The 47755-nt window shown below is 62.2% G+C and carries 43 protein-coding genes, 1 tRNA gene and 1 riboswitch (1 of these 45 running past the window's edge); of the genes, 23 read left to right on the top strand and 21 right to left on the bottom strand.

The genetic code is table 11. The features are described 5' to 3' along the window. From GRI38_RS13325 to mmsB, 9 genes are all read left to right on the top strand, one after another. Positions 1 to 534, top strand: a 534-nt coding sequence (locus GRI38_RS13325) for a YadA-like family protein (RefSeq protein ID WP_160685138.1), incomplete at its 5' end; no start/stop codon positions are given. A 226-nt stretch (positions 535 to 760) separates the two neighbouring features. Then, entirely contained in the window at positions 761 to 2263 is a 1503-nt protein-coding gene (locus tag GRI38_RS13320; RefSeq protein WP_160685135.1) for a CoA-acylating methylmalonate-semialdehyde dehydrogenase, read from the top strand. A gap of 97 nt (positions 2264 to 2360) precedes the next feature. Beyond that, a complete protein-coding gene (locus GRI38_RS13315; protein WP_160685132.1) occupies positions 2361 to 3605 on the top strand; it encodes a hypothetical protein in 1245 nt (414 codons plus the stop codon). A 28-nt stretch (positions 3606 to 3633) separates the two neighbouring features. Further along, complete coding sequence (locus tag GRI38_RS13310; protein ID WP_160685129.1) at positions 3634 to 4182, top strand: hypothetical protein; 549 nt, start codon at positions 3634 to 3636, stop codon at positions 4180 to 4182. 1 nt (position 4183) lies between these two features. After that, positions 4184 to 4726, top strand: a complete 543-nt coding sequence (locus GRI38_RS13305) for a hypothetical protein (protein WP_160685126.1) — start codon at positions 4184 to 4186, stop codon at positions 4724 to 4726. 116 nt (positions 4727 to 4842) lie between these two features. Beyond that, positions 4843 to 5991 carry an acyl-CoA dehydrogenase family protein gene (locus tag GRI38_RS13300; protein WP_160685123.1) on the top strand — a complete coding sequence of 383 codons (1149 nt, stop codon included), beginning with the start codon at positions 4843 to 4845 and terminating at the stop codon, positions 5989 to 5991. Further along, positions 5991 to 7034, top strand: a complete 1044-nt coding sequence (locus tag GRI38_RS13295; protein WP_160685120.1) for an enoyl-CoA hydratase/isomerase family protein — start codon at positions 5991 to 5993, stop codon at positions 7032 to 7034. Before GRI38_RS13300 ends, GRI38_RS13295 begins: the two co-directional genes overlap by 1 nt. Next, positions 7031 to 7825 carry an enoyl-CoA hydratase-related protein gene (locus tag GRI38_RS13290; RefSeq protein WP_160685117.1) on the top strand — a complete coding sequence of 265 codons (795 nt, stop codon included), beginning with the start codon at positions 7031 to 7033 and terminating at the stop codon, positions 7823 to 7825. The genes GRI38_RS13295 and GRI38_RS13290 overlap by 4 nt, the downstream gene beginning before the upstream one ends. A 190-nt stretch (positions 7826 to 8015) precedes the next feature. After that, positions 8016 to 8957 (top strand): 3-hydroxyisobutyrate dehydrogenase, encoded by a 942-nt coding sequence (gene mmsB, locus GRI38_RS13285; RefSeq protein WP_337191297.1) that lies wholly within the window; start codon positions 8016 to 8018, stop codon positions 8955 to 8957. On the opposite strand, the gene GRI38_RS13280 is transcribed toward mmsB, so the two are convergent. Beyond that, positions 8932 to 9672: an Nmad3 family putative nucleotide modification protein gene (locus GRI38_RS13280; protein ID WP_160685111.1), complete on the bottom strand. Its 741-nt coding sequence runs from the start codon at positions 9670 to 9672 to the stop codon at positions 8932 to 8934. The genes mmsB and GRI38_RS13280 overlap by 26 nt on opposite strands. A 67-nt stretch (positions 9673 to 9739) precedes the next feature. Between GRI38_RS13280 and GRI38_RS13275 the strand changes: the two genes are divergently transcribed. Continuing rightward, on the top strand, positions 9740 to 10549 hold the full coding sequence (locus GRI38_RS13275; RefSeq protein WP_160685108.1) for an NTP transferase domain-containing protein: 810 nt from the start codon (positions 9740 to 9742) through the stop codon (positions 10547 to 10549). Positions 10550 to 10561: 12 nt separating this feature from the next. Beyond that, positions 10562 to 11875 carry a lipopolysaccharide biosynthesis protein gene (locus GRI38_RS13270; RefSeq protein WP_160685106.1) on the top strand — a complete coding sequence of 438 codons (1314 nt, stop codon included), beginning with the start codon at positions 10562 to 10564 and terminating at the stop codon, positions 11873 to 11875. Here the strand turns inward: GRI38_RS13270 and gcvPB are convergent. The 10 genes from gcvPB to GRI38_RS13220 all read right to left on the bottom strand — a co-directional run bounded on the left by gcvPB (position 11872) and on the right by GRI38_RS13220 (position 23783). Further along, positions 11872 to 13464, bottom strand: a complete 1593-nt coding sequence (gcvPB, locus tag GRI38_RS13265) for an aminomethyl-transferring glycine dehydrogenase subunit GcvPB (protein WP_160685104.1) — start codon at positions 13462 to 13464, stop codon at positions 11872 to 11874. The genes GRI38_RS13270 and gcvPB overlap by 4 nt on opposite strands. Next, positions 13461 to 14822, bottom strand: a complete 1362-nt coding sequence (gene gcvPA / locus GRI38_RS13260) for an aminomethyl-transferring glycine dehydrogenase subunit GcvPA (protein ID WP_160685101.1) — start codon at positions 14820 to 14822, stop codon at positions 13461 to 13463. Before gcvPA ends, gcvPB begins: the two co-directional genes overlap by 4 nt. Positions 14823 to 14868: 46 nt before the next feature. Further along, the gene (gene gcvH, locus GRI38_RS13255; protein ID WP_160685098.1) at positions 14869 to 15240 is read right to left on the bottom strand and encodes a glycine cleavage system protein GcvH; all 372 of its coding nucleotides are present in this window, start codon (positions 15238 to 15240) and stop codon (positions 14869 to 14871) included. A 1-nt stretch (position 15241) separates the two neighbouring features. Then, positions 15242 to 16423 (bottom strand): glycine cleavage system aminomethyltransferase GcvT, encoded by a 1182-nt coding sequence (gcvT, locus tag GRI38_RS13250; protein WP_160685095.1) that lies wholly within the window; start codon positions 16421 to 16423, stop codon positions 15242 to 15244. A gap of 166 nt (positions 16424 to 16589) precedes the next feature. Beyond that, positions 16590 to 16683: riboswitch (glycine riboswitch) on the bottom strand. Between the two features lie 75 nt (positions 16684 to 16758). Beyond that, the gene (locus GRI38_RS13245; RefSeq protein WP_160685092.1) at positions 16759 to 17655 is read right to left on the bottom strand and encodes a sulfite exporter TauE/SafE family protein; all 897 of its coding nucleotides are present in this window, start codon (positions 17653 to 17655) and stop codon (positions 16759 to 16761) included. Positions 17656 to 17678: 23 nt separating this feature from the next. Then, positions 17679 to 20279, bottom strand: a complete 2601-nt coding sequence (metH, locus tag GRI38_RS13240; protein WP_160685089.1) for a methionine synthase — start codon at positions 20277 to 20279, stop codon at positions 17679 to 17681. Further along, the gene (locus GRI38_RS13235) at positions 20280 to 20813 is read right to left on the bottom strand and encodes a GNAT family N-acetyltransferase (RefSeq protein WP_160685086.1); all 534 of its coding nucleotides are present in this window, start codon (positions 20811 to 20813) and stop codon (positions 20280 to 20282) included. Further along, a complete protein-coding gene (locus tag GRI38_RS13230) occupies positions 20810 to 21856 on the bottom strand; it encodes a homocysteine S-methyltransferase family protein (RefSeq protein ID WP_160685083.1) in 1047 nt (348 codons plus the stop codon). Before GRI38_RS13230 ends, GRI38_RS13235 begins: the two co-directional genes overlap by 4 nt. Further along, positions 21853 to 22797, bottom strand: a complete 945-nt coding sequence (metF, locus tag GRI38_RS13225; RefSeq protein ID WP_160685080.1) for a methylenetetrahydrofolate reductase [NAD(P)H] — start codon at positions 22795 to 22797, stop codon at positions 21853 to 21855. Before metF ends, GRI38_RS13230 begins: the two co-directional genes overlap by 4 nt. Then, complete coding sequence (locus tag GRI38_RS13220; RefSeq protein ID WP_160685077.1) at positions 22794 to 23783, bottom strand: ArsR/SmtB family transcription factor; 990 nt, start codon at positions 23781 to 23783, stop codon at positions 22794 to 22796. Before GRI38_RS13220 ends, metF begins: the two co-directional genes overlap by 4 nt. 243 nt (positions 23784 to 24026) lie before the next feature. Here GRI38_RS13220 and GRI38_RS13215 point away from each other — a divergent pair, with 243 nt between their 5' ends. The 3 genes from GRI38_RS13215 to GRI38_RS13205 all read left to right on the top strand — a co-directional run bounded on the left by GRI38_RS13215 (position 24027) and on the right by GRI38_RS13205 (position 29029). Then, positions 24027 to 26114 carry a glycoside hydrolase family 3 C-terminal domain-containing protein gene (locus GRI38_RS13215; RefSeq protein ID WP_160685074.1) on the top strand — a complete coding sequence of 696 codons (2088 nt, stop codon included), beginning with the start codon at positions 24027 to 24029 and terminating at the stop codon, positions 26112 to 26114. Positions 26115 to 26175: 61 nt separating this feature from the next. After that, positions 26176 to 27576, top strand: coding sequence for a hypothetical protein (locus tag GRI38_RS13210; protein ID WP_160685071.1), 1401 nt, complete (start codon positions 26176 to 26178; stop codon positions 27574 to 27576). Between the two features lie 49 nt (positions 27577 to 27625). Continuing rightward, entirely contained in the window at positions 27626 to 29029 is a 1404-nt protein-coding gene (locus GRI38_RS13205; RefSeq protein WP_160685068.1) for an O-antigen polymerase, read from the top strand. Here GRI38_RS13205 and GRI38_RS13200 read toward each other — a convergent pair. Then, positions 29026 to 31107 carry a TonB-dependent receptor gene (locus GRI38_RS13200; protein ID WP_160685065.1) on the bottom strand — a complete coding sequence of 694 codons (2082 nt, stop codon included), beginning with the start codon at positions 31105 to 31107 and terminating at the stop codon, positions 29026 to 29028. The genes GRI38_RS13205 and GRI38_RS13200 overlap by 4 nt on opposite strands. A 129-nt stretch (positions 31108 to 31236) precedes the next feature. On the opposite strand from GRI38_RS13200, the gene GRI38_RS13195 reads away from it, so the two are divergent. Both GRI38_RS13195 and GRI38_RS13190 read left to right on the top strand, forming a co-directional pair. Next, positions 31237 to 32769 carry a flavin-containing monooxygenase gene (locus GRI38_RS13195; RefSeq protein ID WP_160685062.1) on the top strand — a complete coding sequence of 511 codons (1533 nt, stop codon included), beginning with the start codon at positions 31237 to 31239 and terminating at the stop codon, positions 32767 to 32769. A gap of 46 nt (positions 32770 to 32815) precedes the next feature. Next, positions 32816 to 33595, top strand: a complete 780-nt coding sequence (locus tag GRI38_RS13190; protein WP_160685059.1) for a competence/damage-inducible protein A — start codon at positions 32816 to 32818, stop codon at positions 33593 to 33595. A gap of 73 nt (positions 33596 to 33668) precedes the next feature. Here the strand turns inward: GRI38_RS13190 and GRI38_RS13185 are convergent, their stop codons facing one another. Further along, the gene (locus GRI38_RS13185; protein WP_160685056.1) at positions 33669 to 33836 is read right to left on the bottom strand and encodes a hypothetical protein; all 168 of its coding nucleotides are present in this window, start codon (positions 33834 to 33836) and stop codon (positions 33669 to 33671) included. A gap of 156 nt (positions 33837 to 33992) precedes the next feature. Between GRI38_RS13185 and GRI38_RS13180 the strand changes: the two genes are divergently transcribed. Further along, entirely contained in the window at positions 33993 to 37079 is a 3087-nt protein-coding gene (locus GRI38_RS13180) for a DUF2339 domain-containing protein (protein WP_160685053.1), read from the top strand. Between the two features lie 101 nt (positions 37080 to 37180). On the opposite strand, the gene rplA is transcribed toward GRI38_RS13180, so the two are convergent. The 3 genes from rplA to GRI38_RS13165 all read right to left on the bottom strand — a co-directional run bounded on the left by rplA (position 37181) and on the right by GRI38_RS13165 (position 40016). Further along, complete coding sequence (gene rplA / locus GRI38_RS13175; protein WP_160685050.1) at positions 37181 to 37876, bottom strand: 50S ribosomal protein L1; 696 nt, start codon at positions 37874 to 37876, stop codon at positions 37181 to 37183. A gap of 4 nt (positions 37877 to 37880) precedes the next feature. Further along, positions 37881 to 38312 carry a 50S ribosomal protein L11 gene (gene rplK / locus GRI38_RS13170; protein WP_160685047.1) on the bottom strand — a complete coding sequence of 144 codons (432 nt, stop codon included), beginning with the start codon at positions 38310 to 38312 and terminating at the stop codon, positions 37881 to 37883. 192 nt (positions 38313 to 38504) lie between these two features. After that, complete coding sequence (locus tag GRI38_RS13165) at positions 38505 to 40016, bottom strand: hypothetical protein (protein WP_160685044.1); 1512 nt, start codon at positions 40014 to 40016, stop codon at positions 38505 to 38507. A gap of 106 nt (positions 40017 to 40122) precedes the next feature. Here GRI38_RS13165 and GRI38_RS13160 point away from each other — a divergent pair, with 106 nt between their 5' ends. From GRI38_RS13160 to GRI38_RS13145, 4 genes are all read left to right on the top strand, one after another. Further along, positions 40123 to 41112: a glycosyltransferase family 2 protein gene (locus tag GRI38_RS13160; RefSeq protein ID WP_160685041.1), complete on the top strand. Its 990-nt coding sequence runs from the start codon at positions 40123 to 40125 to the stop codon at positions 41110 to 41112. Beyond that, positions 41112 to 41861, top strand: coding sequence for a class I SAM-dependent methyltransferase (locus GRI38_RS13155; RefSeq protein WP_160685038.1), 750 nt, complete (start codon positions 41112 to 41114; stop codon positions 41859 to 41861). The genes GRI38_RS13160 and GRI38_RS13155 overlap by 1 nt, the downstream gene beginning before the upstream one ends. Further along, positions 41846 to 42295: a GtrA family protein gene (locus tag GRI38_RS13150; RefSeq protein ID WP_160685035.1), complete on the top strand. Its 450-nt coding sequence runs from the start codon at positions 41846 to 41848 to the stop codon at positions 42293 to 42295. Before GRI38_RS13155 ends, GRI38_RS13150 begins: the two co-directional genes overlap by 16 nt. Before the next feature lie 145 nt (positions 42296 to 42440). Continuing rightward, a complete protein-coding gene (locus GRI38_RS13145) occupies positions 42441 to 43205 on the top strand; it encodes a Crp/Fnr family transcriptional regulator (protein ID WP_160685032.1) in 765 nt (254 codons plus the stop codon). A 48-nt stretch (positions 43206 to 43253) separates the two neighbouring features. On the opposite strand, the gene nusG is transcribed toward GRI38_RS13145, so the two are convergent. After that, a complete protein-coding gene (nusG, locus tag GRI38_RS13140) occupies positions 43254 to 43790 on the bottom strand; it encodes a transcription termination/antitermination protein NusG (protein ID WP_160685029.1) in 537 nt (178 codons plus the stop codon). A gap of 30 nt (positions 43791 to 43820) precedes the next feature. After that, a complete protein-coding gene (gene secE / locus GRI38_RS13135) occupies positions 43821 to 44015 on the bottom strand; it encodes a preprotein translocase subunit SecE (RefSeq protein WP_160685026.1) in 195 nt (64 codons plus the stop codon). Between the two features lie 257 nt (positions 44016 to 44272). On the opposite strand from secE, the gene GRI38_RS13130 reads away from it, so the two are divergent. Continuing rightward, on the top strand, positions 44273 to 45811 hold the full coding sequence (locus GRI38_RS13130) for an alanine/glycine:cation symporter family protein (RefSeq protein ID WP_160685023.1): 1539 nt from the start codon (positions 44273 to 44275) through the stop codon (positions 45809 to 45811). Positions 45812 to 45949: 138 nt separating this feature from the next. Here GRI38_RS13130 and GRI38_RS13985 read toward each other — a convergent pair whose 3' ends face one another. The 3 genes from GRI38_RS13985 to GRI38_RS13120 form a co-directional block, all read right to left on the bottom strand. After that, positions 45950 to 46099, bottom strand: coding sequence for a hypothetical protein (locus tag GRI38_RS13985; RefSeq protein WP_202390000.1), 150 nt, complete (start codon positions 46097 to 46099; stop codon positions 45950 to 45952). Between the two features lie 243 nt (positions 46100 to 46342). Beyond that, positions 46343 to 47101, bottom strand: coding sequence for a 3'-5' exonuclease (locus GRI38_RS13125; RefSeq protein WP_160685020.1), 759 nt, complete (start codon positions 47099 to 47101; stop codon positions 46343 to 46345). Positions 47102 to 47335: 234 nt separating this feature from the next. Next, positions 47336 to 47411 (bottom strand) — tRNA-Trp (locus GRI38_RS13120). A gap of 208 nt (positions 47412 to 47619) precedes the next feature. Here GRI38_RS13120 and aat point away from each other — a divergent pair. Then, a protein-coding gene (aat, locus tag GRI38_RS13115) for a leucyl/phenylalanyl-tRNA--protein transferase (protein WP_160685175.1) crosses the window boundary here: on the top strand, positions 47620 to 47755 show its 5' end (the start). 632 nt of this gene lie beyond the right edge of the window; only the first 136 of its 768 coding nucleotides appear in the window; it begins with the start codon at positions 47620 to 47622; the stop codon falls past the right edge of the window.

The raw sequence follows: 47755 nt of genomic DNA, 5'->3' as shown, positions 1-47755 counted from the left end.
ACGAACGCCACCGCCACGGCTGCGAACCAGGTGACGCTCGGCGGGACCGGTTCCTCGGTCCGCATCGGCGACATTGCTGCTTCTACCGCCGCACAGGAAGGGCCGGTCGAAGCCGTTACCGTCGATGGCAACGGCACGCTCGGCACCACCGCCATCGCCACCGCCGCCTCCGTCCAGAACGTCCGCGTCGCGATGGATCATATCGCCGCCGTCACGGACGCCCAGTTCGGCGCGCTCGAGAACCGCGTGGGAGCTTTGGAAACCGGGCTTTCGGACCTCGGCTTCAAACTCGACCGGATGGGCGAAAGCACCAGCGGCGGCATCGCCTCGGCCATGGCGCTCGGCGGCATCGGCATCGTGCCCGGCAAGTCGATTTCGCTGACCGTGTCCGGAGCCACCTATGGCGGGGAGCAGGCTGTGGCAGGACAATTCTCCGGACGCCTGCGGGAAAATCTCTATCTCTCGGCAGGAGTGACGACGAACACAGCGGATGACGAAGTCGGCGCGCGAGTCGCTGCGACGATCGGGTTCTGAGCCACTCGGCATCACCGCCTGTCTATCGATTCGACGCAACAAAAGAGGCGGCTGCATTGCGGACCGCCTCTTTTTCTTGCGCGTTCGCGCGACCCTCGAACGGGCTTGGCTTACTCGGGCAAATCCGGTTGATTTCCCGGGACCGTCGAACCAAGTAGGCCGTAAGAACGAGGTGGGCATGCTCGGCACGAAGCATCGCCACCCGCCCCGCAAAAAGGAGAGAGCAATGCGTCAGATCGATCATTTCATGCCGGGGGGATCGGGCGGTTCGGGTTCTCGCACGCACAAGGTCTGGAACCCTTCGACGGGCGCGGTTCAGGCGGAAGTTGCGTTGGGCGATGCGGCACTGCTCGACCGGGCGATCGCGAATGCGAAAAAAGTGCAGCCCGAATGGGCCGCCACCAACCCTCAGCGCCGTGCGCGGGTGATGTTCGAATACAAGCGCCTCGTCGAGGCGAACAAGCAGGAACTGGCCGAACTTCTCTCGAGCGAGCACGGCAAGGTCGTCGACGACGCGCATGGTGACGTCCAGCGCGGGCTCGAAGTCATCGAATATGCCTGCGGCATCCCGCAGGCGCTGAAGGGCGAATATACGCAAGGGGCCGGACCCGGCATCGATGTCTATTCGATGCGGCAGCCGCTCGGTATCGGCGCGGGCATCACGCCGTTCAACTTCCCCGCAATGATCCCGATGTGGATGTTCGGCATGGCGATCGCGGCGGGCAACGCCTTCATTCTCAAGCCTTCCGAACGTGATCCCAGCGTGCCGGTCCGCCTCGCCGAACTGATGGTCGAAGCGGGCGCTCCGGAAGGGCTGTTGCAGGTCGTGCATGGCGATAAGGAGATGGTCGATGCGATCCTCGATCACGACGACATCGCGGCGGTAAGTTTCGTCGGCTCCTCCGACATCGCGCAATACATCTATTCCCGCGGCACGGCGAACGGCAAGCGCGTCCAGGCCTTTGGCGGCGCGAAGAACCACGGCATCGTTATGCCAGACGCCGATCTCGACCAGGTTGTGAACGACCTGGCGGGTGCCGCCTTCGGTTCGGCTGGCGAGCGCTGCATGGCGCTGCCCGTGGTCGTACCCGTGGGAGAGGACACCGGGGACCGTTTGCGCGAGAAGCTCATCCCCGCAATCAATGCCCTGCGGGTCGGCGTAGCGACCGACAAGGACGCGCATTACGGCCCGGTAGTCACGCCCGAGCACAAGCAGCGCATCGAGCAGTGGATCGACACTGCCGAGAAGGAGGGCGCCGAGGTCGTCATCGACGGGCGCGGCTTCTCCCTTCAGGGGCACGAGGACGGCTTCTTCGTCGGCCCCACCCTGCTCGACCGGGTGACCCCCAAGATGGAAAGCTATCAGGAGGAAATCTTCGGCCCGGTTCTCCAGATCGTGCGCGCGAAGGATTTCGAGGAGGCGGTGCGCCTTCCCAGCGAGCATCAATACGGTAACGGCGTCGCCATCTTCACGCGCAATGGCCATGCCGCTCGCGAATTCGCGCACCGCGTCAATGTCGGCATGGTCGGCATCAACGTGCCGATCCCGGTCCCGGTCAGCTATCACAGCTTCGGCGGGTGGAAGCGTTCGGGCTTTGGAGACATTGACCAGTACGGGCAGGAAGGTCTGAGGTTCTGGACGAAGACCAAGAAGGTCACGCAGCGCTGGCCCGATGGAACCGCCGATGCCGACAACAAGGACGCGTTCATCATTCCGACGATGGGCTGATGGTGTGCCGCCCCCCTGCATCTTTCCCTGTTGTTCGCTCGACCGGCGAGGCGTAAATCGAATTCCGGCGGATTATCGCCACAGGGGGGTTCACACAATGAAGTTTTATGTTCTGGGAGCGCTGCTCGCAGCGTCGTCCTATACGGTCGCGGCGCAACCGGTCGAGGCGACCGACGATACGCCGGAAGAAATTGCCGAGGACGCGGCGCGCGACCTCAAGGACAACCGCTTCTACAACAAGCCGGGCGCAACGCGCGCTCAGTATGACAGCGACTGGCAGGAATGCCGGTTGATCGCCCGCGGCTCCCGCACGCCGGCGGGCACGACGACCTTGTACAATCCGGCACTTTACAACCCGGCAATCTCGCCGCTGGCAGGCGCCGTCGGCGGTGGCCTCGGCGCGGCTATCGGCGCAGCGATCGTCGAAGGGCAGCAGCGCCGCGCCAACCGCCGCAACTGCCTGATGATCAGGGGCTGGCGCCTCGTCGAACCGACAACGGCGATGTCGGCGAAGATAGCAGCGATGACCGACGGCCAGCGCAATGCCTATTTCGATAGCATCGTCGGAGCGGATACGGTCGAGGGCGAAATCACCACGCTCGATACCTTCCTGCCTGTTTCCGGGCTTCCGGCGAGCATGGCGGGACCGCCCGCCGGCAAACCCACGCTGTTCCTCGGCAAGAAGGTTCCGCTCGACGATCCGCTGGAACTAGAGCCGGGCGAAGGTGCCGTGATGGTGGTCTTCCGCCGGAACGACGAGGGCAGCGCGGGGCGTTCGGGATCCATCGAATTGCGCCGGTACGATGCCGAGAATGGCGACCTCCACTTTCAGCCGAAGAAGTGGAAGAAGATGGGCGATTTCACGACCTACTGGACGAACGTCGCGAGCAAGGACCGCAAGGCACCTTACGAAATCCAGATCGTGCGCCTGACGGCAGGGGATTACGTCATCGGTTCGCACGCAGTCGGCAAGGCAGTGTCAGTCGACACCTTCTGCTTCGGCGCCCCGAAATTCAGCATCGAGGAAGGCAAGATCACTTACCTCACCGACCTCGTGCCTTTCATCGGCGCCAAGCAACACGATAGCGAGAAGGTCACCGGCATGGCGTTTGCCCGCGACTACGAACAGGCGAGCACGGCGCTGTCCACGCTCCGCCCGGATCTCGCCGGGAAACTCGTGGACGCCAGCATCGCCAACGGGGCGACCTATAGCTGCGCCGGACCCAATATGACGCGGATGGACTATCCGCTCGCGCAGAACGAAGCGGAAGAGATCATCGGGGAAAGCGTCGCGAGCAGCGTCGATGGCGCCGAGCATTCCGAAAGCGATCTGGCGGGATAAAGCTGCACGGCCGGGCGTTGGAAGGGACATGACTAGACGTCCCTTCCTTCGCCTTGCCGCCCCGCTGACGCTGCTCGCGCTCGCCGCCTGTTCGCCTGCCACGGAAGAAGCTTTGGGCGACGCGGAAGCCGGCGAAGAAATGATACCCGTCGAACCCGATGGCGGGACCGGCGCAGGCGCGCCGCCGCTACCAACCGATACGCAAGCGGAAGCGGAAGAATTCGCGCAGACGATGCCCAACGCAATTCGCGGCACCTGGCGTGAGGACAATCTCGGACGTGCACCGACCGCCGAGGACTGCAACCAGACCTCGACGACGAACCGCAATTTCGGCAAGGTCCTCACCATCCGCGAAGACGGATATTCGCTGTTCGAGACAGGCGGCGACATCATCGAGGTACATAACCGGACGGACGAAATGATCGATGCGACCTTCAATACGAGCTATGGCGACAGGCCGTCCCGTGCGCGCAAGGACTTTGCGCTCCAGCCGGGCGGAACGCTCGCAGTGAACAATGACGATGGCGACGGTCGGTTGTCGGTTACGCAGTATCGCCGCTGCCGGGGAGAGGGCTAGAATGCGCCGGCCGCTTCTTGTTGCTGGTGTCGCGCTGCCGCTCGTCCTGATAGCCGCCTGCTCGGAACCGGAGCAGGAACGCGCTGGCGAGACCGCGGAGAATTACGCGGAGCGGATCGAGAACCGCGCCGAGGGGCGCAGCGGCCCACCGCCCGCGGCCATTCCGCAGAGCGAACCCGGCCCCGCCCTCGCCGGAAGCGGCCTCGATTTTTATCCGGGCAAGGTCGTCCAGCTCGATACCGTCCCGTCGGGCTTCACCGGAACCTGGGATTTCGAAGATGGCGACTGTTCGCGCAGTTCCGAGCTGCGCTTCACGATCGATCGAGACGGCGCGACGTTCTACGAATCCACGGGTGAGGCTTCGACCATCCGGCAGGTCGCGCCCAATTCCGTGATAGTCACGCTGCAGATGACCGGCGAAGGCGAAAGCTGGACCGAAGAAACGCGGCTGACGCTCGATCCGGGCGGTCGCACCCTGACCCGGACCGATCCGAGCGGGGGCAGTTACGAGGAATTGAAATACCGGCGCTGTCCGCAAGGCTAGTCTTGGAACGGCCAGTTCGCTAGCGCGGCTTGGCCAAGCAGATGGCCCCGCCACGTCGCGACAAACAAGCGAAAGCGACGGGTGACGAACATCATTCGCGATGCCATAGGAAATTCATGAACGATCAATTTCAGCTTACCGAAGAACAGCTTGCGATCCAGGACATGGCGCAGCGCTTCACCGCCGACAACATCACGCCCCATGCGGGCGAATGGGACCAGAAAAGCCATTTCCCGCGCGAGGTCATCCAGTCGACCGCCGAACTCGGCTTCGGCGCGATCTATGTCAGCGAAGAGTCTGGCGGCATCGGCCTCGGTCGGCTCGAAGCGGCGCTCATCATGGAGGCGATGGCCTATGGTTGTCCGACGACGAGCGCCTTCATCTCGATCCACAACATGGCCAGCTGGATGATTGACCGGTTCGGCGGAGACGAACTCAAGGAACGCTACCTTCCGGACCTCGTCAGCATGGAGAAGCTCGCCAGCTATTGCCTGACCGAGCCGGGCAGCGGTTCGGACGCTGCGGCGCTGAAGACGAGCGCCCGGCTGGACGGCGACCACTACGTTCTCAACGGGACGAAGCAGTTCATTTCGGGCGGCGGCGTGAACGACGTCTATGTCACCATGGTGCGAACCGGCGACGACAAGACCAAGGGCATAAGCTGCCTCGTGGTGGACAAGGATACGCCCGGCGTCAGCTTCGGCGCGCCTGAAAAGAAACTGGGCTGGAACGCTTCACCGACGGCTCAGGTGGTGTTCGAAGATGCCCGCGTTCCGGTCGCCAACCGGGTCGGCGCGGAAGGTGAAGGCTTCCGCTTCGCCATGATGGGCCTGGACGGCGGTCGCCTCAATATCGGCGCATGTTCGCTGGGCGGCGCGCAGCGGTGCCTCGACGAGGCCATCGCTTATACCAAGGACCGCCAGCAATTCGGCGCGCCGGTCGCCGACTTTCAGAACACCCAGTTCATGCTGGCCGATATGGCGACCGATTTGGAGGCCGCCCGCGCCCTCCTCTACCTCGCCGCCGCGAAAGTTACCGCGAACGCCCCCGACAAATCCCGCTTTTCCGCGATGGCGAAGCGGCTCGCGACCGACAATGGCAGCAAGGTGGTGAACGATGCGCTGCAACTGTTCGGCGGCTATGGTTACCTGAAGGATTATCCGATCGAGCGGTTCTGGCGCGACTTGCGGGTTCATTCGATCCTCGAAGGGACCAACCAGGTCATGCGGATGATCGTCGGACGCGATCTGTTGAGGCAGGGCTGATGTCGGACCTGCTTACTCACACCCACGGCCGCGCTGGCCATATCTCGCTCAACCGGCCTAAGGCGCTCCACGCGCTGACGCTCGAAATGTGCCGGGAAATGACCGCGTGTCTCGGCCAATGGGCGGAGGACGACGCAGTGGAAGCAATCCTCATAGACCACGCCGAGGGGCGCGGCTTTTGCGCGGGCGGCGACATCGCCTTCCTTCGCAATTCGGCGCTCAATGACGGCGGCGTATCTGGCCGAGCATTCTTCCATGCCGAATATCAGCTCAATCACCAGATCTTCACCTACGACAAGCCGGTCGTCGCTTTCATGGACGGCATCACCATGGGCGGAGGGGTCGGAATCTCGCAGCCCGCCCGCTATCGCGTCGCGACGGAGAACACCAAATTCGCCATGCCGGAAACGGGCATCGGCCTGTTCCCCGATGTCGGGGGCGGCTGGTATCTCTCCCGCCTCGACGGGCGGCTCGGCGAGTTTCTCGCATTGACGGGCGCGCGGCTCGATGGGGCCGAATGCCTGTGGGCGGGGCTGGCGACGCATTATCTGCCGAGCGAAGGCCTTTCAGCGGCAAAGGCGGCCATCGTTGCCGAGCCGCAGCGGATCGAGGCGATACTGGACGAACATTCGGTCGAGCCGCCCGAAGCGCGCCTCGCCGGCAATCGCGAACGGATCGACCGGCTGTTTGCCTCGGACAATTACGAGGACATTCTGGCCGCGCTCGAAGCAGACGATTCCGAATGGGCGGCGAAGGAACTGAAGACGCTTCGCACCAAGAGCCCGCAGACCTGCAAGGTGGCGCTGAGGCAATTGTCCGAAAGCCGCAAGCTCGACGATTTCGCCGACAACATGGCGATGGAATATCGGATCGCGAGCCGCGTGCTGACCCGGCCCGACTTCGCGGAGGGCGTGCGCGCTCTCATTGTCGACAAGACGAACGATCCGCAATGGGATCCCCCAACGGCAGAGGCCGTGAGCAAGGACCTGATCGACAGCATCTTTGCCCCCCTGCCCGATGACCAGGAATGGAAACCGCTATGAATTACGAGACGATCACGGTCGAACCCAACGCTCAGGGCAATGACGGCGTCACCCTGATCACGCTCAATCGCCCGAAGGCGCTCAACGCGCTGAACTCGAAGGTTCTGGAAGAATTAATCGCTGCCTTCGCAACCTACCAAGCCGATAGCAGCCAGCTTTGCGCGGTCCTCACCGGGTCGGGCGACAAGGCCTTTGCCGCCGGGGCCGACATCAAGGAGATGAGCGAGAAGGACGCGGCCGACTTCTATCTCGAGGATTTCTTTGCTCCCTGGACCAGCGAAATCGTCAAGAAGACCCGCAAGCCGTGGATCGCTGCGGTGAACGGCTTCGCGCTCGGCGGGGGATGCGAACTTGCCATGATGGCGGACTTCATCATCGCGAGCGAGAATGCGAAGTTCGGCCAGCCGGAGATCAAGCTCGGTGTCGCGCCGGGCATGGGCGGATCGCAGCGGCTGACCAAGGCGGTCGGCAAGTCGAAGGCAATGGAAATGTGCCTGACAGGCCGGATGATGGACGCCGAGGAAGCCGAACGCAGCAACCTTGTCGCGCGCGTCGTGCCGCACGACCAGTTGCTCGACGAGGCGATGAAGACCGCCGCGACGATCGCATCGATGCCGCCGATGGCCGCGATCGCGAACAAGGAAATGGTCAACGCCGCCTTCGAAACCTCGCTCGATCAGGGACTGGTTATCGAACGCCGCATCTTCCAGATCCTCACCGCGAGCGAGGACAAGAAGGAAGGCATGGCCGCCTTCGTCGAAAAACGCGAGGGCAAGTGGAAGGGACGGTGATCTTTGGAATCGCACTTTTACTGGTGGGATTGTTCTTCTGCTGGATGGCATTCCGGCTTTGGAAATACCGCGATGGCAGCTCGATCAGTGTGCTTGAAGCTGCAATCTTGAAGGCTAGCGGCGAGGAACCCTTGCCGCGAACCGCGGTCGATAGGTGGCTACACTACTTCCAATTAGTGATGGCATCCATATTCGGCGTTACACTAATAGTTTTCAGCATTTACGGACTACTCGAAGAAGCAGGTATTGTATGAAAATCGCCTTTATCGGCCTCGGCAACATGGGCGGCGGGATGGCCGCGAACCTCGTCAAGGCGGGGCATGAAGTGAACGCGTTCGACCTTTCGCAAGAAGCGCTGGACCGTGCGAAAGCCACAGGATGCGCGACTTTCGGTTCAGCACGCGCAGCGGTCGAAGGCGTCGATGCGGTCGTTTCCATGCTGCCGAACGGCGCCATCGTGCGCGACGTCTACACGAGTGACATCATCGGCCACGCTCCGACCGGAGCCATCCTCATCGACTGCTCCACCATCGACGTTGCGACCGCGCGTCATGTCGCGCAAGCCGCAGCGGAAGCGGGTTACAGCATGGTCGATGCCCCCGTTTCCGGCGGGATCGCGGCAGCGGAAGGCGGCACGCTGACCTTCATGGTCGGTGGCACCGAAACAGCCTTCAATGATGCCGAGACGGTCCTCAAAAGCATGGGCAAGGCCGTCATTTATGCCGGCGACGCAGGCAACGGTCAGGCGGCCAAGATCTGCAACAACATGCTCCTCGCCATCCACATGATCGGGACTGCCGAAGCCTTTACCATGGCGCAGAAGCTCGGGCTCGACCCGCAGATCTTCTACGACATCTCTTCCGTGTCCTCGGGACAGAACTGGTCGATGACGAGCTACTGCCCGGTGCCGGGCGTTGGGCCAAAGTCTCCCTCCGACAATGATTATAAGGGCGGGTTCGCGACCGCGCTGATGCTCAAGGACCTGCGCCTTGCAATGGCGGCGGCGGAAGAGGCCGACGCCGCCGTTCCGATCGGAAGTCGTGCGGCCTCGCTTTACGAGGATTTCGCCGGAGCCGGGAATGGCGGGCTCGACTTCTCGGCCATCATCAGGACTTACGGATTGCGCGGATAATTCCGTCGAGCCATTCGCGCGGTTCGGCTTCCGTGCCGATATCCGCGACGAATTCCTGACCCTGCGCGACGGAAACGAGGTGATCGGGCGCCGGCCAGCGGTTCGCCCCACGGTGATAGGACAGTCCGACCTTGCCGAGCCATTCGGGAACGCGCCAATGGGTGCGCGTCATGCCTTCGCGAGATAATCTCAGCCTGCCGCTCGCTTCGGAGGCTGCGACGCCCGTTCCTGCATAAAGCGTATCACTGCGATTAGGGTGGTGAAAGCCGAAGGCGTGCGGGTGGCCGAGCTCTGCGAATTCCTGCCGTTTCGCTTCCCCGCAATCGGCAAGCCGGACGATCTCCTCGATCCGGAGATAGCCGAAGATGCGGTGATGATCGCCCTCCTCTTCGCTTCTGAACCAGCCGAAGAAGAGGAACACGTCGCCGATGGTCACGCCGTTCCGGTCGAGATGGGTCTGTGCGCCGCCGCATTGTCCGAAGACGCAGCGATCGCCCGGCAGGAACATCGGGTCGTGATGGCAGAGGTCGCTCGCCGAAAGCCGGCCCCTGCTCGCCGTCGCGACCAGTTCGCCCAGACCGCAATCGCCGTAGGTAGCGCGCGAAAGCCCCTTGCTGTCGGGAATGGGAAGGCTGACCGGCCGGCCATCGATGATCGGCGACGGCCCGCCCCCGGCGGCGCTGTCGAACCCCTTTCTCGAAAAGACGATACGCATGAGCCGCGCGTCTTGCGCGTTCACCGACCCCGTGACAAGGGTTAGCGCGCGAGGAGGGAGAGGGTCGATGACCGAATGCACGGCAAAACCAGTCACCGCCATGATCCTTGCAGGAAAACGGTCCGGGGCGCTCGATGCGTTGGCCGCGAATGCTGGAGTGGCGCAGAAATGCGTCGTTCCCGTCGCAGGCAAGCCGATGATAGAGCACACCTTGTCGGCCGTCGCCCGATGCCCTGACATCGGGCCGATCCGTATCATCGCTCATGAAACCGAAGAGATCGCGGCCCTTCCGCTCGTCGCGCAGCTGATCGAAGAACGGCGGCTCACCTTCCACGAAGCGGCCTTCAACCTCGTCGATAGCGTCGTCGCTGGAGCGCAAGGCGCGGACTTTCCCATTCTGGTAACGACCGCGGATAATTGCCTCGTAACGCCCGAAGGATATTCGGAGATGATCCGCAAGTCTTTGAAGCAAGGGCTCGATGCCGCCTCCGCGATGGCCCGCAAGGAAGACGTGCAGGCCGCCGACCCCGAAGGTCAGTCGAAATTCTACCGATTTGCCGACGGCGAATTTTCGAACTGCAACATGTATTGGGCCGCATCGGAGCGGGCGCTATCCGCCACCGAAGTCTTTCGGAGCGGCGGTCAGTTCGTCAAGTTTCCGAGCCGGATCGCCAAGGCGTTCGGCTTGCGCAATCTCGCTCTGTTCTATCTCGGCATCGGCAGCCGGCAGAAGCTGTTCGCGCAGATATCCAGGCGTTTCGCATTGAAGATGGCGCCCATCATCGTCTCGAGTGGCGAATATGCGATCGACGTCGACAACGAACGCACTCTTCGCGTGACAGAACGTCTTTTGCGCTGCCGGACAGAGGCAGCCTGAGCCCGGTCGACCATGAAACGTCTTGCAACGAATATCGGCTGGCTGCTGGGCGGACGCGGCATCAATGCCGTGCTCAGCCTCGTCTATCTTGCCCTTGCAACGCGCACGCTGGGGATCGACGGATTCGGCACGTTCTCCATCATCGTCGCAATGGGCCAGGTCATCACGGGTATTGCGAACTTCCAGACCTGGCAGTTCATCATTCGCTGGGGAGCGGGGAAGGAAGGTCCGGGACAGGCGACCGGTTTCGCCATCGCGCTCGATCTGCTGTCGGTGGCGGGCGGGACCGTCCTCGCCGCTGTCCTGTGCTTTACCGCGGACCTCTGGCTTCCGCTGTCGGGCGAAACGCTGTGGATCGCATTCGGCTATAGCGTGATCTCGCTGCTATCGATCCGCGCCACCCCGATCGGTCTGTTGCGGCTCAACTTCCGGTACGATCTGGCGACGCTCGCAGATTCGGTGCAGCCGGTAATCCGGGCCATCGGGGCCGTGCTCGCAGCTTTCTACATGCCGACCGTGCTGGGCTTCGTCATCACCTGGGCGCTTTCCGAAGTGGCGGTCGCCATCGCGACCTGGCTGGTGGCGATGCGCGACCAGCGGATCGATGCAAGCGCGATCAGCCTCACGCGCCTTCCGAGACAGCATCCGGGCGCATGGACCTTCGTCGCCTCGACCAACCTTTCCGGCAGCCTGCTCGTCGCCAACAAGCAATTCATCCTTCTGTGGGTCGGGGCCGTCGGCGGTGAAGCGCTGGCGGGGGGCTTCCGGGTCGCGGCGCAGCTGGGACAGGCGCTCGTCGAATTGGCCAAGACCATCTCGAAGGCGATCTTCCCCGAACTGGTCCACGCAAAGGATCAGGCGATGGCGATCGCACGGCGCATGGCGAATATCGCGTTGATCGGCGGAGTGCTCGCCGTGTTGCTCTCGCTTTTGTTCGGGCGCTGGGTCATCGTGATCATCGCGGGCGAGGAACTGCGCGGCGTCTATTGGGCGATGGTCATTTTAGCGATCGCAGGCGCGATCGAACTGGTGGGAGCGAGCCTGGAATCGCTGCTGGTATCGGCGGAGAGGGCCGGCACGGCATTTCTCGTCCGGGCCATCCCGCTTGCCCTCGCCATCATATTCATGGAAGCGGCGATGGACTGGAACGGGATCAAGGGCGCGGCGCTTGCCGTCATGTTCGCCAGTGCGCTTGCCGTCATCGGCTTCTGGGTCGCGATCCTCTCCCAAAGCCGCATCCGTATCGTCATCGAACCCTCCGGCGAACCGGCCGAGGGCGAAGCAGCCGGTCTCGAAGAACGCGAGCGGGACGCGCGTCGCCTCTAGGCGGTGTCGCCGTCGATCCAGCTCAACAGAGGTTTGCGGGCAGCCTGCGTTTCATCGAGCCGCCTGCGTGGCGCGTAATAGGGCGATTGCTTAAGGCTCTCGTCGCCATCCTTCGCGCGGCTCGCAACGCTGCGCAGCGCCATGATGAACTGGTCGAGCGCGGCCTTGCTTTCCGTTTCCGTCGGCTCGATCAGCATTGCGCCATGCACGACGAGCGGGAAATACATGGTCATCGGGTGATAGCCCTCGTCGATCATGCCCTTGGCGAGATCGAGCGTCGTCAGGTCACCGCCGAAATTTTTGTCGCCGAACAGGGCCTCGTGCATGCACGGACCGCTATCCGCGAAGGGCGCGAACAACACGTCCTCGCAGGCACGCAGCACGTAATTGGCGTTGAGCACGGCATCTTCGGCCACCTGTTTCAGCCCGTCCGCGCCGTGGCTGAGGATGTAGGTCAGCGCGCGGGTGAACATCCCCATCTGGCCGTGGAACGCGGTCATCCGGCCAAAGCTCTGCATGCTTCCGCCGAAATGCTCGTTCGAGAAGGCATTGGCCCCCTCTTCCTCGATCAGATGCACCTGCCCGTCCTTGGTCCGCGCGGTGTAAGGCAGCGGGGCGAAGGGCGACAGCGCCTCCGACAGGACGACCGGGCCGGAACCCGGACCGCCGCCGCCATGGGGCGTCGAAAAGGTCTTGTGCAGATTGATGTGCATCGCATCGACGCCGAGATCGCCGGGACGCACCTTGCCGACGATGGCGTTGAAGTTCGCTCCATCGCAATAGACGAAGCCGCCTGCCTCGTGGACCGCGTCGGAGATCGCCTTCATGTCCCGCTCGAACAGGCCGCAGGTGTTGGGGTTGGTGATCATCACGCCCGCCACGTCCGGTCCGAGGCGCGCTTTCAGCGCTTCCAGATCGACCCGGCCATCCTTCGTCGCGGGAATGTCCTCGACTTCGTAGCCGGCAAAGGCAGCGGTCGCCGGATTGGTGCCATGCGCACTTTCGGGGACGAGAACCACCTTGCGCGCATCGCCCCGCGCTTCGAGCGCGGCGCGGATGCAGAGGATACCGCAAAGCTCTCCGTGCGCGCCCGCCTTCGGGCTCATCGCGACGCCGTGCATTCCGGTCAGCGTAATGAGCCAGTGCGCGAGTTCGTTCATCACCTCGAGCGCACCGCGCACCGTATCGACCGGCTGGAGCGGGTGGACATCGGCGAAACCGGGCATCCGCGCAACTTTCTCGTTGAGGCGCGGATTGTGCTTCATCGTGCAACTGCCGAGCGGGAAGAGGCCCAGGTCGATGGCGTAGTTCTGCCGACTGAGGCGCGTATAATGGCGCACGGTTTCCGGCTCGCTGAGACCCGGCAGCCCGATCGCTTGGTCACGCTTCAGTCCTCCGAGACGCGAGGAGATGTCATCCGCCGGTTGCGGCAGGTCCACCCCGGTCGTGTCGGGTGTGGCGATTTCGAAGATTAGCGGCTCCTCGAGCATAAGCGCGCGATTGCCCGTCACCGTTTCAGGACCCTCATGCGCCCCATCGTGCGAAACCGGTGCGGACGGCTTCCAGCCGGACTGGTTGGGCGCGTTCATGCCAGCTTCTCCTTCAGGGCGGAGCACAGGGCGTCGATATCGTCCTCGCTCGTCGTTTCGGTCACCGCGACGAGGATGCCGCGAGCAATGTCTTCCTTGTCGGGGAAGAGGCGCGACAGGGCGACCCCGGCCAGCACGCCGTCCTCCGCCAGTTCGCGCACGATACCGCGCGCATCACCGTCGACGAGGATGGTGAACTCGTTGAAAAACGTGTCGTTGAGGACCGTAACGCCCGGAACCTTCGCCAAGCGGTCGGCGGCGAGACAGGTAAGGCGGTGGTTCTCCGCCGCCAGGGCGCGCAGGCCCTTCTCTCCGAGCAGCGTCATGTGCACGCTGAAGGCAAGCGCGCACAGGCCCGAATTGGTGCAGATGTTGCTGGTCGCCTTTTCGCGGCGGATATGCTGCTCGCGGGTTGAGAGCGTCAGGACGAAGCCCCGTTTTCCTTCCGCGTCGGTCGTCTCGCCGCATAACCGGCCGGGCATCTGGCGCACATGCTTCTGGTCGCGCACTGCGAACAGGCCGAGATAGGGTCCGCCGAAATTGAGGCCCACACCGATCGACTGGCCCTCGCCCACGACGATGTCCGCGCCAAGCTCACCCGGCGACTTGATGGCACCGAGAGCGACCGGCTCGGTATTCACGACGATGAGGAGCGCCCCTTTTTCATGCGCCGCGTCGGCAATCTTCGCGACGTCGGGCAACCGGCCAAGAATGTCGGGATATTGCACGACGACGCAGCTCGTCTGCTCGTCGATCCGCGTAATAAGGCCGTCATTGTCCGGTTGCGCCTGCAGGGCGGGCGCCGCGCCCGCGATCTCGTCCTCGGTGAACTTCGCCATTGTCCGCACGACTTCGGCGTAATGCGGATGCAGCGCGCCCGACAGGACCACGCGCTTCTTCTTCGTGACCCGGCCCGCCATCGCCACCGCTTCCCAGCACGCGGTCGAGCCATCATACATGGAAGCGTTCGCGACCGCACAGCCATAAAGCCTTGCGACCTGCGTCTGGAACTCGAATAGCATTTGCAGCGTGCCCTGCGCGATTTCGGGCTGATAGGGCGTGTAAGCGGTCAGGAACTCGCCGCGCTGGATGATGTGGTCGACGCTGGCGGGAACGTGATGGCGGTACGCGCCCGCGCCAAGGAAGAACGGGGCGTCGGCTGCTGCGAGGTTCTTCTTCGACAGGCGCCGCATGTGCCGTTCCACCGCCATTTCGCTTGCGTGGAGCGGCAGGCCCTCGATGGGCCCGTCGAGCCGTGCAGCTTCGGGCACGTCGACGAACAGATCGTCGATGGTGGATGCTCCGATCACGTCGAGCATTTCCGCACGGTCGGTATCGGTCAGAGGTAGATAGCGCATCGCAGTTCCTTTGTGTTCCGCCGGTTTCGGGGAACCCTTGGTGGTGTCAGAGACCGTCGCAGAAGCTCTTATAGGCTTTCTCGTCCATCAGCCCGTCGAGCTCGCTCTTGTCCGACAGGGTGAGCTTGAAGAACCAGCCATCTTCCTCGGGCGAGGTATTGACGAGCGCAGGATCGTCTTCCAGCGCATCGTTCGCTTCGGTGACTTCGCCGGACACCGGAGCATAGACGTCGCTGGCAGCCTTGACCGATTCGACGACGGCCGCGTCCTTGCCCTTGTCGACCGTGCTGCCGACCTCGGGCAATTCGACGAACACGATGTCGCCCAGTTGCTCCTGCGCGTAGTCGGTTATGCCGACGGTCGCAGTATCGCCTTCGATGTCGATCCATTCGTGTTCTTCGGTGAAATATCGGGCCATCTCATTTTTCTCCGCGGTAATATTTGTGAGGAACGAAAGGCATCGGGGCGACAACGGCCGACAGGCGCTTGCCGCGCACCTCGATTTCGAGTTTCGTATCGAGTTCGGCGTAGTCGCGGGCAACATAGGCCATCGCGACAGGGTGACCGAGCGTGGGGGAAAAGCCACCGCTCGTGATGCGGCCGACATCCTTGTCGCCGTGGAACACACGGGCTCCTTCACGCGCCGGCTGACGCCCTTCGACGACCAGGCCGACCCGGCGCGTTTCCGCACCGCCCGCCATGCGTTCGACGAGCGCCTCGTGACCTTTCCAGCCTCCTGCCTCGCGCCGCTTTTTCGTGAGCGCAAACATCAGATCGGCGCTGACCGGGTCGGTTTCAGTGTCGAGATCGTGTCCGTAAAGCGGCAGGCCGGCTTCGAGGCGCAGGCTGTCGCGTGCACCCAAGCCAGCAGGTCGCACCTCGATTTCCGCGCACAAGCGGTTGGCGAGAGGCTCCGCAAATTCGGAGGCGACCGAAATTTCGAACCCGTCCTCGCCCGTGTAACCCGCGCGCGTTATCCTCAAGTCCCATTCGCCGAACTGGTAGTCGAGCGACTGCATGAAGGTGAGGCGGTCAGGCACGCCGCGCATCACCCGGCCCAGTGCGGTTGCCGCATTCGGCCCTTGAAGCGCGATGAGCGCCCGGTCCTCGAGATGCGTGAGCGTCACTTCGTCGGGAAGATGCTCGCGCAGATGGGCGATGTCGTCCCATTTGGTCGCGCCGTTGACCACGAGGTAATAGGTCGGCTCTCCCCAACCGCCTTCCTCGCCCGCTTCCTCGTCACCCTCGACCCACGATGTGACGTTGGTGATCATGAGATCGTCGAGGATGCCGCCTTCGTCATTCAACAGCAGCGTGTAACGTACCCGCCCCGGCTTCAGGCTCGTGATGGCGCCCGGCACGAGCTGTTCCAAGGCCTCCGCCGCGCCTTCGCCCGATACGATCAGCTGGCCCATATGCGAGACATCGAACAGCGAGGCTGAATTGCGCGTCCAGTCATGTTCCGCGACGATGCCGCCGCCGCTCGCTCCGGCATACTGGATCGGCATTTCGTATCCGGCGAACGGCACCATGCGCGCACCCTTTGCGCGATGCCAGCTATCCAGCGGCAGTTTTTCGGTTTCGGAAGTCGTTTCGCTCAAGTCGCCATATTCCCGTGTTCGATGCGGCGACGCCCGCGGAGCAAGCGCCGTGTCACACCCCCTCTGTCGGGAATACCTGAGAGCTTGGCCCGCCACCTCGCCTATGGCGGAGACGGGCTTACCCCTTCGGTGGCCCCGGCATGAGCAGGGCGCTTTCCAGAGTGTCTGCCGATACGCGGTCCCTTGTACCTGAGAGATTCCGGGGCGGTTGCTCCTTCGGTGCCGCCGGCTGGCCGGACGGGCTCTCCCACGCATCGGCCGGGAATCGTTCGATCACCGGCGACATCGAAGGCAATTCACGATAGCGCGAGCGGCGTCAATCCATCAAACGCGCGCTACGTGCGATTAAGCCACAGGAGATAGAGCGCCGAGAGGACGATCCAGCTGCCGTCGAGCGTCTTCAATCGTCGTGCCCCGAGCCACAAAGCGACGGGGCGGGCCAAAAAGCCGCCCAGGGCAGCGCCGGGCGCGGCGAGAAGCACGACCTCCCACACGATCGTTCCCGCCTCGATATGCCAGATAGAACCGGCGATGACGCTCACGCTCGAAATCAGGCAGGCCGCCCCGGTGCACAGCAGGACGGGATAATGGCGGATGAAAAGGTAAAGCGCGACCAGTTCGCCGATGCCGACCGAGAACAGTGCAGTGAGAATGCCGCCGGGAATGGCCAGCAACAGGAGGACGCAGAGATCGACGCCTTGTAGCTGCTCCTGTTCCGGCCGCTGGCGGTTGATCGTCCAGGTCGTCGCGATCAGCGCCAGACCGAACACTATCGAAAACCCCTTATAGGCGAGCAATACCAAGTGCTGGTCGAAATCCGTCCCCCTCTGCGTCCACAACATCGCCGGCAGCGACAAGGCCAGTACCGCGCCTACTACCGTGAAGAAGTCGCGGGGTCGGACGCTCGCGTGCAGAGCCTGCGGGGCGGGCTGTCGGTAGAGCCGGTCCGTCCAGCGCGCGGCTCCCATCGTCATGCCGAAACTCTGGATGCACATGGATATGCCCACGACCTGCAAGGGCGTGACGCTCAGCACCTGCCATTCGCGCAGCGCGTTGAAGACCGGCACGAAGACCACTCCGCCGCCCGTTCCCGACGTGTTGGCGATGATAGCTCCGACGACACCGATGGCGGGCAGGAACCAAAGGTCCGCCATAAGCGCCGCATCGTAGGTGACGCTCACGAGCAGCAGGGCATAGGCGGACAGGAGCAGGCAGCCCGTCGCCGCGACCAACTTCCCCCCAGGGAATGTCGCCCTCAGTCGAGGTTCGGTCGTATCCACCGTTCCGCCGTTGCGAGATCCACTTCCCGACGCTCTGCATAATCCTCGAGCTGGTCGCGCCCGACGCGGGCAACTCCGAAATATTCGGACGCCGGGTGCGCGAAGTAGAAACCGCTCACCGCCGCCGTGGGCAGCATCGCGAAGCTTTCCGTCAGCTGGACTCCGGTCTTTGCCTCGGCCTGCAGCAGATGGAACAGGATCGGCTTAAGGCTGTGATCGGGACAGGCAGGATAGCCCGGCGCGGGCCGGATGCCGCGATACTGCTCCTTGATCAGCGCCTCGTTCGTCAGCTGCTCGCCGGGGGCATAACCCCACAGATCGGTCCGGACGTGCTGATGCAGGCGCTCCGCGAAACTCTCGGCGAACCGGTCGGCGAGCGCTTTCAGGAGGATATCGGAATAGTCGTCGTTCTCCGCCTTGAAGTGGGCGATATGATCGTCGATCCCGTGGATCGATACGGCAAACCCGCCGATCCAGTCGTCGCTCTCGTCGATGAAGTCCGCGAGGCAGAAATTCGCCCGGTCGCGGCTTTTCTTTACCTGCTGGCGCAGAAAGGGAAGGCGCACGCCATTGCCGAGAACGACGTCGTCGCCTTCGCGTCGGGCGGGCCAGAAGCCGCAAACGCCCTTCGCCGTGAGCCACTTCTCCTCGACGATCCGATCGAGCATTGCCTGCGCGTCGGACCAAAGCGCTCTGGCGCTTTCCCCGACGACCTCGTCTTTCAGGATGGCGGGATAGTTGCCGTGCAATTCCCAAGCGCGAAAGAACGGCGTCCAGTCGATCGTCTCACGCAGATCGGCCAGCGACCAGTGGTCGAAGACGTGCAGGCCGGGCTTCGCCGGTGCCGCCGGTTTTTCGTCCATGTCGGCGACGAAGGCGTTCGCTCTCGCCTCGGCCAGCGGCATGAGATCGGACTGCCCCTTGTTCGCTCGCTTTGCCCGGACGTCTTCATATTCGGCGGCAGTCTGCTCGACGAAGGCATCGCGCTGCGTGTCCGACAGCAGGCGACTTGCGACGCCCACCGCCCGGCTCGCATCGAGCACGTGCACGACCGGCCCTTCATAAGCCCCGTCGATCTTGAGTGCGGTATGCACCTTGCTGGTCGTGGCCCCGCCGATGAGCAGCGGCATGGTCATGCCCGCCGTCTGCATTTCCTCGGCGACGGTGACCATCTCGTCGAGCGAAGGAGTGATGAGGCCCGAAAGCCCGATCATGTCGGCATCGTTGTCGTTCGCCTCGGCGAGGATGCGTGACCATGGGACCATCACGCCGAGATCGACGACTTCGTATCCGTTGCACTGCAGAACCACGCCCACGATGTTCTTGCCGATATCGTGCACGTCGCCCTTGACCGTCGCCATGACGATCGTGCCCTTCTTCTTGGCCCCAGCTTCCTTTTCCGCCTCGATGAAGGGGATGAGGTGCGCCACCGCCTTTTTCATGACGCGTGCGGACTTCACCACCTGCGGCAGGAACATCTTGCCCGATCCGAACAGGTCGCCGACGACATTCATGCCGTCCATCAGCGGGCCTTCGATGACATGGATCGGCTTCTCGGCGTTCAGCCGGGCTTCCTCGGTATCCTCGACGACATGAGCGTCTATGCCCTTGACGAGGGCGTGTTCGAGCCGCCTCTCGACTGGCCATCCGCGCCATTCCGCGGCCTGCCGGTCATCTTCCTTCGAGCGTCCCTTGTAACTTTCGGCGAGCGCGATGAGCCGCTCGGTCGCGCTTTCTTCGCCCTCTACGGGGCGCATCAGGATCACGTCCTCGCATGCATCGCGCAAATCGGGATCGATCTGATCGTACACGTCGAGCTGGCCGGCATTGACGATCGCCATGTCGAGCCCTGCGGGAATGGCGTGATAGAGAAAGACCGAGTGCATCGCCCGGCGCACCATCTCGTTTCCGCGAAAGCTGAAGGAGAGATTGGAAAGGCCGCCGCTGGTTTTTGCATGGGGGCACGCAGCCTTGATCTCGCGCACGGCCTCGATGAAGTCGAGACCGTAACGGTCATGCTCTTCGATGCCGGTCGCGACCGCGAAAACGTTGGGATCGAAGATGATGTCCTCGGGCGGAAATCCGATACCGGTCAGCAGGTCGTAGGCCCGCTTGCAGATTTCGACCTTGCGCTCCTTCGTATCGGCCTGACCCGTCTCGTCGAATGCCATGACAACGACCGCCGCGCCGTAATTCATGCATTTGCGCGCCTGTTGTAGAAATGCGTCCTCGCCCTCCTTCATGGAGATCGAGTTCACGATCGGCTTGCCGCTGACGCATTGCAGGCCGGCCTCGATCACTTCCCATTTCGAACTGTCGATCATGACCGGAACGCGCGCGATATCGGGCTCCGCGGTGATCAGCTTGAGGAAGGTCGTCATGGCCTGCTTCGCGTCGAGCAGCCCCTCGTCCATGTTGACGTCGATGATCTGCGCGCCGTTCTCGACCTGCTGACGCGCGACCTCGACCGCGTCGGCATAGTCGTCGGCCATGACGAGCTTCTTGAACCGGGCGGAGCCGGTAACGTTGGTGCGTTCGCCGATATTGACGAAGCGCGCGGTCGAAAGGTCGGACATTTACTGGCTCGCTTTGGCGGCAATCGGACGGGCAAGCACGAGATCGTCGTAGCTCTTGCAGGCGACGGAGAATGTTCGCGTACCGATCTGCTCGAACCCCTGTTTGCGATAGAAAGAAATGGCGCGGTGGTTGTCGTTCTTTACGCCGACGAGAAGCCTCTCGCTGTCCCCGCTGCCCCTTATTGCCGCGTCGAGCAAGGCTGCTCCGACCCCGGCACCATGAAAGCGCGAGAGGGCATATATGCGTCGCAATTCGCGATCGCCCGGTTCCGCTGCCTCCAGATCGGGTTCGTAAGTAAGCGCATAACCGGCCGGCGCCGCGCCCGGTTCGACAAGCGCCAGCCAGGCTGCCGCGCCCTCGTTCAACAAGTTGCGATAGGCATCCGGGGTATGGGCGCTCGCGCAATGATCGACGATCGCCTGACCATCGACGAGACCTGCATAAGTTTCCGCGAAAGTGGTCGCGCCGATCAGCGCAAGCCTCTCCGCATCCGACGCATCGGCCGGGCGAATGGTGACTTCCGGCAAGTTCATGCGGCGATCGTAAAGGGTTCGAGGCCGGCGAGCCGCATCTTGGTATCGCGCTCGGGAATCTTGCGTCCCGGCATCCCGGCAACGGCACGAGCCATGGCGGCGATGTGTTCGGGCGTCGAACCGCAGCAGCCGCCCAGGATATTGACCCGGCCGTTTTCCGCCCATTGCCTGACCAGTCCCGCCGTTTCCTCGGGCCGCTCGTCATATTCGCCGAGTTCGTTGGGAAGCCCGGCATTCGGATAAGCCAGCAGCAGCGTGTCGGCGATGCTCGACAAGAGCTGGACGTGCGGACGCAACTGCTCCGCACCGAAACTGCAATTGAGACCGATCGCAACGGGATTGGCGTGGCGTACGGCATACCAGAACGCCTCGACCGTGTGACCCGACAGGTTGCGGCCCGACAGGTCGGTCAGGGTCAGTGAGATCATGAGTGGGATGTCCCGCTCCATCTCGTCGGCCAGTTCGCGCACAGCCATGATTGCCGCCTTGCAATTCAGCGTGTCGAAGACCGTCTCGATCAGGATGCAATCGCACCCGCCCTCGACGAGCGCAGCGCACTGCTCGCGATAGACGTCCTTCACTTCATCGAACGTGACTTCGCGATAGCCTGGGTCCTCGACCTGCGGCGAGAGGGACAGGGTCTTGTTCGTCGGGCCGACTGCGCCGCAAACGAAGCGTTCGATACCGTCCTTTGCCTTTGCCGCGTCCACCGCTTCGCGAATGATGCGGGCCGCCGCGCGGTTGATTTCCCCGACCAGTTCCTCCGCCCCGTAATCCGCCTGGCTGATGCGGTTCGCATTGAAGGTATTCGTCGCGAGAACCCGCGCACCCGCCGCAATGTAGCGATCGCAGATGCTTCGAATGACCTCGGGCTGCGTCAAATTGACGAGATCGTTATTGCCTTTCTGGTCGGCGGACAGGCCGGTTTCGCCTGCATAGTCCTCTGCCGAGAGCTTCGCGTTCTGGATCGCGGTCCCGTAAGGACCGTCCTTGATGAGGATCGCTTGCGATGCCTCCTCGATCAGGCGCTGACGAACGTTCATGCCGCGACCTCCGTTACGTTGTTCGTTTCGGGCCGCATGCCGAGCATGTGGCAGATGGCGTAGGTCAGGTCAGCGCGATTGAGCGTATAGAAATGAAAATCGCGCACGCCGCCTGCATAGAGGCGGCGACACAGTTCCGCAGCGATGGTGGCTGCCACCAGTTGCCGCGCCGCCGGGCGCTGATCGAGCCCCTCGAAAAGACCGTCCATCCAGTCGGGGATCTTCGCGCCGCACTGGCTGGCGAACTTGCGCGCCTGAGCGACATTCGTGACCGGCAGGATGCCGGGAATGATGGGCGCATCAATACCCTGCTTCGCCGCCGCATCGCGAAAGCGAAAGAAGGTCTCCGGAGAGAAGAAGAACTGGGTTATCGCGCGGCTCGCGCCAGCATCGAGCTTGCGCTTCAGATTGTCGATGTCGGCTTCGGGGCAGGTCGCGTCGGGATGCGTTTCCGGGTAGGCGGCGACCGAAATATCGAAGTCGGCGATGTCCTTGAGCCCGGCGACGAGTTCCATCGCATTAGCGTAGCCGTCGGGATGAGGTTCGAACGCCGCACCGGGTTCGCCATTATCCCCTCGCAACGCGACGATGTGGCGCACGCCTTCCTGCCAGTATTGCTCTGCAACTTCGCGAATTTCAGCCTTGCTCGCCGCGACGCAGGTCAGGTGGGCGGCTGCCGGAATGCGTGCTTCGCGAATGATGCGCGAGACCGTCGCATGCGTGCGTTCTCGCGTCGAACCGCCAGCACCATAGGTCACCGAAACGAAGCCGGGCCCAAGCGGCACGAGTTCCTGGATCGCATCCCACAGCTTCGCTTCCATCTTCTCCGTCTTCGGCGGAAAGAATTCGAAAGAGGCCGAAATGTCGCCCTTCAGGCCAGAGAAAAGCGGGGTGTCGAGCGCCATGCGCGCTTCGTTCATTTCGTCGAGCGAACGGATCATGATGACAAGACTTTCCTGACGGTTTCATCGCCGGCGGCACCGACGCGCCGCGCGCACCATATCTTGACGACCAGCTTGCCGCCTTCGAGCGCGATGGGCCTGCGTGGCTCGTAACCCACGGAGGCAAGCACATGCTCCATATCGGCATCGGCAAAACCGAGGCGGGTGTGCGTATGGCGATCGCGCAGTTCCTCAAAATCATGCGAAGCGAAATCGACGATAACGATCCGCCCGCCGGGTCTTGATACGCGCGCCGCCTCGGCCAGCACGCCAGCCGGGTCCTGCGCGAAATGCAGCACCTGGTGTAGCATTACCGTGTCGAAGCTTTGTGCCGGAAAGGGCAGATCGCCGAAATCGCCCTGGACCAGTTCGACCTTTTCAGGCGGCAGGTTCTGCAATTTGGCCCGCGCTATCCGAAGCATTTCGAGACTCTTGTCGAGCGCGACGATATGGTCCGCACGCGGGGCGAAGAGTTCCGCCATCCGGCCCGTGCCGGTCCCGACATCGAGAAGCCGACCGATCGGCTCCTCCTGAAGAGCGTCGGACAGCGCCTGCTCGACCTTTCTGTCGGAGGAATGAAGGCTGCGCAACTCGTCCCAGTCGGCGGCATGACGTTCGAAATAGGCGTCGGCGCTCGCTTCGCGGGATCGCCTGATCGCATTGAGCTTGCGCCGATCGCTTTCACACAAAGAGCCGAACTCGGCATCCTCGCGCTCGGCATGGACGAGCAACCGCGCTACCCCATCGAGCAGGGGCGAACGGTTTTCCATGACCGGATGCGCGCGAAGGAAAACCCAGCTGCCCTCGCGCCGACGCTCCGCCAGTCCGGCATCGCACAGGATGGCGACGTGACGCGACACGCGCGGCTGGCTCTGGCCCAGAACCTGCGCAAGTTCGCCGACAGCCAGTTCCATTTCGCCCAGCAGGCGCAAGATGCGCAACCTTGTCGCATCGGCAAGTGCGCGAAAGATCGTTTCGGTCAGCATGGTTCGGCGACCAGGATATAAAGATATTTTTATATGTGTAAATCGGTTTTCCTCGCATGGTTCGGGGCGACGAGACCGAAACTTCGTTCAAGGAAAAATTAACCTTTTTCGTTCAGCATTTCTCAAACGCGTTCGAAAGGTACCGGAACAAGCTCGTCATGCGGGAATGCCGCTCATCCTATGCACAGACGCAGACTGGCGGAATGACTTTTCCGGCGGTCAGGAACTGTGGGTATCGCGGCGATGTTTGACCGGACAGGCCGACTGATCGCCGAACGCACGAGACTGGTCGACGATCTTGTCGCGATGATGAGTATCGAGGAATTGCTCGGCCAGCTCGTTATTTACGATTTGTCGAAGGAAAACTCGAAAAACAGCCTTTCGGATAGCCTTGTCGCCGCACTCGAACGCGGCGAGGTCGGCACTTTGTGGCTCGACCGGAAAGTCGCGGGGGATCCGCGCCCAATCATTGCGGCAGCCAGCGATGTTGCGGTTGGCAGAAGCAGGCTCGGCCTGCCGCTTCTGACTGCCTGTAGCCTCGAAGGCGGTCATTGGACAGCCTTCCCCTCTTCCCTCGCAGCAGCCGCCAGCTGGGATCCGGAAACGATTGCGCGAATGGATCGGATCGCCACGATCGAAGCCACCGCAGACGGGGCGAACTGGGCCTTCGGGCCGAGCATCACGGCGCGGGGCGCGCGCGAACTGGCGGCGGAAGAGCCGACCCTGGCCGCGCGCATCGTCGCGGCCCGTATTCGCGGCATTCAAGGGGACCGTCTCATTCGTCCCGATACGATGCTGGCTTCACTCGAATGCCGCATGGCGCGCAATTCGGTGCATGGAGAAGATACTGCAGCGATCGACGACTTCCTGCCTGCCTATCTCGCGGCTGCGCGCGACGGGAGGGTAGCCAGCGTTACGTTCGAAAAGAAGGAAGAGGGACAGGAGTTTCCGATCGATCCGCTTGGCGTCAATTGGGATTTCGGCGCGATAGTGCTGTCGAAATGGTCGGAGATCGTGCGACGCGCACTCGGCGATGCGTTCGATGGCGAGCGCTCTCACACCTTCCCGGTCGCCGCCGTAGCAGAGGCAGCACGCGACGGACAGGTTCCGCTCATCGAGATCGAGGATGCCGCACGCCGCGTTCTTGGGGCCAAGTTCGATCTCGGCCTGTTCCGCGACCCTTCGCTCTATCTGCGACGCGAGCGGAGCGGCAGCGCGGGTTTGCCCGACATCCATCGCGAAGTTGCACGCGACATTGCACGCAAATCCGTCGTGCTGCTCAAGAACAACGATGCGATCTTGCCGCTCGACACGACTGTCGATCGCTCGATCCTGCTTCTGGGACCGCTGGCGGAAGACAAACACTTCGCGTTAGGCGGCAATGCCCGCTCCGTTGCCGCAACCTCCCTGCACGAGGGGCTGCTGAAGCAGGGATGCTTCGTACGCCAGTTACGCGGCCTTGGACAAGGCGCGGCCGACGAAGAGGATCGGGAGGGCAATCTCAGCCGCGCGGACCGCATGGCGATCGGCCTCGCTTGCGACGCCGCCGGGAGGGCCAGCCGGATCGTCATCGCCATTGCCGCCGATGCGGACGACCCGGCCAGCCTGCGGCGTGAGAAGCAATTGGTGCTCGCCGTTGCCAAGACCAATCCGAAGGTTGTGCTCGTCGTCCTCAATGACGGGCGCGCCGATCTCGGCTGGGCTGCACCATTCGTCGCCTCGATCGTCTTTGCCGGTCGCCTCGGCGTTGCAAGCGGCGAGGCGCTTGCCGAGATCCTCTGCGGAACCTTCAATCCCTCCGGGAAGCTGCCCGTTGCGCTCACGACCTTTGACTTGCGCGACGAACGCGAAAAGGTGCTGTTCCCCCTCGGACACGGTCTCGCCTATACCGCCTTCACATATAGCGACGTTTCACTGGAACTGGCGCAGGATCGCGTCATCGCGTCCTTCGCCCTGCGCAACACCGGGACAATGGCAGGCACCGAGACGGCGCAATTGTATCTCAGGCCATGCAATCCCGACGGCGAAGCCCGTCCGCTCCGACTGAAATGTTTTGCCCGCGTGGCTCTCGAACCCGGCGAAATGCGCAAGATGACGTTCGACCTCGCGGCGGGCGAGTTCGGTCGTTATCGTGCGGACGGTCGCCTCGCGCTCGATCCGGGTCGCTACGAAATTGCGATCGGCACGAGCAGCCAGCGAACCATTTCCCGCGAAATCGAACTGCCAGCCGATCTTGCCCAGGCCATGCTGCGCTTTGCCGGAAGCCGTTCGAGCGAACGAGGCGCACTTGCCTCGGAAAAGCCGGAAAGCATTTCGAGGCTGACGGGCTGAGGAGACAAAGCCGTCAATCCCCGCTTGTGCCAAATCTCCTGATCGCGCAGAGGCAGCGCCCATGACGAGCGTTTCCGGCAAACCTGACAAATCCGGAGACGGGCTTCGGCTCCGCCGAGGCCTGCTCGCCAACGCTCTCTCGCTCATTCTCAGGATTGCGACGCAGCTGGGGCTGTTGCCGCTCCTTTTCCTGTTCTGGTCGGAGGCGATGATCGGGCGATGGCTGATGCTGTTTTCCCTACCGATGATCTTTCAGACGGTTTCGACGGTGTTCTTCGCCGCCGCATCCAACCACGTCCTTTCGGAAAAGAGCGATCCTGCGGTTTTCAGACCGATTTTCCGGTCGAGCATCGTGCTGGCGGCCACTGCGACGCTGCTGCTCCTGTTGCTCGCAGTAGCTTCGATCCTCGCCCTGCCGTTCGCCGGGATCGTAATCGACTGGTCGCCGGAAATGCTCACTGCACTCGGCATCTTCGCGGGCTACGTCGTCGCGACCCTGCCCCTCTCGGCGATGGAAGTGCCGCTGCGCAATGCGGGCCGCTATCCCGACCACGTCGTTCTACAAGCGACGGCAACGGCGGCCGAGGCGATTGCGATCGCTGTTTGCGTCGTGTTGGGAGGGGCCATCGTCGAAGCGGCTTTGGCCATGCTGGGAGCACGTATCGCCTTCTCCGTTATCGCGTGGCTCTTTGCCCGCCCCGCACGGTCCATGCGAAGCGAGGCCGGTTCGTCGTCAGTTGGGCAAAGCTGGCGCGCGATCGTCCCACCGGCGCTCGGTTTCATGGCCCTTCCGGCCGTACATGCCCTCAACCTGTCGGGCTATACGCTCCTCATTGGCTTCGCCTTCAGCCCCATTGTGCTGGCAGGCTTTGTCGCGACGCGCACCATCGTCAGGCTCTTGGATCTGGCAACGAACTTCCTGTTCGCCTCGCAATATTACGAGGCGGCGCATTTTGCCGGTTCCCCGATCGATCGAAGCGATCTCTTGCGGCGGCTGTTCGCGACGACGACGTCGATCACGATCATCGCGGCGAGCGGTTTCGCAGCCCTGCTCTGGCTTACAGGCCCCATGCTTCAGGATTGGCTGACATCCGGAAAGACCGAATTCGACCGACCTGTCGCAATGATGCTATGTCTTGCCGCATCATTGCGCCTGTTGTCAGCCAGCCCCACTGCTTTGCTGTCCGCCGTCAACCGGCACGTTGCGTTCGCCAGCATCTATCTGGCCTTCTCGATCACCGCTTTCCTCATTGCGGTTGCCTTGGCCTTCGGCGGAGCCAGCCTTTTCACGGTCTGCGTTCTGCTCGTCGTAGCAGAGCTCGGCCAGTTCGTGCCCGCCCTCCTCAGCGCGACCAAGGCCGCCAATACGTCGCCCGGAGCCTTCGTGGCTTCGCTTTTCTCGGGGCAAAGATTTGGTGACATGCAGCTTTTCATCAAAGGCCTGAAACGGCGCAAAACTTAATCGGCGGTCTGTTCCTTCTTCGCTCGCGCGATTAACCATCACTATTGTCATGGACGCGCTCTACCCTACGACCCTGGCGGCAGCGTTGCTTGTTTTCCTGGCGACCTGCGTCATCTATTTCCGGCAGGAACAGGCCTCGGTTGCGCACCCGGCCACCTTATACCTTGCCTTTCACGGTTTCGTTTTCGTCTTTCGCCCGATCATCGCCTGGCTATACGACTTCGATTTCGTCTATCGGCTTTACGAATTCCGCCCCTCCATCGGGGACAAGCTGACCGTCGTCGTCGGAGCAACGTTGGCCATGCTCGTCTTCGTCACGGCCAGTCTTGCGTTCTGTCGGAGAAACGTTCCGGAAGTCGCTGCAGAGAGGTTCGCGGCGGCACGCGCGATGTTCGCCAAGCCTGTCCTGCTCACGACCGTGCTGCTGGCCCCAGCCGCAATCTATTCGCAGATCGGCAACTGGTCGCGCCGCGCGAACGAGTTCGACACCATGGTTCGCGACGCGGCGACCGGCGTGCAGGTCAATACGGTCAATGTTGGATGGCTCACCGATCTGGGCCTCATCCTCGCGCCCCTCTCGGTGATGGTCTTGTGGCAAAGCCGCTATCGCTGGTGGGGCTGGCTGTTCTTCGCCGGTTTCGCCCTCCTCCAGTCGGGCAGCGGTACGCGCGGTCCGCTCGTCTATGCGGTTCTGGCGATAGGCATGCTCTATCTGCTGGAACGCGGTCGCCGCTGGGTCGATCCGCGCAGCTTCGCGCTGCTCGCCATGACGGCTCTAGCTTTCAACGTCATCGTGATCGACCGCGGCAGCGCAGTGCGACAGATCTTCGTCGACGAACCGCAATCGAGGCTCACCAATCTGCGCGACCTGCAGCCCCTCGAACACATGGACTTCGCGAACATGGAGTATTTCGAGTATGTCGTTCACGCGGTTCCGCAACGCACCGGCAGCTACGACTACTTCGCGAACAATCTGCAGATTTTCACCGAACCCGTCCCGCGTGCGCTTTGGAAGCACAAGCCGGTGGGATCTCCGGTGCAGTTCTTCAATTTGTGGGATTACGGCAAGCCCATCGGCATCACCGTTTCGATGCCAGGCATCGGCTGGATGTCGCTCGGCTGGATCGGCATCGTCATTCAGTCGCTCGTCACGGCTCTCGCCTATGGTCTCGCCTATCGCTGGCTGGCTGTCAGACGTGCTGGTCCGGTCGCGTTTTTGAGCTACGTCCTCGTCGCCGCGACTGCGATCGTTGTCTTTCGCGACGGAGCGCTGGTTTCGGTCATGCGGGTCGTGCCGTTCTATCTCGGACCGCTGGTCGTCGTCCTGCTGCTGGCGAGGCTCTATGGCTGGCGCCAGTCCCCGACAGTCCAAATCAACATGGCAGCACCGGACCCCGAAGCGTCACCGCGCGCACGGCGGGAGCGGCTCGCCGAAATGGTGGCCGAGCGCTAGCGCCGGTCGAGGTCCATCCTGATACCCACCCAGAAGGTGCGCGGCGCCCCGAGGTCGAGCGAGCCCCCCGAATTGCGCATCACAACTCTCTCGTCCGTCAAGTTCTCGCCGCGGAAGACGAGTTGCAGATTATCCGTGACGGGGATATGGGCATAGATGCCGAGTGTCGTTGCTGCGGGCAGCGGATCCGTTTCGAGGTCACCCTCGAATTGCTCCGCGACGTGCCGAAGGGTGAGCGCGACGTTCCAGTCTTTTGCCGGACGATAGGACAGCGCCGCTGCCGCCGAGAAACTGGGAACCTGTGGCGGCCTGTTCCCGTCGAGAGCAAGGGACGGTCCACGTCCCTCAATCTGCGCATCGGTATAGGACAGTGTTCCGTCGAAAGCGATCCGACCGAGATCGATGCCGAGATCGAATTCCAGACCACGCGCCTCGATCGCGGGCAGGTTCTGCCGCTGCCTGAGATTCTCCTCCAGCGTGACATTGGCGATCGCATCCTCGACGCGGTTGTCGAACGCGGTCAGTGCCAATTCGACGCCGGTTTGCGGAACGATGTCGAAGCCTACCTCGAACCCTTCCAGACGCTCGTTCGTGAGATCGGGATTGGCGAGCGTTTCCACCGGAAAGACGACGAAGGGCCGGTACAACTCGTTCAGTGTGGGGACGCGCTCTCCGCTATAGGCGGCAGCGCGCAAAGCGAAGGCGTCGGTCACACGGTAGAGCACGCCGGCACGATAGGTCGCGGACCAGTCGCTGCGGTCGGGCGCATCGAGCCTTTCGGTCACGACGTTTGCCGGATCGCGCCGAACGAAGAAGCCGCCCGTGACGCGTGTCAGGCTGGCGCGGATGCCGCCGCTCAGCACCAGTTTCCCGTCGAGCGCTCGCGGTGTCCAGTCGTCTTCCAGGAAGAACCCGAGATCGGACGTCGCACCTCCTGCGCTCCGTCGTTCGGTCAGCGCACCGCTGAACGCGCTATAGGCATCTTCCGATAGCGTGCCGCTCGCGCGCCGGTAATCCGTCCCGATCCTGAGAACATGCGTTTCGGCGACCGGCGGTTGCAATTCGATCTTCCCCCCGATGCCCGTCGATGGGGTGGACCGTTGGTCGAGAACGCGCGTGAACCGGGTCGAGGAGATCACGACGTTCGAGAAGTCGCGTGCTTGAATATAGGCAAGCGCATCGAACGCCCATCCGCCGCGTCCCACCAGTCTCAGCGACGCATTCTGTCCTTCATTCGTGCTGTCTGCCCCCTCGAAACGCAGCGTTCGCCGGTCGTCGTAAACCAGCGCATTGGCCTGCAATTCGATGTCCGAAGTGACGGGTGCGACGCCGCGCAGAGAGAGCGACCAGTTGTCGAAAGATGCTCGCGCCGAGGCGGGAACACGCTGATCCTCGGGCGTCGTGAAGAAGCCCTTGCCCCGGTCCCATCGTCCGCTCGCGGTGACGAAGCCTGCGCCGAGACGAGAAGACAGGATCGCGCTGCTTTCGGTTTCACCACGATCGTTCGCAAGGATGCGCCCTTCGAACGGTGCAAGCTCGCTATAGCCTGCACTTTCGAGCGCGATCGTTCCCGCCAAGGCGCCCGAACCGAACGGTCCCGACCCGCCGCCGCGGGTCACCGTGATCGATCCGAGCCGCTCGGGCGCGACGGAGTTGAAGGGGACGTAACCGAAGAAAGGGTCGGCAATCGGTACGCCGTCAAGCGTGACGAGCGCGCGGCTCGTTGCATTGCCGCCCAGTGCTCGCAAGGTTGCTCCCTGCGCAGTCGGATTGGCAGAGCGGCTGTCGGACCTCCTGAATTGCTGGAAGCCGGCGACCGCGCCCAAGACATCTTCCAGCCGACCGGACGGCGTGGCGATGATTTGCGCGCGTTCCAAGGTGATCGAGGAATAGGCGGGAGCGGCGGGCGTTTCGTCCAGCCCCTCGCCTGTGACGACAATGACGTTCTGCGGCTCGACCGGCGTTGCGGTTTCGGAACTTTGCTCGTCATCCTGCGCGGCGGCGGGGGCCAGCGGCAGCAGGATTGATGAGGCGATAAGCGGCAAAATCGTGCGAATGGTCGGTTTTATCGGGGGCATGGGACAAGCGCCTCAAACAATAGGCGCAGGATTGCAAGCCGTTTGCCTCGACGCGGACCCGTGCTTGTGCGAAGGACAGTTGCAAATTACAATCGATCTGATCATTATTGCTGTAGGGAGAGACAGGCAATGGGTCGCGAGAACAACCAGTCCGGCGCGGACGAAAGCCAGAGCCATTTCGACGTTCTCATCGTCGGGGCGGGCATTTCGGGCATCGGCATGGCGGCGCATCTGCTCGAAAAATGCCCCGGCAAGAGCTACGCGATCCTCGAACAGCGCGAGAAGCTCGGCGGAACGTGGGACCTCTTCCGCTATCCCGGCGTCCGCTCGGACAGCGACATGCACACACTGGGTTTCGAATTCGAACCCTGGCGGCACGAACGCAGCATCGCCGAAGGCTCGACGATCCTCTCCTATCTCGAGCGCATCGTGGACGAGCGCGGCATCCGCCCTCACATCCGTTTCTCGCACAAGGTCCTGAAAGCCGATTTCGACAGCGCAAGAGCCCGCTGGAACGTGACGATCGATTGCGATGGCGACCGTCGGCGGTTGACAGCGAGCTGGCTCTATCTCGGATCGGGCTATTATGATTACGACACGCCCTACGACCCGGGGTTCGCTCTCGGCGAGTTCGAAGGGGAGGTGCTGCATCCCCAGTTCTGGCCTGAAGATCTCGATTATGCGGGCAAGCGCGTCGTGGTCATCGGATCGGGCGCGACGGCGGTTACCATCGTTCCCTCGATGGCCGACAAGGCGGCGAAAGTGACGATGCTTCAGCGAACCCCGACATGGATGTTCGCCCGACCGGCGAAGGATCGCATCGCCAACTTCCTGCGGCGCGTCCTGCCGATCGAAACGGCTTACAAGCTGACGCGATGGAAGAACATCCGCTTCCAGGACTACGCCTTCAAGATGGCGCAGAACAAGCCGGAGAAGGTCAAGGAAAACCTGAAGAAGCGCATCGAGGAACTGCTCGGCGACAAATATGACGAGGCGACCTTCACCGCGCCTTACAATCCGTGGGACCAGCGCCTTTGCCTGGTGCCTGACGACGACCTCTTTGTTGCCATGAAGGAGGGCAAGGCCGACATCGTCACGGGCCGCATCAAGGCGTTCGAAAAGGACGGCATAAGACTGGAAGACGGATCGTTTCTCCCCGCCGACATCATTGTGACGGCGACCGGGCTGCAACTTGCCATAGCGGGGAAGATCGACGTCGCGATCGACGGTGAACCGGTCGATTTTGCCGAGCGCTTCTACTACAAGGGTTGCATGTTCTCGAACGTGCCGAACCTCGCGGTAGTGTTCGGCTATCTCAATGCTAGCTGGACCCTGCGGGCGGATATCAACGCCGATTACGTCTGCCGCATCCTCAAGAAGATGGACGAAAGGAAAGCGAACATCGCTTACCCCCGCCTGACTGCGAGCGAGGAAAACCAGCTGGAAGAGGACGACGTCTTCGACTTCTCGAGCGGATATATCCAGCGATCCAAGCATATCATGCCGAAAAACGCGGTTTCCTATCCCTGGCGGCTCAATCAGGAATACATTCTCGACAAGAAGCGCATGGAACGCGACCCGGTCGATGACGGCATACTTACCTTCACCACCGAGTTTCAGCGCGAGACGTCGGACAGCACATCATTCGAGGCGGTCGATTGAGAAACGCCTTTCGTTCGTGCGGGCATTTGCCTAAACGGCAAGCCTGATGACCGACGGCGCTTCGACCCCTTCCGCAGAACGTATCTATACCGCCGGCCTCGTCATTATCGGCGACGAAATCCTGTCGGGGCGGACACACGACAAGAACATCGCGCAGGTCGCGTCCTGGCTTCAGGTGCAGGGGATCCGCCTGGCCGAGGTGCGCGTCGTGCCCGATGTGGAGACCCGCATCGTCGAGGCCGTCAACGCCCTTCGTGCCTCGAACGACTACCTCTTCACGACCGGCGGCATCGGCCCGACCCATGACGATATCACCGTGGATGCGGTCGCCGCAGCGCTCGGCGTCGAGGTCATCGTGCATCCCGAAGCGCGCGCAATCCTCGAGCGCTATTATGCGGACAAGGGCGGCCTCAACGAAGGGCGGCTGCGCATGGCGCGGACGCCGGAAGGCGCCGAACTCATCGCCAATCGCAAGTCGGGCGCGCCGGGCATCAAGATCGGCAATCTGTTCATGATGGCAGGCGTTCCGCACATAGCCGCGGGAATGCTCGATGCGCTCACCGGAACGCTCGAAGGTGGAGCGCCGCTCGTCAGCGAAACGGTCGGCGGCTTCATTCCGGAAAGCGAGGTCGCCGGCATTCTGCGCGAGATCGAAAAAACCCACGAAAACTGCCAGATCGGCAGCTACCCCTTCTTCCGCGAAGGGCGCGTCGGCGCGAACTTCGTCATCCGTTCGACCAGCAAGTCAGACGCGGAAAGCTGCCTTCACAGCCTCTGCGACGCCCTTTCAGCCGCGGGTTTCGACTTTACGCCGGGCGGTATTTGACCGGCTTTTCACAATGGCACCTAAGAGGGGTCTAACGGCACCGAACGCCTGATATCGGTCGGCGAGCCTGTTCTCAGCCGCGCTCGTCCTCTTCCAGTTCGTGCCGCAATTCGCGTGCCCCGCGTTCGCCCTCGACTTCCTCCCGGCGAGAGGTCGAGCGGCTGCGAATGAATGCGTAGACGATCGCGGCGATTAGCAGGACCGGCCCGAGGATCGTGACGAGTGTCCAGATGGATTCCATGATTAGCTCCGGCAAAAATAAAGAGGTTTCGCTCGATCAACGCACGAGAGGCCTTTGCTTTCCGCCTTCATGGGTTCGCCGACGCGAAGGTCATCGACATTTAACCCCGCCGCGCTAGAATTCGCCGCAGAACCATGCGCAGGGTCGGGGGGCCGCGTGACCGAATTCGTCGTCTTCTGCCTGATCGTCGCGGTCATCGTTCTTTACGCGGAGCTGGAGAAGGCGAAGCGGCAGCTGTCCGCCCACGAAGAGCGGCTCGACGCGAATGCCAGCGCCCTTTCCGAATTGTGGCGGCGCAGCGCAGAAGCCGAAAGCTTTTCGGCTCAGGAAGATCGTCCCATCGCGGCCGTTCCCGGAAGCGAGCCGCAGGACGAAGTTCCGCCAGAAGAACCCGTAGCCGAAGACTTCCCGGAAGAAACCCTGCCCGCCGGAGAACCGGTCATCGCCGCGCCCCCGCCCGAAAGCGCGGACCGGGTCGGACGGTCCGACTTGCCCACCCCCATCTATGTCGATGCGCGCCGCACCGAGGCCGAAACGGACGCACTCTCCGGCGAAGCGACCGGACCAAGCTGGCGCAACTTTTCCTTCGATTTCGAGGATTTGTTCGGCCGCCGCCTGTCCATCTGGGCGGGCGGCGTCACGCTTGCGATTGCAGGCATATTGCTCGTGCTCTTTTCAATCGAACAAGGCCTGCTGTCGCCCGGCGTAAGGGTCGCATTGAGCTTCTTGTTCGGCGCAGCCCTCCTCGCGGCGGCGGAACTCGCTCACCGGTTCGAGGCGCGCCTCGCCGATCCCCGCGTGCGTCAGGCCCTCGCCGGGGCGGGCATCGCGACGCTTTATGCCGCCTTCTATCTCGCAGGAACGACATACGCCCTGATCGGAGCAGGCATCGCCTTTGCCGGTCTCGCCGCGGTCACGGCTGGCGCCATCGCACTATCCTATCGCTATGGTTTGCCCTGCGCGGTTCTCGGCCTCGTCGGCGGCTTCGCTGCCCCGGCCCTCGTCGAGAGCGATTCGCCCAACATCCCCCTGCTGACGGTCTACCTGACGCTGGTCGTGGCCGGTCTCGCCTATACTTCGCGCCGCCAGCATCGCCCGTGGCTCGGCCTGGCGGCGCTGGGCGGCGGCTTCGTCTGGGCGTTCTTCCTGCTCGCCGCAGGTATCGAGGAGACCAGTTCCTTCGCGGCAGTGGGGTTCTACCTCATCGGTCTCGGCGCTCTCCTGCCGCTCCTGCTGGCGAGCATGTCGGCGAAGGTCTGGCAGCGGATTGTCGCCGCCGCGCTCGCAAGTTTCCAGATGGCCGCGCTGATCGTGCAGGGCGGTTTCGATACGCTGACCTGGAGCCTCTATTTGTTGCTCGCGGCGGCCATCGCCTTCCTCGGTTGGCGCGACAGAAAATTGCGCGAAGCGAGCGGTGTGGTCGCGATGATCGCGGTTGCCCTGCTGCTGTTCTGGACCGATCCGTCAGGCGCGACCTTCGTCCTTATCGCAGCCATCGTCGCCGCGATCACGGTCGGCGTTCCGCTCGCAGCAATTTGGCTGGACCGGCAGGTTTCTGTCGATCTGTGGCAGGTCGCGGCAATCCCGCTGGGCATTGCCGTTGCAGCGTTCGACCAGTTCGGCTGGTCGCCGGACGATAACACGCGCTTTTACCTGACGGCGGGTATCGCCACCCTCGCCGTGCCGCCCGCTCTTGCCGCCTTCCGCCTCTGGGCTGCGGAACCGGCACGCACCTTGGACCGCCCGCTGGTCGAGCGGTTCCACGCGCCTGTCGCCAGCGCCTCGCTCCTGGTGATCGGCGCAGGGATGATCGCCCTGCCCGGCTGGAGCTGGCCCTTCGTCGCAGCACCGGTGGCGATGGTCGTCATCGCACTGGAACGTCGGCGCAGCGCGGCATCGCTCGTCCCGCTGTCGATCGCCGCGGTCGCGTTGAGCGTCTTCCTGCTGTTTACGGATAACACCGCGTTTCAGGAAATGGACCGCTTGGGCGGTTACGAGCCTGCTGATCCCGACCTTGCCGCATGGCTTGCAGCATTGCGCTGGCTCGCGACGCTCGCTCCCCTCGCTTTCCTCATCCATGTCACCGCAGGAGGAGCGACCCGCACAGTCCGCACGACCGGGCGAGCAGCACAAATAGTGGCGGCCGGTATCGCTTACGGAGCGCTGGCGCAGGTCGTTCCCTTCGATGCGCTGTTCTGGGTTCTCGCGGCTTTGGCGGCGACCGTCCTGTACTTCCAGCCGCGCCTCGTTCCCGCATCGTTGGCAGCGCTCGGCATCGCCGTCCTTGCCGCCATCGACCCTGCCGGACACTGGATCGGAAAGGGGATGCGCGCGCTGATGGGCCTCGAATGGCTGCTCGAAGCGCCGGAATCGTGGCGCGCAGCGGTCTTGCGCATCCTTCCCGTGGCGGCCCTTTCGGGGTTCCTCGTCTGGCGCCCGACCGCGCTCGACAGGTTCTCGCGGCACGGTCTTGCTATCCTGAGCGGGATTGCCGGGACGATTGTCGCCCACACGCTCTACAAGCACCTTTTCGTCATCGAGACCGCCTCCCGGTTCGTCACGCTGGGCCTGCCGGAGCGGATGGTCTGGGAAGCGGCACTCGCCGTTGGAGGCTTTGCCCTCATGCAGCGAAACCGCGCCAGCTTGCGCAATGCGGGCGCTGCGTTGCTGGCCGCGGCAACGCTGCACTACCTCTATTTCACCATCCTGCTGCACAACCCCCTGTGGGATGCGCAGGCGGTCGGGAGCATCCCGGTCGTCAATCTGCTCCTGCCGATGTATGCCATCGGCCTCGTCCTGGCGTGGCGGGCCGTGCGGTCCTTCCCGGAGTTCGGCAGCGGGGTGCGCCGCGTCGCCGATACGGCGCGCATGGCGCTGATCGTGCTGCTCGGCCTGTCGCTGCTGCGTCAGATCTTCGCCGGTTCCCTGCTGACGAGCGCGCCGATGGGCGGGACGGAGGACCTGCTGCGGTCCCTGCTCGGCATCGTCCTTGCCATCGCGTTCCTGTTATGGGGCGCACGCACCGGAACGCGCAGCTGGCGCATCGGATCGCTGGTCGTAATGCTGGCGTCGGTCGCCAAGGTGTTCCTCGTCGATGCGGCGGGGCTCGAAGGGTTGCTGCGGATCGCCAGCTTCATGGCGCTGGGCTTCAGCCTCATTGGGATCGGCTGGCTTTACTCGCGGCAGTTGAAGAGCCAGTTGCCGCCGCCGGAAGAGCAAGACGCTACGCCGCAGGCTGCATAGAAAAAGCCGGAGACCATCGCTGCTCCCCGGCTCTTCATGTCATTGTCGCAGCCGAAAGGGGACTGCGGTCACGCCCGCGCCGGCGCTTCAGGCCAAATGAACTACGCCCCTTCGACCTCGGACAGGTCCATCTTGAGGCCCGGTCCATGCGTCGAGGTCAGCGAAATCTTGCGGACATACTTGCCCTTCGCGCCGCTCGGCTTCGCCTTGACGATCGCATCGGTGATCGCCTTGAAGTTGGCTTTGATGTCCTCGTCCTTGAAGCTCATCTTGCCGATGGCGGAATGGATGATGCCCTGCTTTTCGACGCGGAATTCGACCTGGCCGCCCTTGGCGTCCTTCACGGCCTGTTCCACGTTCGGCGTGACCGTGCCGAGCTTCGGGTTCGGCATCAGGCCCTTGGGGCCCAGCACCTTGCCGAGACGACCGACGACGCCCATCATGTCGGGGGTCGCGATGACGCGGTCGTAATCCAGATTGCCGTTCTGCATATCTTCCATGAGGTCTTCGGCACCGACCTTGTCAGCTCCGGCAGCGGTCGCCTTCTCGGCATTCTCGCCGCGTGCGAAGACCGCGACGCGCACTTCCTTGCCCGTGCCGCTCGGCAGCGAGACCATGCCGCGCACCATCTGGTCGGCGTGACGTGGATCGACGCCGAGGTTCATGGCGACTTCGAGCGTTTCGTCGAACTTCTTGGAAGCGTGCTCGCGCAGGGTCGAGAGAGCCTCGTCCATGGTGTAGAGCTTCTCGTTGTCGAGCTGCTGGCGCTGCTGCTGCTTTTTCGTCTGCTTTGCCATGGTCTCAGCCCTCCACCACTTCGAGACCCATCGAACGCGCGGAGCCTTCGATGATCTTCATTGCCTGGTCGATGTCGTGCGCGTTGAGGTCGGCCATCTTGGCTTCCGCGATTTCCTTCACCGCGCTCGCCTTGATCGTTCCGACGCTGACCTTGCCCGGTTCCTTGGAGCCGGACTTCAGCTTGGCGGCCTTCTTCAGATAGTAGCTCGCCGGCGGGGTCTTCGTCACGAACGTGAAGGAGCGGTCGGCATAGACGGTGATGACCGTCGGGATCGGTGCGCTCTTTTCGAGGTCCTGCGTCGCGGCGTTGAACGCCTTGCAAAATTCCATGATGTTGACGCCGCGCTGGCCCAGAGCCGGGCCGATTGGCGGAGAGGGATTGGCGGTGCCGGCGGGCACCTGCAGCTTGATGTAACCTTCGATCTTCTTGGCCACGGATGGCCTCCTTTCACACTGTCGGACAGCCCCGGCGAGAACCTCGCCTTACTGGGGCCACCTCATGTTGAGCGGTCGGCGGCATCTTTCGCGAAGGAAAGACGCCTCCCGCAGGGATTTCCCGAACATTGCTGGGAAGGTTGGCCACATAGCGAATTTCCCGCGCTTTGCAAGCGGTGTGGCGCGGCGTCGCTATCGCTCGCAGCGGCGGCGCCAGACGGAGTAGCTACGCACATCGCCGACTTTCTCGTAACAGCGCCAGGCCGACAAAAAGGCGGCGTCCGACTTGAGGAACGGTATGTAGGCGAAGGCAACATTGCCGAAGTAGGATTTGCGTGATCGCTCGTCCACGAACACAAGTTCGGGTTGGTTACGCAAGAAGTCTGCAACCATCGTATCGCGGGCGAAATCGAGTACTTCCCGCGTTTTCGTACAGGTTGGCGTTTCAAGGTGGCATTCTTCGCTTGCCAAACGCGTGACGGCACCTGGAACGAGCCACTGTGCTGGATAGCGGCTCGTCCACACGCCATTCACTTCGTTCACGAATGGAAACGCAGCCCAGACGTTGGTGCTGAGAACAAGGATCGGTGTGTTCTCCTGCGTAACATATGAAGCGAAGACTTCCGTCGTGGCCGACTGGTATGCGCCGCGTTGGAGTTGTCTGCCCAGTGTCGTCACGAGACAAAGGGAGATGATGGCGAAAAGCGTGATGCGCCCAAACTGCTTGCCTAAGTCCTTTACCGCCGAGGCGCAGCACAACAGAATGAAGGCGGAGGCAGGAAGGATGTGGTAGTCCCATCCCTTGAATTGCAGCAGGTAGCTCAGAAGCGCGCCAGCAGCCGCTGCCCATAAGGCGAGTGTTCTTGTAGTAACCGCGCGCCTCCGCAACAGAACGAACACGGAGAGAACCGCGAATGCTGCAATCTCGAGGCGCAGCCAAACCGCGAGCGGGTCGACCCCGTAGGAATCATAGACAAGCCGCGCCTTCGGCACGACATCCTGCAAATAGAGCGGGTGAACCGCGATGATGAACAAGACGTAAGCGACAAGTAACGCTGCAACGACCCAGTTGGGCCACGCAAGGAACGGCTTTAGCGAACGCTCTCTGAAAGCTACGACTAACATCAGCAAAGCCGGTATCGCCAAGAAGTAAGGCTTTAACGCTAAACCGAGGAAAGCGAATATGCCGAGGGCTATCGCCTCGAACCGAGTGGTTTGCTGTGCACTATCTCTGACCGAAAGATACAGAAGATAAGGAAGGGCGAAGATCAGAAGAAGGTGTTCGCGCTGACCAAATTCGGCTACCGGAAGAATGAACAGTATCAGTAGTACCGTGATGAATAGCGCAAGGGAATTCGGCGGATATTCCCCGCTCGATCGTAGCAATCTTCCACACCAGAGTGCCGATACGACACTCAGCGAGATGCAATACAAGAAGTATGCGTCGGTAGCATTCAGGTCGAGCTTGTTCGCCAGAATAACGGCGGGCGCCGTGAGATAGAACGCCAGCGGCGGATTGATCTCGTAGATATCTGCATAAAGCTCGCCCCCCTCCAGGAACATCGCTGTTGCAACGAGATACCAGCTTGCATCGTGCGTCAGCGAATGGCGGGGATAGAAAAACGCACTGCCAACTGCGAAAGCGAGCAGGAGAATAAACTGAACGGTTCGCTGGCGGCCTTGACCAGATATCGCGCTTTTCACTGTCCCCCCCCCCCGGGCATTAAAAAAAAATTAACGAAAAACGGTAAGAAAGTGATCTGGACAAGTGCGGTCCTAACGACAAGCGCTTAACGGAGACTTTCGTTCGATGCTCGAGAACCAGGCATTTAGCAAAGAGATATCGGGCCAGCGACCCCGGTTGCTTTCGATAGTCGTTCCGGTGTTCAACGAATGTCAGAGTGTCGGCCCGTTTCTCTCAGCGATCGACGAACTTCTGCTCAACGACGAACTGGTGCGTTCAACTGGACTGAATTACGAAGTCATCTTTGTGGACGACGGCAGCCAGGACGGGACCGCCGCGGCACTTCACGAGCTGTGCCGGTTGAACGCCCACGTCAAGGTTCTCAAACTATCGAGAAACTTCGGCAAGGAAGCAGCGCTCAGCGCTGGGCTCGATGCCAGTTCGGGCGACGCGGTCATCCCCATGGACGTCGATTTGCAGGATCCTCCCGAACTCGTCGTCCCGATGATCGCGAAATGGCTCGGCGGTGCCAAGATCGTCAATGCAAAGCGCATCGACCGTAGAAGCGATACGTTTTTCAAGCGAACCAGCGCCAGCGCCTTCTATCGGATCGTCAATAAAATCGCCGATCATCCGATCGACGATAACGTCGGTGACTTTCGACTGCTCGATCGAGATGCAGTCAATATCCTCAATCGCATGACCGAACATTCCCGCTTCAACAAGGGGCTGTTCTCGTGGATCGGCTTCGCGACGGAGACAGTCGAGTACTCAAGGCCGCAACGCGACCGCGGCGACAGCAAATGGCGGCCAGCTGCATTATTCAATCTGGCGTTGGACGGCATCACTTCCACTACGACCCTTCCACTGCGCATCTGGTCACTCGTTGGGGCGGCGATCGCCATACTCGCCTTTTTCTATGCTGCCGGCCTCGTCGCCTACACCCTTTTTACGGGTGGAGACGCTCCGGGCTATGCATCGATCATGGTCGCGGTGCTTTTTCTTGGCGGCCTCAACCTCCTCAGCCTGGGCATGATGGGTGAATATCTCGGTCGAATTGCGATCCAGGTTCGAAACCGCCCTCTTTACGTCATCGATTCCAAGGAGGGTTTTTAATGGACGCCGCCGCATTCGAGTCTCTCCGAACGAGCCAGCAGGAACATTGGTGGTTCCGTGGCCGTCGCGCCGTCGTTCGCAGCCTGATTGCGAACAATGTCGAGCTTTCCGCCGACGCGGAGATCCTCGAAGCGGGCTGCGGTTATGGTGGAAACCTCGAAATGCTTTCGGAATTCGGCCGGGTGCAGGCCTTCGAATATAGCGAAGAAGCTAGAGCTTATTCCGACAGCACCTTTTCGGGTAACGTAGCATGGGGTCGGCTTCCCGACAGGATCGGTTTTGCCGAGAAGAGTTTCGATCTGATCGCCTTGCTGGACGTTCTCGAACACATCGAAGATGATCGCAGCGCCCTTTCGGCTCTCGCAGGGCGACTGTCTCCCGCCGGCAAGATCGTGCTGACCGTTCCCGCGCTCCCGTGGTTGTGGTCGGAACACGACGAAATGCATCATCACTTCAGGCGGTACACGCAGTCTGGTCTGGAAAGTCGCATTCGTGAGGCTGGGCTCGTTCCTTCGCGGATTGGCTATTTCAACAGTCTTCTTTTCCCATTGGCTCTTGCGCAACGCGGATTGGCGAAGTTCGGGATAGGAAAAGGCGTCGATAAGGAAACGCCAGACGCGCTTCTAAATGGGATACTTACGAGCGTATTCTCCAGTGAAGCCTCGCTTGTGAACAGAATGAAGCTGCCGATCGGATTGTCTCTCTATGCGGTCCTCGAAAGAAAAAACGCTTCATGCCACGTATCCTGAGACAACTACTTTCGTTCGGAGCAGTCGGAATCGCCGCAACCGTCGCACATGTTGGCGTTGCATTTATCCTTATTGGCCTTGAATACTGCCCGCCGCTTCGAGCGAACCTTTTTGGCGCAGGAGCGGCGTATTTCGTTTCATTCTTCGGAAATGCCGCCTTTACCTTCCGACTACGTTCCGAATTTGCCTCGGCCGCATTCCGCTACGCAATCATAACTGTTTTTAGTGCGATATTGACAAGCGCAATCCTTCTGCTGGTCCAATCGGCAGGTCTGCCGATCTTCGTTTACCTCGCGCTAGTTCTGGTTATCGCGCCGCCAGCGACTTTTGCGTTTTCCAAATTTTGGGCCTTTCGGACTGCAGACAGGGCGGATGCGTTGCGCGACATCGCACCTCCGCACGGGCAAGAGAAATCCAAGCATCAGACTATTTGAACAGCTTCGCGCTAAACCGAGAGATCCACCGCGCGCTTCTTTCTTCCCCCAACGCGTTTCGCTGACTGGGCAAATCGCGTTTGCCGTTCCGCAACCGGGGTGGTAGCCCTTTCCCGTCACGCAGTGCGAGGAAGGACGAGTGTAAATGCCGCCAGCCAGTTCGAACGGAGCCGACGACCTCATCGAGGAAACCGGTCTCGCATCGCTGGCCAAACGCCTTGCGCGGCACGGTGACAGTTCTCCTGCCGAATTCCTCGACCCGCCCTGGGAAGCCGCGCCGTCTGCCCGGCGGGAGCGCGGCGACATCATCTACCGCGAGGGCGCGGACGAAGAGCATTTCTACGTCCTCGAGGAAGGCTGGGCAATCGGCTGGGTGGCGCTGCGCCATTCGCGCCGCTTCATCCATCGCATCTATCAGCGCGGCGATCTTGTCGGGCTGGAGGACATCAACTGGTCCTACGCGACGACGACGGCAGAGGCGCTCACCGACATCAGGACGTCGCGCATCCACAAGGCGGAATTGAACGAAGCGATCCGCAAGCACGCGCATTTCGGCACGGCGCTGCTCGGCATGGCGATGCTCGATCAGGTGGTGGCGATGGACCGCGCGCGCTCCAACAGCCGGTCCTATGGCGCCAGGCGGCTTGCGCATCTGCTCCTTCAAATAGAAGCGCGCAGCGCAGTGACCGACGATCTGGAAAACGGCTGCTTCCTGTTCCCGCTGGCGCAATACGAGATTGCCGATGCGCTGGGCCTGACGCCGATCCACACCAACCGTTCGATGCAGCAATTGCTTCAGGGCGGGCTGATCTCGCGCGACAAGAAGCTCTACAAGATCGAGGACCGCAAGGCGATGAACGACCTTGCCGAGTTTACGAACCGCTACATCGTAACCCGTCCGAACAGGTAAACCGGCAAGCGGGGCGGCTGGCCATTACGCCATGCTGCAACCCGCGGCTTACTTGACGAGTTCGACCTGCTCGAAATCGAGTTCGACCGGTGTCGCCCGGCCGAAGATCGAGACGGACACCTTGACCTTCGCCTTGTCGAAATCGAGTTCCTCGACGACGCCGTTGAAGCTCGCGAAGGGACCGTCGAGAACCTTGACCGAATCGCCGATCTCGTAATCGACATTGATGTCCTTCTTCGGAGCGGACTTGGCTTCCTCGACCCCGCCGAAATAACGGGCGGCTTCCTTTTCGCTGATCGCCTGCGGCTTGTTGTTGTTGCCGAGGAAACCGGTCACCTTGGGGGTGTTCTTGACGAGGTGATAGATGTCGTCGGTCATGTTCAGCTTGGCCAGCACGTAGCCGGGCATGAACTTGCGCTCGGTCTGCACCTTCTTGCCGCGCTTGATCTCGGTAATCGTTTCGGTCGGAACCTCGACTTCCTCGACGCCTTCGGAAAGGCCGAGCCGCTCGGCTTCGGAAAGGATCGCGTCGCGAACCTTGTTCTCGAATCCGGAATAAGCGTGGATGATGTACCAGCGTGCCATGTGATTGAAATCCGTTTGAAACTGTTTGGATCAGGCCAGCGTGAGCAGCCAGGAGACGATCGCTCCGAACACGGTGTCAATGCCGAGGAAGAACAGCGAGAGGATCACCATCATGATGAACACGAAGATCGCCGTGCGGATCGTTTCCTCGCGCGTCGGCCAGACGACCTTGCCCGCTTCGGTGCGGACTTGCCGGATGAATTCGCCCGGATTGACTTTGGCCATGCTGCGTATCGCTTTCCCGTATTGCGTTCAGGTTGTCCTTGCGCGTTTCCAACATCGGCTCCGCGCCGCCCCGGTTCAAGTCCGGGAGGGGCGAAAACGCTGAATTGTCGGAAAGACGGTCAGCCGTTTACGCGCGCTCCTGCGCAAAAGCAAGCACGCGGCGGTGGGAAAAGGGCAAAGAGGCTGGCCAAGCGAATGATCGCAAACTAGCACTGTGCGGCGCGCGCAAGTTTCACGGGACGCATGAGGGGTAGATAATGGCAGCAGCCCAACCGCAGACGCTGGGCGACAGGCTCGTCCAGCCGGTCACGAACATTTCCGACTTCATTTGGGGCGGGACCTGGAACGGCGAAGCGGTCATCCCCTTCCCGCCACTCGCCATTATCCTTTTGGGGGTCGGCGCGTGGATCATGATCGGCCTGCGCTTCTACCCGATCGTCAAGCTGGGCAGCGCCTTCGCCGGACTGTTCAAGGGCCGCAAGGGCGCGGGCGCAGGTGAAATCTCGCCCTTCGCCGCGCTTTCGACCGCCCTGTCGGGACAGGTCGGCACGGGCAATCTCGCCGGCGTCGCCACGGCCATCGCGCTGGGCGGACCCGGCGCGGTCTTCTGGATGTGGGTGACCGCCTTGTTCGGCATGGCGCTGGGCTTTGCCGAAGGCTCGCTCGCTATCCGCTACCGCGAAAAGACCAGCGACGGCGTCTATCGCGGCGGACCGATGACCTACATCATGATGGGCCTGGGCCCGAAATGGACCTGGCTCGCCATCCTCTTCTGCCTCGGCACGCTGTTCTCCGCGCTCGTCACGGGTAATTCCATCCAGGCGAACGAGGTTGCGAGCGGTCTCAACGAGTTGTTCGGCTGGGAACGCTGGCTGGGCGGCCTCATCGTCGCCATCGCGGTGTTCGTCGTCATTATCGGCGGCATCAAGTCGATCGGCCGCGTCGCCGAAAGCGTCGTGCCGTTCATGGCGGCCGCCTATATCGTCATGGCGCTTATCGCACTGATCCTCAATTTCGGCGATCTGCCCGAAACGTTCAGCCGCATATTCAGCGGTGCCTTCAATGCGCAGAGCGCCAGCGGCGGGTTCGCCGGGGCGGCGATCATCCTCGCTATCAGGGCAGGTGTCGCACGCGGCCTGTTCTCCAACGAGAGCGGACAGGGCTCGACCCCGATCGCGCACGCGGTGGCGCAGACCAACGATCCGCAACAGCAGGGCCGCATGGCGATGCTGGGCACGTTCATCGACACGATCATCATCTGCACGATGACCGCGCTGGTCATCCTGACGGTCGAAGGCAACTTCACCTACGAGGGCGAGGCGGTCCGCCATGTCTGGCAATCCGATCTCGGCACGACCGCCCAAAGCGGCTTCGTCACGACGAGCGGCGCCTTCGCAGCGGCCTTCCCCTTCGAGATCGCGAGCATCCCGCTGGGCACTCTGGTCGCCAGCATCGCGCTGATCCTGTTCGTGTTCACGACCTTGCTTACCTGGAGCTACTACGGGGAACGCGCAATCACCTTCATCTACGACCGCGTTCCGGGATCGAGCCGGAGCGGCGAGAAGAAGCTGCATATCGCCTGGCGGGTGATCTGGTGCATCGCGATCTATGTCGGGGCAACGCAACCCTCTCAGCTGGTCTGGAGGCTCGGCGACATCTCGAATGCGGCGATGGCGCTGCCCAACCTGCTGGCACTCGCGCTACTGTCGGGCGTGGTGTTCAAGCTCGCTCGCGGAGACAAGACCGCCGGACCGACGCATACCGCGGACACGCCGGAGGAACCGAACGAGTACTGATGCGCAAGCGTCGGGGCGTTAGCCTACCCCGGTTAATTCCCCGCCGCCGCTCCCCTTAGCGATGCGCACAAAAAAGGTCGGCACCCGAGACCAGGGGTGCCGACCTCATTCGATCGGGTATCGAAATTCAGTGCGCGGTCAGCGGCGACCGAAGACGCGGGCCAGGAATCCCGGTTCTTCCATCGGACGGATTGCGCCATGTTTCATGTAGCGCAGCGAGGCGTCGCGGTAAGCGCGAGGCTGGACCCACTGGTCCGGGCGGCTGCTGCGAAACGACAGACTGGACATGATGTCTTCTCCAAAAAAAAACTGAAACTAACCAGCTCCCGTCGACAATAATGCACAGTTGGCCGCTGCGGTTCCAACGCATTAAGTATGAAAAATGATAGTTCGTGGGGGATGTGCCGCGGCGAGACGATAATTGGTTAAGTTAACCATATCGGCTTACCACGGCCCGAACGGCTTCATCGGAGTCCGCATCGGGCAAGGCTTGAACAGGTCCAAAGACCGGTAAAAAACCTCGGATTTCGCTTAGAGCAGTTCGCCTTGCGCGGCACCGTCGTCGGGTTCGAAAGCATCGCCGCTTCGCCGTTCCACCTCTTTCCGGGCTGAAAAGCGTACGTCCTCGTTGCGGTCCGACGTGTAGCGTTTCAGCAAATTATCATCGAGTTCGTGCCAGTAGCTCCCGCGGTCGGCTCCGTACGGCACGCGCGGCAGTAAGCCCGGTTCCGCACTCCAAGCCAGCAACTGGTCGAGACCGGCTTCGTTCAATTGATCGCGCAGGTGGTGGGCCGTCACGTAAGCATCCGGAAAGGCCCGATGGACCGGCAGGCCCCTCGCATGGTCCAAACCTTCCGGCATGCGCCAGTATCGGAGCACCTGATTTGAGAAGCTCGGACTGTCCGGCCATAGCCGCAAAGCGCACTTCCACGTGCAGATCCACGGCGCGCCGCCCGACAGCTTCGGCGTGCAAAAGCGCTGCTCGAAAGAGGCGCGGTGCGCGGCGAGTGCGGCAACGCCTTTTTCCGGGCGAAGAATGGACGGTGCGATCTCGGGCCAGAACGGCGCGCCTGCAACGTCTTCGTCCATGATATGATGCACGGCCATCGTTACCGGCGGGATCGACCTGCCCGGATCGACGAAGGAGGCTCCGTGTCCGGCATCGAGGGACCAACGCCCGTCGTCTCCAAGCACGACGTCCTGCCAGCCAATCTCGCAAACAGCGTGGGCCGGCGGGTTCGAGCCAGTGGTTTCCAGATCGATGACGCGAACGCGAGTGGTAGGTTTCATGACCTCCAAGTAGGAAGCCTTGCCGTGTTCTGCACGTGTTCTATCGACTCCAACATGCGAAGGGCGCGACAGACATTTTTCGCAGGATGGTCAGCTTTCTCCGGCTTGCCCCTCGTCCAAACACCCCAATTTGCGCAAATCGACGTTGCGGAGACGTCGTGAGAGCAGCGAATAGCAGACCGTCAGCCGACCTCGAAGGTCACGTTCTCAAACGTTTCGTCTATTCCGGAAAAATGGCAGGGGTGACAGGATTCGAACCCGTGGCCCTCGGTTTTGGAGACCGATGCTCTACCAACTGAGCTACACCCCTGCATGGGAGCGGTGCGTTTAAGCTCTCGCCGGAATGATGGCAACATGATTCTGGAACGGCGCGGCCAAGCAGCCAGCCCTGCCAATCAAGCCTTGCCCTGCCCCCGGACCGCGCCCACAATATGGTCCATCATGCAGGCGACCCGCTCCGCTCGAACAATCAGTACCGGCTGCACCGGTCGCGCCCCGCCCTTGCCGCGAGCCTGAGCATGCAGGCGCCGACTTACTCGCAGCGCGACGAGATCATCGATCCCAAGCTCCTTCTGCTGGCCTATTCCCAAGGGGTCTTCCCCATGGCCGAAGGGCGCGAGGACCCGGACATATTCTGGGTCGAGCCGCGCGAAC

The organism is Parapontixanthobacter aurantiacus, from assembly GCF_009827635.1.
GTDB classification, from domain to species: Bacteria; Pseudomonadota; Alphaproteobacteria; order Sphingomonadales; family Sphingomonadaceae; genus Parapontixanthobacter; species Parapontixanthobacter aurantiacus.
The sequence above is the reverse complement of the archived record's forward strand: the minus strand, read 5'-3'. Positions and strand labels throughout refer to the sequence as shown.

Excerpts from the sequence above, each read along its gene's own strand:
- GRI38_RS13320 (WP_160685135.1), top strand. The coding sequence starts at position 761 with ATGCGTCAGATCGATCATTTCATGCCGGGGGGATCGGGCGGTTCGGGT.
- GRI38_RS13315 (WP_160685132.1), top strand. The coding sequence starts at position 2,361 with ATGAAGTTTTATGTTCTGGGAGCGCTGCTCGCAGCGTCGTCCTATACG.
- GRI38_RS13310 (WP_160685129.1), top strand. The coding sequence starts at position 3,634 with ATGACTAGACGTCCCTTCCTTCGCCTTGCCGCCCCGCTGACGCTGCTC.
- GRI38_RS13305 (WP_160685126.1), top strand. The coding sequence starts at position 4,184 with ATGCGCCGGCCGCTTCTTGTTGCTGGTGTCGCGCTGCCGCTCGTCCTG.
- GRI38_RS13300 (WP_160685123.1), top strand. The coding sequence starts at position 4,843 with ATGAACGATCAATTTCAGCTTACCGAAGAACAGCTTGCGATCCAGGAC.
- GRI38_RS13295 (WP_160685120.1), top strand. The coding sequence starts at position 5,991 with ATGTCGGACCTGCTTACTCACACCCACGGCCGCGCTGGCCATATCTCG.
- GRI38_RS13290 (WP_160685117.1), top strand. The coding sequence starts at position 7,031 with ATGAATTACGAGACGATCACGGTCGAACCCAACGCTCAGGGCAATGAC.
- GRI38_RS13280 (WP_160685111.1), bottom strand. The coding sequence starts at position 9,672 with ATGCGTATCGTCTTTTCGAGAAAGGGGTTCGACAGCGCCGCCGGGGGC.
- GRI38_RS13275 (WP_160685108.1), top strand. The coding sequence starts at position 9,740 with ATGACCGAATGCACGGCAAAACCAGTCACCGCCATGATCCTTGCAGGA.
- GRI38_RS13270 (WP_160685106.1), top strand. The coding sequence starts at position 10,562 with ATGAAACGTCTTGCAACGAATATCGGCTGGCTGCTGGGCGGACGCGGC.
- gcvPB (WP_160685104.1), bottom strand. The coding sequence starts at position 13,464 with ATGAACGCGCCCAACCAGTCCGGCTGGAAGCCGTCCGCACCGGTTTCG.
- gcvPA (WP_160685101.1), bottom strand. The coding sequence starts at position 14,822 with ATGCGCTATCTACCTCTGACCGATACCGACCGTGCGGAAATGCTCGAC.
- gcvH (WP_160685098.1), bottom strand. The coding sequence starts at position 15,240 with ATGGCCCGATATTTCACCGAAGAACACGAATGGATCGACATCGAAGGC.
- metH (WP_160685089.1), bottom strand. The coding sequence starts at position 20,279 with ATGTCCGACCTTTCGACCGCGCGCTTCGTCAATATCGGCGAACGCACC.
- GRI38_RS13235 (WP_160685086.1), bottom strand. The coding sequence starts at position 20,813 with ATGAACTTGCCGGAAGTCACCATTCGCCCGGCCGATGCGTCGGATGCG.
- GRI38_RS13230 (WP_160685083.1), bottom strand. The coding sequence starts at position 21,856 with ATGAACGTTCGTCAGCGCCTGATCGAGGAGGCATCGCAAGCGATCCTC.
- metF (WP_160685080.1), bottom strand. The coding sequence starts at position 22,797 with ATGATCCGTTCGCTCGACGAAATGAACGAAGCGCGCATGGCGCTCGAC.
- GRI38_RS13220 (WP_160685077.1), bottom strand. The coding sequence starts at position 23,783 with ATGCTGACCGAAACGATCTTTCGCGCACTTGCCGATGCGACAAGGTTG.
- GRI38_RS13215 (WP_160685074.1), top strand. The coding sequence starts at position 24,027 with ATGTTTGACCGGACAGGCCGACTGATCGCCGAACGCACGAGACTGGTC.
- GRI38_RS13210 (WP_160685071.1), top strand. The coding sequence starts at position 26,176 with ATGACGAGCGTTTCCGGCAAACCTGACAAATCCGGAGACGGGCTTCGG.
- GRI38_RS13205 (WP_160685068.1), top strand. The coding sequence starts at position 27,626 with ATGGACGCGCTCTACCCTACGACCCTGGCGGCAGCGTTGCTTGTTTTC.
- GRI38_RS13200 (WP_160685065.1), bottom strand. The coding sequence starts at position 31,107 with ATGCCCCCGATAAAACCGACCATTCGCACGATTTTGCCGCTTATCGCC.
- GRI38_RS13195 (WP_160685062.1), top strand. The coding sequence starts at position 31,237 with ATGGGTCGCGAGAACAACCAGTCCGGCGCGGACGAAAGCCAGAGCCAT.
- GRI38_RS13190 (WP_160685059.1), top strand. The coding sequence starts at position 32,816 with ATGACCGACGGCGCTTCGACCCCTTCCGCAGAACGTATCTATACCGCC.
- GRI38_RS13185 (WP_160685056.1), bottom strand. The coding sequence starts at position 33,836 with ATGGAATCCATCTGGACACTCGTCACGATCCTCGGGCCGGTCCTGCTA.
- rplA (WP_160685050.1), bottom strand. The coding sequence starts at position 37,876 with ATGGCAAAGCAGACGAAAAAGCAGCAGCAGCGCCAGCAGCTCGACAAC.
- GRI38_RS13160 (WP_160685041.1), top strand. The coding sequence starts at position 40,123 with ATGCTCGAGAACCAGGCATTTAGCAAAGAGATATCGGGCCAGCGACCC.
- GRI38_RS13155 (WP_160685038.1), top strand. The coding sequence starts at position 41,112 with ATGGACGCCGCCGCATTCGAGTCTCTCCGAACGAGCCAGCAGGAACAT.
- GRI38_RS13150 (WP_160685035.1), top strand. The coding sequence starts at position 41,846 with ATGCCACGTATCCTGAGACAACTACTTTCGTTCGGAGCAGTCGGAATC.
- GRI38_RS13145 (WP_160685032.1), top strand. The coding sequence starts at position 42,441 with ATGCCGCCAGCCAGTTCGAACGGAGCCGACGACCTCATCGAGGAAACC.
- nusG (WP_160685029.1), bottom strand. The coding sequence starts at position 43,790 with ATGGCACGCTGGTACATCATCCACGCTTATTCCGGATTCGAGAACAAG.
- secE (WP_160685026.1), bottom strand. The coding sequence starts at position 44,015 with ATGGCCAAAGTCAATCCGGGCGAATTCATCCGGCAAGTCCGCACCGAA.
- GRI38_RS13130 (WP_160685023.1), top strand. The coding sequence starts at position 44,273 with ATGGCAGCAGCCCAACCGCAGACGCTGGGCGACAGGCTCGTCCAGCCG.
- GRI38_RS13985 (WP_202390000.1), bottom strand. The coding sequence starts at position 46,099 with ATGTCCAGTCTGTCGTTTCGCAGCAGCCGCCCGGACCAGTGGGTCCAG.
- GRI38_RS13125 (WP_160685020.1), bottom strand. The coding sequence starts at position 47,101 with ATGAAACCTACCACTCGCGTTCGCGTCATCGATCTGGAAACCACTGGC.